General features: G+C 73.2%; 50 protein-coding genes, 1 pseudogene and 1 riboswitch (2 of these 52 running past the window's edge). Of the genes and pseudogenes, 33 read left to right on the top strand and 18 right to left on the bottom strand.

The features are described from left to right. The 4 genes in view from PLJ28_RS02255 to mnhG are tightly spaced (each overlapping or abutting the next) and all read left to right on the top strand, a layout consistent with a single transcriptional unit that may run on beyond the window. On the top strand, positions 1–858 hold the 3' portion of the coding sequence (locus tag PLJ28_RS02255) for a Na+/H+ antiporter subunit D (RefSeq protein WP_183527917.1). Its footprint begins 963 nt before the window's first position; the window shows 858 of its 1,821 coding nt (coding positions 964–1,821); the start codon falls outside the window, past its left edge; the stop codon is at positions 856–858. Then, positions 855–1,448 carry a Na+/H+ antiporter subunit E gene (locus PLJ28_RS02250; RefSeq protein WP_183527915.1) on the top strand — a complete coding sequence of 198 codons (594 nt, stop codon included), beginning with the start codon at positions 855–857 and terminating at the stop codon, positions 1,446–1,448. Before PLJ28_RS02255 ends, PLJ28_RS02250 begins: the two co-directional genes overlap by 4 nt. Next, positions 1,445–1,732: an MrpF/PhaF family protein gene (locus PLJ28_RS02245; protein WP_183527913.1), complete on the top strand. Its 288-nt coding sequence runs from the start codon at positions 1,445–1,447 to the stop codon at positions 1,730–1,732. Before PLJ28_RS02250 ends, PLJ28_RS02245 begins: the two co-directional genes overlap by 4 nt. After that, on the top strand, positions 1,725–2,159 hold the full coding sequence (mnhG, locus tag PLJ28_RS02240) for a monovalent cation/H(+) antiporter subunit G (RefSeq protein WP_183527911.1): 435 nt from the start codon (positions 1,725–1,727) through the stop codon (positions 2,157–2,159). Before PLJ28_RS02245 ends, mnhG begins: the two co-directional genes overlap by 8 nt. A gap of 100 nt (positions 2,160–2,259) precedes the next feature. Here mnhG and PLJ28_RS02235 read toward each other — a convergent pair whose 3' ends face one another. Further along, on the bottom strand, positions 2,260–2,547 hold the full coding sequence (locus PLJ28_RS02235) for a DUF4235 domain-containing protein (RefSeq protein WP_183527909.1): 288 nt from the start codon (positions 2,545–2,547) through the stop codon (positions 2,260–2,262). 37 nt (positions 2,548–2,584) lie between these two features. After that, the gene (locus tag PLJ28_RS02230) at positions 2,585–3,145 is read right to left on the bottom strand and encodes a MarR family winged helix-turn-helix transcriptional regulator (protein WP_324589862.1); all 561 of its coding nucleotides are present in this window, start codon (positions 3,143–3,145) and stop codon (positions 2,585–2,587) included. 122 nt (positions 3,146–3,267) lie between these two features. On the opposite strand from PLJ28_RS02230, the gene idi reads away from it, so the two are divergent. From idi to PLJ28_RS02185, 9 genes are read left to right on the top strand one after another with little or no spacing between them, the layout of a single operon-like run. Next, the gene (gene idi, locus PLJ28_RS02225; protein ID WP_183527907.1) at positions 3,268–3,834 is read left to right on the top strand and encodes an isopentenyl-diphosphate Delta-isomerase; all 567 of its coding nucleotides are present in this window, start codon (positions 3,268–3,270) and stop codon (positions 3,832–3,834) included. Next, positions 3,831–5,003 carry a polyprenyl synthetase family protein gene (locus PLJ28_RS02220; RefSeq protein WP_324589861.1) on the top strand — a complete coding sequence of 391 codons (1,173 nt, stop codon included), beginning with the start codon at positions 3,831–3,833 and terminating at the stop codon, positions 5,001–5,003. The genes idi and PLJ28_RS02220 overlap by 4 nt, the downstream gene beginning before the upstream one ends. Beyond that, a complete protein-coding gene (locus tag PLJ28_RS02215) occupies positions 5,000–5,848 on the top strand; it encodes a phytoene/squalene synthase family protein (protein WP_183527903.1) in 849 nt (282 codons plus the stop codon). Before PLJ28_RS02220 ends, PLJ28_RS02215 begins: the two co-directional genes overlap by 4 nt. After that, positions 5,845–7,530, top strand: coding sequence for a phytoene desaturase family protein (crtI, locus tag PLJ28_RS02210; RefSeq protein WP_298044119.1), 1,686 nt, complete (start codon positions 5,845–5,847; stop codon positions 7,528–7,530). The genes PLJ28_RS02215 and crtI overlap by 4 nt, the downstream gene beginning before the upstream one ends. Continuing rightward, positions 7,521–7,931, top strand: a complete 411-nt coding sequence (locus PLJ28_RS02205; RefSeq protein WP_183527899.1) for a lycopene cyclase domain-containing protein — start codon at positions 7,521–7,523, stop codon at positions 7,929–7,931. Before crtI ends, PLJ28_RS02205 begins: the two co-directional genes overlap by 10 nt. Then, complete coding sequence (locus PLJ28_RS02200) at positions 7,928–8,296, top strand: lycopene cyclase domain-containing protein (RefSeq protein ID WP_298044120.1); 369 nt, start codon at positions 7,928–7,930, stop codon at positions 8,294–8,296. The genes PLJ28_RS02205 and PLJ28_RS02200 overlap by 4 nt, the downstream gene beginning before the upstream one ends. Further along, positions 8,293–9,171 carry a prenyltransferase gene (locus PLJ28_RS02195; protein ID WP_183527895.1) on the top strand — a complete coding sequence of 293 codons (879 nt, stop codon included), beginning with the start codon at positions 8,293–8,295 and terminating at the stop codon, positions 9,169–9,171. Before PLJ28_RS02200 ends, PLJ28_RS02195 begins: the two co-directional genes overlap by 4 nt. After that, entirely contained in the window at positions 9,164–9,775 is a 612-nt protein-coding gene (locus tag PLJ28_RS02190; RefSeq protein WP_183527893.1) for a DUF2238 domain-containing protein, read from the top strand. The genes PLJ28_RS02195 and PLJ28_RS02190 overlap by 8 nt, the downstream gene beginning before the upstream one ends. Then, the gene (locus tag PLJ28_RS02185) at positions 9,772–10,524 is read left to right on the top strand and encodes a glycosyltransferase family 2 protein (protein ID WP_183527891.1); all 753 of its coding nucleotides are present in this window, start codon (positions 9,772–9,774) and stop codon (positions 10,522–10,524) included. The genes PLJ28_RS02190 and PLJ28_RS02185 overlap by 4 nt, the downstream gene beginning before the upstream one ends. Here PLJ28_RS02185 and PLJ28_RS02180 read toward each other — a convergent pair. Together PLJ28_RS02180 and PLJ28_RS02175 are read right to left on the bottom strand one after the other, a co-directional pair. Beyond that, a complete protein-coding gene (locus PLJ28_RS02180) occupies positions 10,499–11,080 on the bottom strand; it encodes a pyrimidine dimer DNA glycosylase/endonuclease V (RefSeq protein ID WP_183527889.1) in 582 nt (193 codons plus the stop codon). The genes PLJ28_RS02185 and PLJ28_RS02180 overlap by 26 nt on opposite strands. Positions 11,081–11,135: 55 nt before the next feature. Then, complete coding sequence (locus PLJ28_RS02175) at positions 11,136–12,509, bottom strand: APC family permease (RefSeq protein ID WP_183527887.1); 1,374 nt, start codon at positions 12,507–12,509, stop codon at positions 11,136–11,138. A 166-nt stretch (positions 12,510–12,675) separates the two neighbouring features. On the opposite strand from PLJ28_RS02175, the gene PLJ28_RS02170 reads away from it, so the two are divergent. The 4 genes from PLJ28_RS02170 to PLJ28_RS02155 all read left to right on the top strand — a co-directional run bounded on the left by PLJ28_RS02170 (position 12,676) and on the right by PLJ28_RS02155 (position 17,637). Then, on the top strand, positions 12,676–14,193 hold the full coding sequence (locus PLJ28_RS02170; RefSeq protein ID WP_183527885.1) for an FAD-dependent oxidoreductase: 1,518 nt from the start codon (positions 12,676–12,678) through the stop codon (positions 14,191–14,193). A gap of 69 nt (positions 14,194–14,262) precedes the next feature. After that, positions 14,263–14,366, top strand: a riboswitch (TPP riboswitch). A 93-nt stretch (positions 14,367–14,459) separates the two neighbouring features. After that, positions 14,460–15,203 (top strand): ECF transporter S component, encoded by a 744-nt coding sequence (locus PLJ28_RS02165; protein WP_324589860.1) that lies wholly within the window; start codon positions 14,460–14,462, stop codon positions 15,201–15,203. Continuing rightward, positions 15,200–16,831 carry an ABC transporter ATP-binding protein gene (locus tag PLJ28_RS02160; protein ID WP_298044127.1) on the top strand — a complete coding sequence of 544 codons (1,632 nt, stop codon included), beginning with the start codon at positions 15,200–15,202 and terminating at the stop codon, positions 16,829–16,831. The genes PLJ28_RS02165 and PLJ28_RS02160 overlap by 4 nt, the downstream gene beginning before the upstream one ends. After that, complete coding sequence (locus PLJ28_RS02155) at positions 16,828–17,637, top strand: energy-coupling factor transporter transmembrane component T family protein (RefSeq protein ID WP_183527881.1); 810 nt, start codon at positions 16,828–16,830, stop codon at positions 17,635–17,637. The genes PLJ28_RS02160 and PLJ28_RS02155 overlap by 4 nt, the downstream gene beginning before the upstream one ends. Before the next feature lie 35 nt (positions 17,638–17,672). On the opposite strand, the gene PLJ28_RS02150 is transcribed toward PLJ28_RS02155, so the two are convergent. Continuing rightward, positions 17,673–18,743 carry an aminotransferase class IV gene (locus PLJ28_RS02150; protein ID WP_298044128.1) on the bottom strand — a complete coding sequence of 357 codons (1,071 nt, stop codon included), beginning with the start codon at positions 18,741–18,743 and terminating at the stop codon, positions 17,673–17,675. Positions 18,744–18,859: 116 nt separating this feature from the next. Further along, a complete protein-coding gene (locus tag PLJ28_RS02145) occupies positions 18,860–21,577 on the bottom strand; it encodes an MMPL family transporter (protein WP_298044129.1) in 2,718 nt (905 codons plus the stop codon). A gap of 198 nt (positions 21,578–21,775) precedes the next feature. Between PLJ28_RS02145 and PLJ28_RS02140 the strand changes: the two genes are divergently transcribed. Together PLJ28_RS02140 and cls are read left to right on the top strand one after the other, a co-directional pair. Further along, complete coding sequence (locus PLJ28_RS02140) at positions 21,776–22,378, top strand: TetR/AcrR family transcriptional regulator (protein WP_221243390.1); 603 nt, start codon at positions 21,776–21,778, stop codon at positions 22,376–22,378. A 9-nt stretch (positions 22,379–22,387) separates the two neighbouring features. Then, complete coding sequence (gene cls, locus PLJ28_RS02135) at positions 22,388–23,887, top strand: cardiolipin synthase (RefSeq protein ID WP_183527874.1); 1,500 nt, start codon at positions 22,388–22,390, stop codon at positions 23,885–23,887. A gap of 23 nt (positions 23,888–23,910) precedes the next feature. Here cls and PLJ28_RS02130 read toward each other — a convergent pair whose 3' ends face one another. The 3 genes from PLJ28_RS02130 to PLJ28_RS02120 all read right to left on the bottom strand — a co-directional run bounded on the left by PLJ28_RS02130 (position 23,911) and on the right by PLJ28_RS02120 (position 28,229). After that, positions 23,911–25,353 carry an FAD-dependent oxidoreductase gene (locus PLJ28_RS02130; protein ID WP_221243389.1) on the bottom strand — a complete coding sequence of 481 codons (1,443 nt, stop codon included), beginning with the start codon at positions 25,351–25,353 and terminating at the stop codon, positions 23,911–23,913. Positions 25,354–25,387: 34 nt separating this feature from the next. Next, positions 25,388–27,634: a chorismate-binding protein gene (locus tag PLJ28_RS02125; RefSeq protein WP_298044130.1), complete on the bottom strand. Its 2,247-nt coding sequence runs from the start codon at positions 27,632–27,634 to the stop codon at positions 25,388–25,390. 97 nt (positions 27,635–27,731) lie between these two features. After that, positions 27,732–28,229, bottom strand: coding sequence for a MarR family winged helix-turn-helix transcriptional regulator (locus PLJ28_RS02120; RefSeq protein ID WP_183527870.1), 498 nt, complete (start codon positions 28,227–28,229; stop codon positions 27,732–27,734). Between the two features lie 126 nt (positions 28,230–28,355). Between PLJ28_RS02120 and PLJ28_RS02115 the strand changes: the two genes are divergently transcribed. Then, the gene (locus PLJ28_RS02115) at positions 28,356–30,836 is read left to right on the top strand and encodes an MMPL family transporter (protein ID WP_324589859.1); all 2,481 of its coding nucleotides are present in this window, start codon (positions 28,356–28,358) and stop codon (positions 30,834–30,836) included. Positions 30,837–30,936: 100 nt separating this feature from the next. Here the strand turns inward: PLJ28_RS02115 and PLJ28_RS02110 are convergent, their stop codons facing one another. Next, positions 30,937–31,506: a Dps family protein gene (locus PLJ28_RS02110; RefSeq protein ID WP_183527868.1), complete on the bottom strand. Its 570-nt coding sequence runs from the start codon at positions 31,504–31,506 to the stop codon at positions 30,937–30,939. 477 nt (positions 31,507–31,983) lie between these two features. Here PLJ28_RS02110 and dnaK point away from each other — a divergent pair, with 477 nt between their 5' ends. The 5 genes and pseudogenes from dnaK (at position 31,984) to PLJ28_RS02085 (ending at position 37,338) form a co-directional block, all read left to right on the top strand. Then, positions 31,984–33,867, top strand: coding sequence for a molecular chaperone DnaK (gene dnaK, locus PLJ28_RS02105; RefSeq protein WP_183527866.1), 1,884 nt, complete (start codon positions 31,984–31,986; stop codon positions 33,865–33,867). A gap of 123 nt (positions 33,868–33,990) precedes the next feature. Further along, positions 33,991–34,695: a nucleotide exchange factor GrpE gene (locus PLJ28_RS02100; protein WP_324589858.1), complete on the top strand. Its 705-nt coding sequence runs from the start codon at positions 33,991–33,993 to the stop codon at positions 34,693–34,695. 89 nt (positions 34,696–34,784) lie between these two features. Next, positions 34,785–35,801, top strand: a complete 1,017-nt coding sequence (locus PLJ28_RS02095) for a DnaJ C-terminal domain-containing protein (protein WP_183527855.1) — start codon at positions 34,785–34,787, stop codon at positions 35,799–35,801. Between the two features lie 56 nt (positions 35,802–35,857). Continuing rightward, a pseudogene (locus tag PLJ28_RS15970) lies at positions 35,858–36,041 on the top strand (MerR family transcriptional regulator); the annotation flags it as partial. A 286-nt stretch (positions 36,042–36,327) separates the two neighbouring features. Beyond that, the gene (locus PLJ28_RS02085) at positions 36,328–37,338 is read left to right on the top strand and encodes an alpha/beta hydrolase (RefSeq protein WP_298044134.1); all 1,011 of its coding nucleotides are present in this window, start codon (positions 36,328–36,330) and stop codon (positions 37,336–37,338) included. A gap of 74 nt (positions 37,339–37,412) precedes the next feature. Here the strand turns inward: PLJ28_RS02085 and PLJ28_RS02080 are convergent, their stop codons facing one another. From PLJ28_RS02080 to PLJ28_RS02070, 3 genes are all read right to left on the bottom strand, one after another. After that, entirely contained in the window at positions 37,413–39,401 is a 1,989-nt protein-coding gene (locus PLJ28_RS02080; protein ID WP_183527853.1) for a BCCT family transporter, read from the bottom strand. Positions 39,402–39,542: 141 nt separating this feature from the next. Then, the gene (gene trmB / locus PLJ28_RS02075) at positions 39,543–40,487 is read right to left on the bottom strand and encodes a tRNA (guanosine(46)-N7)-methyltransferase TrmB (RefSeq protein ID WP_183527852.1); all 945 of its coding nucleotides are present in this window, start codon (positions 40,485–40,487) and stop codon (positions 39,543–39,545) included. 33 nt (positions 40,488–40,520) lie between these two features. Further along, entirely contained in the window at positions 40,521–42,584 is a 2,064-nt protein-coding gene (locus tag PLJ28_RS02070; protein ID WP_183527850.1) for a penicillin-binding transpeptidase domain-containing protein, read from the bottom strand. Positions 42,585–42,648: 64 nt separating this feature from the next. On the opposite strand from PLJ28_RS02070, the gene PLJ28_RS02065 reads away from it, so the two are divergent. Further along, the gene (locus tag PLJ28_RS02065; protein WP_183527848.1) at positions 42,649–43,089 is read left to right on the top strand and encodes a YccF domain-containing protein; all 441 of its coding nucleotides are present in this window, start codon (positions 42,649–42,651) and stop codon (positions 43,087–43,089) included. Between the two features lie 27 nt (positions 43,090–43,116). Here PLJ28_RS02065 and PLJ28_RS02060 read toward each other — a convergent pair whose 3' ends face one another. Then, positions 43,117–43,908 (bottom strand): DedA family protein, encoded by a 792-nt coding sequence (locus PLJ28_RS02060; protein ID WP_183527846.1) that lies wholly within the window; start codon positions 43,906–43,908, stop codon positions 43,117–43,119. A 102-nt stretch (positions 43,909–44,010) separates the two neighbouring features. Between PLJ28_RS02060 and PLJ28_RS02055 the strand changes: the two genes are divergently transcribed. The 3 genes from PLJ28_RS02055 (at position 44,011) to PLJ28_RS02045 (ending at position 49,255) form a co-directional block, all read left to right on the top strand. Further along, positions 44,011–45,672, top strand: a complete 1,662-nt coding sequence (locus tag PLJ28_RS02055; protein ID WP_183527845.1) for an alpha/beta-hydrolase family protein — start codon at positions 44,011–44,013, stop codon at positions 45,670–45,672. 90 nt (positions 45,673–45,762) lie between these two features. Continuing rightward, positions 45,763–48,672: a cation-translocating P-type ATPase gene (locus PLJ28_RS02050; RefSeq protein ID WP_324589857.1), complete on the top strand. Its 2,910-nt coding sequence runs from the start codon at positions 45,763–45,765 to the stop codon at positions 48,670–48,672. Between the two features lie 34 nt (positions 48,673–48,706). Next, positions 48,707–49,255 carry a VOC family protein gene (locus PLJ28_RS02045; RefSeq protein ID WP_298044136.1) on the top strand — a complete coding sequence of 183 codons (549 nt, stop codon included), beginning with the start codon at positions 48,707–48,709 and terminating at the stop codon, positions 49,253–49,255. Positions 49,256–49,265: 10 nt separating this feature from the next. On the opposite strand, the gene PLJ28_RS02040 is transcribed toward PLJ28_RS02045, so the two are convergent. Next, on the bottom strand, positions 49,266–49,874 hold the full coding sequence (locus PLJ28_RS02040) for a class I SAM-dependent methyltransferase (protein WP_183527838.1): 609 nt from the start codon (positions 49,872–49,874) through the stop codon (positions 49,266–49,268). Positions 49,875–49,971: 97 nt separating this feature from the next. Here PLJ28_RS02040 and PLJ28_RS02035 point away from each other — a divergent pair, with 97 nt between their 5' ends. Beyond that, positions 49,972–50,565 carry a hypothetical protein gene (locus tag PLJ28_RS02035; RefSeq protein WP_183527836.1) on the top strand — a complete coding sequence of 198 codons (594 nt, stop codon included), beginning with the start codon at positions 49,972–49,974 and terminating at the stop codon, positions 50,563–50,565. A gap of 123 nt (positions 50,566–50,688) precedes the next feature. After that, the gene (locus PLJ28_RS02030; RefSeq protein ID WP_183527834.1) at positions 50,689–52,167 is read left to right on the top strand and encodes a glucose-6-phosphate dehydrogenase; all 1,479 of its coding nucleotides are present in this window, start codon (positions 50,689–50,691) and stop codon (positions 52,165–52,167) included. Here the strand turns inward: PLJ28_RS02030 and PLJ28_RS02025 are convergent. Beyond that, a complete protein-coding gene (locus tag PLJ28_RS02025; RefSeq protein ID WP_255459479.1) occupies positions 52,164–52,805 on the bottom strand; it encodes a sugar O-acetyltransferase in 642 nt (213 codons plus the stop codon). The genes PLJ28_RS02030 and PLJ28_RS02025 overlap by 4 nt on opposite strands. A 25-nt stretch (positions 52,806–52,830) precedes the next feature. Here PLJ28_RS02025 and PLJ28_RS02020 point away from each other — a divergent pair, with 25 nt between their 5' ends. Next, positions 52,831–53,385 carry an SRPBCC domain-containing protein gene (locus tag PLJ28_RS02020; RefSeq protein WP_183527832.1) on the top strand — a complete coding sequence of 185 codons (555 nt, stop codon included), beginning with the start codon at positions 52,831–52,833 and terminating at the stop codon, positions 53,383–53,385. Further along, complete coding sequence (locus PLJ28_RS02015) at positions 53,382–54,107, top strand: Crp/Fnr family transcriptional regulator (RefSeq protein WP_298044138.1); 726 nt, start codon at positions 53,382–53,384, stop codon at positions 54,105–54,107. The genes PLJ28_RS02020 and PLJ28_RS02015 overlap by 4 nt, the downstream gene beginning before the upstream one ends. An 84-nt stretch (positions 54,108–54,191) precedes the next feature. Here the strand turns inward: PLJ28_RS02015 and PLJ28_RS02010 are convergent, their stop codons facing one another. Both PLJ28_RS02010 and PLJ28_RS02005 read right to left on the bottom strand, forming a co-directional pair. Beyond that, a complete protein-coding gene (locus PLJ28_RS02010; RefSeq protein WP_183527830.1) occupies positions 54,192–54,551 on the bottom strand; it encodes a cupin domain-containing protein in 360 nt (119 codons plus the stop codon). A gap of 63 nt (positions 54,552–54,614) precedes the next feature. Further along, positions 54,615–55,733: the 3' portion of a YihY/virulence factor BrkB family protein gene (locus PLJ28_RS02005; protein WP_183527828.1), read on the bottom strand. The gene runs 21 nt beyond the window's last position; 1,119 of the gene's 1,140 nt are visible here — the last part of the coding sequence; the start codon falls outside the window, past its right edge; its stop codon occupies positions 54,615–54,617.

Genomic DNA, 55,733 nt, shown 5'->3' with positions numbered 1-55,733 from the left:
ATGTCCAACGTGCTCGGCCTGGGCGCCACCATCTTCTACGTGGTCCACCACATCACGGTGCAGACCTCCCTGTTCCTGGTCACCGGACTGATCGAGCAGCGTGCCGGCACGGCGAACGTGGACCGGCTGGGTGGACTGGCCCGGATCTCCCCGCTCATCGCCATCCTGTTCTTCCTGCCGGCCATGAACCTCGCGGGCATCCCGCCGTTCTCGGGTTTCCTCGGCAAGGTGGGACTCGTCCAGGCCGGCGTGGGGGCGGACAGCATGATGGCCTGGGCCCTGGTCATCGGCTCGGTGGTCACCTCCCTGCTCACCCTGCTCGTCATGGTCCGGGTGTGGACCCGTGCGTTCTGGCGCCGCGTGGAGGACGTCGAGCACCCGCCCGCCAAGCTCGTGCTGGCCATGGACTCCCACGAGGCCTCGCTGGCGTCCTCGACGGCCACCCGGGAGGCCGGAGACGGGAGGGGCCGTACGGTCCGCGGCCCGACGGTTGGCCTCGTCGCCCCGACCATCGGCCTGGTCGCCCTGGGACTGTCCTTCACGGTGCTCGCGGGGCCGCTGTACTCCTTCTCCGACCGTGCGGCCACGGACATGCTCGCGCGGACCCCGTACATCGAGGCCGTGCTGGGGGAGGAGGCCGCCGCGCAGGCCGCCCTGGACGTCGGCCAGCTCGAGGACCGGGGCATCGTGACGCCCCAGGAGCAGGAGAATTCCGGGCCGGGGACCTTCCGGCCGATCGACGGCGCTGACAGCGAGGGCGAGGACGCCGGCACCCGCCCGGGCGGAGAGGTCCCCGGCGACCCGGGCGGCTCGCAGGACGAGGACACGAGCCCGGGTACGGAAGGGGGCACGCCGTGAGCGTGAGCGATGACCAGCAGGACGGTCCTCCGTTCTGGACGCAGTGGCCCATCCTGCTCGGGCTGACGCTGACCTGGGGCGCGCTGTGGCAGGACTTCTCCCCGGGCGTGCTGCTCGCCGGCGTCCTGTTCTCGGTGCTGATCCTGTGGTTCTACCGGTTGCCCCGGGTGCAGTTCTCGGACCGGTTCAACCTCTGGTACTTCCTGGTCTTCACCGTGCGGTTCCTCGGGCACGTGGTGACGGCCTCGGTCAGCGTGGCCTGGGACGCCATCACCAAGGGCCCGAGCATCGTGAACTCGGTGGTGGCCGTGCAGCTGCGCAGCCACGACGACCTCATCGTCACCCTCACCGGCCATGCCCTCGCCCTGGTCCCCGGCTCGCTGGTCATCGACGTGGACCGGCCCAGCTCCACGCTGTTCCTGCACGTGCTGGACGCGGGGAACGCCGAGGCGGTCGAGGGATTCCGGAACGAGGCACTGGCCACCGAGGCCGCCATCATCCGCGCCATCGGCACGAAGGCCGACCTCGCCCTGGTCAAGGACGACGAGGCCCGACGCGCCACCGTGGGCACAGGGAGGGGGAGGTCATGAGCCTGCTGGACATCGCCGGGTACCTCAGCCTGGCCCTGCTGGCCGGGGGCGGCATCGCGGCCATCTACCGGATCGTGGCGGGGCCGTCCATCCTGGACCGCGCCATCGCCACCGACGTCCTGCTGATCGTCATCTCCTCGGCGCTGTGCGTGGAGATGGCCCTGAACCACCACACGGACAACATCGTGTTCGTGGTGGTGGCCTCCGTGATCGGGTTCGTCGGATCGGTGACGCTGTCCCGGTTCGTCGCCGAGCGCAAGAAGGAGCCGGTCGAGCATGCTTGAGTCGTGGCCCGAGATCGCCGACGGGATCGCCGCCGTCCTGCTGATCCTGGGGGCCTCCCTGTCCACCGTGGCCGGCATCGGCCTGCTGCGCTTCCCGGACCAGCTCTCGCGGATGCACGCCGGGACCAAGCCCCAGGTGCTGGGCCTGCTGCTGGTCCTGGTGGCCCTGGCCTTCGCGTGGCGGGCGTGGGTCTGGGTCCCCGTGCTGATCCTGGCCTGGGTGCTGCAGATGCTGACCGCACCGGTCTCCGCCCACCTGGTGGGCCGGGCCGGGTACCGGACCAAGCACCTGAAGCGGGAGATGCTCTTTACGGACGAGCTGGCCGACGTCGTGGCCAGCCACGACGACCAGGGCCGGCCGGCGGCCACCGCGGACCGGCGCACCGTGCCCCAGCCCGATCCCACGGACCATCACGGCCGGGACTGAGCGCCGAGCGCTCTGAGGGACAGGGGTCCGGGGGACTGCGGGCCAGGCCGGCCGGGAGCGCGGCAGCGCGAGGCGCAGGGCCCACTCCCGGCCGGCCGGATCAGACCTCCCCGCGGCCGACCTTGACGGACTTCGCGGACCGGGCCTGCATCCGCTCGATGGCCTCGTTGGCCCCGCGCTGGGAGGTCACCCGGATCAGCGCGGCGATGCCCGCGGCGATCGTGGCGAAGGCGATGGCCTCCCACATGTTGTTGTCCGTGTCCTCGAGGTCCTTGGGGGCATCGTGACCGGTGACCTTCTTCCAGCCGAACTCGACGACCTTGGTGCCGATGAGGCCGCCGGCGATCGTGACGCCGGTGGTGATGAGCTTGCTCACGAGGGTGTTCATGCGGGGTACCTCCGAAGACGATGGGCGATGTCCGGGTTCAGCCTATCGGCTCGCCGGAGCCCTCAGGCGGCGGGGGTGCAGCCGTCAGCGGGCCCGCGTCCTCGAGGGTGTCCTCGGCGCTGAGGCATTCCGCCATCTCCTCCAGGAACCGGGCCACGTCCGGCCGCGAGGCCTCCGGGACGGCCTGGGCCACCTCCATCATGCGCCGGTGCATGAGCGACAGGCGCGCCCGGACCTCGGCGTGGGCGTGGTCGGTGGCCACGACGACCACGGAACGCCGGTCCCGGGGATGGGGTTCCCGGCGCAGGTGACCGGACCGGCCCAGCCGGTCCAGCAGCTTCGTGGTCGAGGCCGTGGAGATGCCCAGGTGAGTGGCCAGCGCGCGGGGAGTGACGGCCTCGCCGGCCCCCTGGCGGGCGATGACGAAGCGCAGGGCGTCCACGTCGGTGGCGTTCATGTCCATGCCCTCGCTCATCCGCCGGCGCATGTCCCGGTCGGCGACCCGGAACCGGCGCAGGGCGCGCAGGATCTCCACGGCGCCGTCCGACTCCTCGAACCAGTACCCGCGAGCCCGCTCATCACCCGGTAGATCGACCACGCCCCTGATGGTACGCTCAATTTCACTAGCCAGGCTAGAAACACTACGATCGTGATACATCGCATCCGGGACGCTTAGGCTATGAGCGACGACGCCGGCACCGCCCGGAAGGGGAACCCGCCATGGAGCAGACGACCGACGACCACGTGATCCTCGTGGACGACGAGGGCCGCACCGTGGGCCTGGCCCCCCGGGCCACCGTCCACGACGAGTCCACCCCGCTGCACCGCGCGTTCTCCTGCTACGTCTACCGCGACGACGGCCACGTGCTGGTTACCCGGAGGGCTCTGTCCAAGCGCGCGTGGCCGGGCGTCTGGACCAACTCCTTCTGCGGGCACCCCCGGCAGGACGAGGACGGCCTCGACACGGTGAACCGCTATGCGCGCCACGAGCTGGGACTGGTGGTCGAGGACGTGCGCTGCGTCCTGCCGGACTTCCGGTACCGCGCCGTGGACGCCTCCGGGATCGTGGAGAACGAGCTCTGCCCGGTCTACGTGGCCCGGGCCGCCGGTGCCGTGCAGCCCAACCCCGAGGAGGCGATGGAACACCGGTGGGTGAGCCCGCAGGAGCTGGAACGGTGGGTGGGCGCGGCCCCGTGGTCCGTGAGCCCCTGGCTGGTCGAACAGCTCCCCGGCGTCCTGCCGGTCCTGGCCGGTGGTGTCCCGCAGCGCGGGGGGAGCGGGTCATGAGCGGCGTCGAGCGCGAGATCCAGGACGTCCTGGACGAGGGCGCGGCCCGGTCCGGGCGGTTCGGCACCGGGCACCGGGACCTCTGGGCCGCCCTGGCCACGGCGGTCGAGGGCGGCAAGCGCTTCCGGCCGCACCTGCTGACCGAGACCCACGCCGCGCTGGGCGGTACCGAGCCCGGACTCGTGGACCGCGTCGGTGCGGCCCTGGAGATCCTGCACACCTCCTTCGTGGTGCACGACGACGTCATCGACGGTGACGAGGTGCGGCGGGGCCGGCTGAACGTGTCCGGCACCTTCGCCGCGGAGGCCCGACGGCGGGGCGCGGCCGAACCGGTCGCCCACCACTACGGGGCGGCCGCAGGGCTGCTGGCCGGTGACCTGGCCCTCGTCACCGCCACCCGGATGATCGCCCGCTGCGGGGCGTCCCCGGAGGTGACCGAGGACCTGCTGGACCTGCTCGAGGACGCGGTGCACGCCTCCGCGGCGGGCGAGCTGGCCGACGTCGGGCTCGCCCTGCCGGTGGACGGGCGGACGGCGAGCGTGGCGGACGCCGTGCGCGTGGCCGAGCTGAAGACGGCCGTCTACTCCTTCGTGCTGCCCCTGCAGGCCGGTGCCGTGCTGGCGGGCGCCCCGGCGGCGGCGGTGGCTGCGCTGGCCCCGGTCGGGCGCCACCTCGGCATCGGCTTCCAGCTGCTCGACGACCTGCTCGGCGTGTTCGGCGACCCGGAACGCTCGGGCAAGGGCACCCTGTCCGACCTGCGCGAGGGCAAGCCCACCGCGCTGATCGCGCACGCCCGGTCCACCGGCGCCTGGACCGAGTTGCGCGCGCTGGTGGGGAATCCCGCCCTCGACGACCGCGGCGCCGACCGCGCCCGCGCGCTGCTGACGGACTGCGGTGCCCGCCAGCGGGTCACCGCCCTGGCCAATGAGTTCCTCGACGACGCCCTGGCGGCCGCCGGCCGGCCACCCCTGACCCCGGCGCTGCACGCCGTGCTGGCCGGGATGGCCGAGGAGATCCGGCAGGCGGCGACGTCGGCCCTGCTGGCGGCCCCGGACCGCGGGCGGACGACCGCCCCGGCGTCGGACACGGTGCCCGGCGCGGTGCCCGGTGCCGCTCCCGCAGGCCTGTCGCGCCGCGAGGGGGCCCAGTCGATGGCGGGGCGGTCATGAGCGCCCCGGACCACCGCTATGACGACGTCGCCCAGGCCAGCGCCGCCCAGGTCATCGCCGGCTACTCGACATCCTTCGGCTGGGCGACCCGGTTGCTGGCCCGGCCGGTCCGGACCCACGTGCGGAACATCTACGCCCTGGTGCGGGTGGCCGACGAGATCGTCGACGATCCGGACCCGGCCCTGACCCCGGCATGGCGCCGGGAACAGCTGGACGAGCTCGAGGCCGAGACCTACCGCGCCCTGGACAGCACCCGCAGCTCCAACCTCGTGGTGCACGCCTTCGCGCTGACGGCCCGCCGGTTCGGGATCGGGCCCGGGCTCGTGGGGCCGTTCTTCGCCTCCATGCGCGCCGACCTGGTCCGCTCCCGGCATGACGCCCAGAGCCTGTCCGACTACGTGCACGGGTCCGCCGAGGTGGTCGGCCTGATGTGCCTGCGCGTGTTCACCGGTGGTGACGTGGCGGCCTACGAGCGGCTCCGGCCCGGGGCCGAGCGACTGGGTGCGGCGTTCCAGAAGGTCAACTTCCTCCGTGACCTCGCCGACGACCACGACCAGCTGGGCCGGACCTATTTCCCCGGCCTGGACCCGGCCGCGTTCAGCGACGCCCACCGGGACGAACTCCTGGACGACATCGACGCCGACCTCGCGGCCGCCGCGGAGGCCATCCGGCTGCTGCCCGACTCGAGCCGGCGGGCGGTGCGGGCGGCCCACGCGCTGTACTCGGCGCTGTCCAGGCGCCTGCGGTCCACGCCGGCGGCCCGGATCCGCGAGTCCCGCATCCGGGTCCCGGACGGACAGAAGGCCGTGATCCTGGTGAAGGCCCTGGCAGGAAGGACAGCATGAGCGAGCGAGTCGTGGTCATCGGCGGGGGGATCTCCGGACTGGCCTCCGCGGCCCTGCTGGCGCGGGACGGATACAGCGTGGACCTCGTGGAGGCCCGCGAGGACTTCGGCGGCCGGGCGGGGAGCTGGGAACGGGACGGCTTCCGGTTCGACACCGGACCGTCCTGGTACCTGATGCCCGAGGTCTTCGACCACTTCTTCCGCCTGCTGGGCACCTCCGCCGCCGCCGAGCTGGACCTGCAGCAGCTGGATCCCGGCTACCGGGTGTTCTTCGAGGGGGAGTCCCGGCCGCTGGACATCGCGGCGGACCGGCAGGCCAACGTGGAGCTCTTCGAACAGGTCGAGCCCGGAGCCGGCCGTGCGCTGGAGCGGTACCTCGACTCCGCGCAACGAACCTACGACATGGCCATCGGCCGGTTCCTGTACACCTCCTTCACCTCCTACCGCCCGTTCCTCGACCGCGACCTGCTCACCCAGCTCCACCGACTGGGTCCGCTGCTGCTGGAGTCCCTGGAGCGGTTCACCGGCCGGCACTTCACCGACCACCGGTTGCGGCAGGTGCTCGGTTACCCGGCGGTGTTCCTCGGTTCCTCCCCGGACCGGACCCCGAGCATGTACCACCTGATGAGTGCCCTCGACCTGACCGGCGGGGTGCTGTACCCGCAGGGCGGGTTCACCGGGCTGATCGACGTGATGGTGCGCCTGGCCCGCGAGTCCGGCGTCCGCCTGCACGCGGCGACCCCGGCCACGGCCATCCTCACGGAACCGGCCGGCACCGGTCGCCGCGGGAACCGCGGGGTGCGTGACCTGGTCTCGGGGGCCCGGGCCCGCGCCACGGGCGTGCGCGTGCGCGGACGGGACGGGGCCGAGCGCGTGCTGCCGGCCGACGTCGTGGTCTCCGCCGCCGACCTGCACCACACCGAGACCACCCTGCTCCCGCAGGGCCTGCAGACCTACCCGGAGGCGTACTGGCGCAAGCGCACGTCCGGCCCCGGCGCGGTGCTGGTGATGCTCGGGGTGCGCGGGGACCTGCCGCAACTGCCCCACCACTCCCTGTTCTTCACCCGTGACTGGGACGCCAACTTCGGGGCCATCCGCGCCGGTGACGTCCCGGACCCGGCCTCGGTCTACGTGTGCCGGCCCTCGGCCACGGACCCGCACGTGGCGCCGGCCGGCCACGAGAACCTCTTCGTCCTGGTCCCGATGCCGGCCGATCCCGGCCTGGGCGGCGGAGGGCCGGACGGTGGCGGGGACCCGGCCGTGGAGGCCATCGCCGACGCGGCCATCGACCAGGTCGCCCGCTGGGCGGACGTGCCGGACCTGGCCGAGCGGGTGGTGGTGCGGCGCACCGTGGGACCGGCCGACTTCGCCCGTGACCTCGGGGCCTGGCGGGGCGGCATGCTCGGCCCCGCGCACACCCTGGCCCAGAGCGCCATGTTCCGCACCGGCAACGTCTCCCGCCGCGTGAGGTCCCTCTACTACGCCGGCTCCAGCACTATCCCGGGCATCGGCCTGCCGATGTGCCTGATCAGCGCGGAGATCCTGCTCAAGAGGCTGCGCGGGGACCACTCCGCCAGTCCGCTGGCCGCACCGCTCCTTCCCACGATCGGTGGCCCGACGCCGTCCGGCCCGGTCCCGGCGGCCGGGCCGGCCCCGGTGGGGACGGGGGACTCATGGCGGTGATCTACCTCGTCTCACTGCTGGCCAGCCTCGGCTGCATGGCGCTGCTCGACCGCCGGTTCCGCCTGGTGCTGTGGCGCGCCCCGCGGGCCGGTGCCGTGGTCCTGGCCGTGGGACTGGCCTTCTTCCTGGCCTGGGACCTGGTCGCCATCGCTTCCCAGCACTATGCGGCGGGCACGAGCGAGGCCATGACCGGCATCATGCTGGCTCCCGAGCTGCCGCTGGAGGAGATCCTCTTCATCCTCTTCCTGTGCTACCTGACCCTGGTGCTGCGCGGGCTGCTCGTGCTGGCCCTGGGCGGACGGACACGGACGGAACAGGCGGACCGGACGGCCCGGACGGACCGCCGAGACCGGACTCACCGGCCGGCACGCCGGACGCTGGCGACGGGGGAGCGGTCATGAGCTACCCGGTCCTGGCCCTGGCCTTCCTGGCGCTCGCCGCGGCGGTGGCCGTGGTCGCCACCCGGCGACGGCGGCTCGGGCCGAGGTGGTGGGCCGTCACCGGCCTGACGGTCCTCGCCCTGATGGTCCTGACCGCCGTGTTCGACAACCTCATGATCGCCGCGGACCTGTTCCGGTACAACGAGGAGCTGCTGGTGGGCTGGTATCTGGGCCTCGCGCCCGTGGAGGACTTCGCCTGGCCGCTCGCGGCCGGACTGCTGCTGCCCTCGCTGTGGGAGCTGCTGCACCCCGCCCCCGCCTCTCCTGCCGGCCCCTGGACCAACGCCCGGACCGACGCCCGGAACCACCCCCGGGAGCGGCCATGACGATGGTGCTGGGTGAGGCGACGCGCCAGCTGCTGGGCTCCTCCCGGCCGGTGAGCTGGGTCAACACCGCCTATCCGTTCGCGGCGGCCTACCTGCTCTCGGGCGGCGGGCTCACCGCGGAGCTGGTGATCGGGACCCTGTTCTTCCTGATCCCCTACAACCTGTTGATGTACGGGATCAACGACGTCTTCGACTACGAGTCCGACCTGCGCAATCCGCGCAAGGGCGGCATCGAGGGCATCGTGCTGTCGGACCGGTGGCACGGGGTGACCCTGTGGGCCTCCGGCCTGCTGGCCCTGCCCTTCGTGGTGGCCCTCGTGGCGTTCGGGGACCTGGTCTCGACCCTCGTGCTGGCCGTGACGCTGGCCGCGGTGGTCGGTTACTCGGCCCCGCGGATCCGGCTCAAGGAACGACCGGTGCTGGACTCGATGACCTCGTCCACGCACTTCGTGGGCCCGGCCGCATTCGGCCTGGCCCTGGCCGACGGCGCCTGGACGGTGACGGCGGCCGCCTCCCTCGTGGCGTTCTTCCTGTGGGGCATGGCCTCGCAGGCCTTCGGCGCCGTGCAGGACGTCACCGCGGACCGCGAGGCGGGCATCGGGTCGATCGCCACGGTCCTGGGGACCGCGACCACCGTGCGCGTGGCCATCGGGCTCTACGCGGCGGCCGGCGTCGTGATGGTGCTGGCCGGCTGGCCCGGGGTGCTGGCGGGACTGCTGGCGATCCCGTACATCCTGAGCATCCTGCCGTTCCGGTCCCTGCCCGATGATCGCTGCGAGGCGGCCAACGCCGGCTGGCGGCGGTTCCTGTGGCTGAACATGCTCACCGGTTTCGCGCTCACGATGCTCTTCCTCTGGATCGGCCTGCGTGGCTGAGCGGACCCGCACCCGGACCCGGGCACGGCCCCTGCGGACGGAGGCCTGGCGGACCCTGAAGGTCGAGGGACGGTGGACCGGACTCGTCGCGGACGCCGCAGCCGTGCTCACCGTGGTCAGCCTGCTGGCCGGCCTGCTCGACGGTGCCGTGGCGGTCGCCCTGTTCGCCCTGGTGCTGCTGGGCCACGTGGTGATCCGGCTCGCCCCCCTGCGGCCCGCCGTGCAGGCCGCGACCGCCGTGGCCCTGCCGGCCGCCGCCGGGGCGGCCATGGCCGACGCCTACCAGCGGGTCTCCTGGCTGGACATCGCCGCGCACTTCGCCGTGACCGGGCTGCTCGCCGTCCTGGTCACGGCCGGGGTCTACCGGGCGGGCTGGCTCCGCCCGGGTGGGGCCGCCGCCGGGACCGTCCTGCTCGCCACCGCCCTGGGGGTGCTGCTCGCCGTGGCCTGGGAGTTCGGGGAATGGGTGGGCCACACCTATCTGGATCCGGCCATCCAGGTCGGGTACGACGACACGATCGGGGACCTGGCCGCCGGCCTGGCCGGTTCCCTGACCGCGGGCGTGCTGTACCGCCGGCTGACCGCGGACGGCAGGACGCCGTGACCGCGGGCGACCACGACGTCACCGTGGTGATCCCCGCACGCAACGACGCGGTCCTGCTGGATCGGTGCCTGCGCGCACTGGCCCGCCAGACCCGGGAGCCGGCGGAGGTGATCGTGGTGGACAACGCCTCCACCGACGCCACGGGCGAGGTCGCACGGGCCCACGGGGCCACCGTGGTCCAGGAGGAGCGGATCGGGATCTGGGCCGCCGCGGCGGCCGGTTATGACGCCGCGTCCAGTCCGGTCATCGCCCGGCTGGACGCGGACTCCGTGCCGCCCGCGGACTGGGTCCAGAAGGTGGCGGCCGGGCTGCGGCGCCGGCCGTCCGCCGTGGCGCTCACGGGCTGGGGGGTCTTCGAGGACCTGCCCAGGCCCGTGGGGGTGCCGGTGGCGACCCTCTACCTCGGCGCCTACTACGTCCTGGGCCACGCGGCGGCCGCGGGCCCCGTGCTGTGGGGGTCGAACATGGCCCTGCGCCGCACGGCCTGGCACCAGGTCAGGGATCGGGTGCACCGCTGGGAGCGGGAGGTGCATGACGACATGGACCTCGCCCTGGTTCTCGGCCCCGGCCAGGCGGTGAGCTTCGATCCCCGGCTCGTGGTCGGCGTCTCCGCGCGATCGCTCAAGGGGGCCTCCCAGCTCGTGCGGCGGGTGCGTCGTGCCCGGCGCACCCTGGAGCTGAACTTCCGCGAGGCCCAGCCGTGGGAACGGTGGGCGGAACGGCTCAGGGCCGCTCCCAGTCCTCGATAGGACCCGGCACCACCTGGAACAGCGGATGGACCTCCGGATCGGTCACCGCGCGGAGTGCGGCGTGCCGGTCCGGGCTGCGCTCGGCGAGCTTGGCCAGCAGGTGCTGCCACTCGAAGGCCACCTGGCCCTCCGTGACCGGGATGGGCCTCACCGGCATCGTCGGTGACACGGGCGGCACGGGCGGCACGGGTGGCACGGGCGGGATGCCCGGGGGTGTCACCGACGGGGTGCCCTCAGCCCCGGATGCCCCGGGCGCTCCGGGTGTCCCGTCCTTTGTGCCCGTACCCGTACCCGTCTCGGACGCCGCCGGCGGACAGTCGATCCGGGAGCGGTCGAAGCGGTAGCCGCGCCGCTCGGCCTCGTCGGCCAGGGCGGCCAGGTACGCACCCATCGCCGCAGGGGTGTCCGCGTGCCGCCGGAAGCGGACCAGCTGTGGATGGGATCGGTAGCCGCGCGTGCGCCCCGCCAGGACCGCCTGGGCCAGCAGGGCCTCCCGCCAGCCGCCGGTCAGGCCGGGTCGGTCGAGGTACCGGGGGTGCAGGGTCCACAGGCGCATGCACCCATCCTCTCGCGGATGCCGCCCACCCGTTCCCGATGCGCTCCCGGAGGGGTCAGCGGGACCGGCCCCGGCCGGCGTCGATCGTCTCGACGGCCGGTTCATCGGTCGCGCCGGACCGGGCCCGCCGGTGGCGCCAGGCGGCGATCCCCGCGAGGACGGCGGCGCCGGCCAGGAACGGCAGGCCCAGCCGCCACACCTCCCACTCCACCTGCGTGGCCAGCGCGATGCAGGACATCAGCCCGGCGACCGGCAGGAACGCGGGCACCCGGAAGTGACGGTGCCCCACCGCGTCGCGGCGCAGCACGAGCACGGCGGCGTTGACGGCCGCGAACACCACCAGCAACAGCAGGACCATCGTGCTGGCCAGGATGTCCAGGGTGCCGGTGAGGGCCAGGACCAGGGACAGGGCGGTGGTGACCAGGATGGCCACCCACGGGGTGCGGCGCCGGGGCAGCAGCGCGGCCAGCACCGGCGGCAGCAACCCGTCCCGGGCCATCCCGTAGGCCAGCCGGGAGGACATGATGCCGGTGAGCAGCGCGCCGTTGGCCACCGCCACCAGGGCGATGACGCTGAAGACCACGGGCGGGATGATGCCGGCGGCCTCGACCACCTGCAGCAACGGGGCGGTGCTGGCGGCCAGCTCCTCGGTGGGGATCACCGCCGAGGCGGCCATGCCGACCAGGGCGTAGACGACGCCGGCCACGGCCAGCGCCCCGAACAGGGCCCGCGGGTAGGACCGTGAGGGGTCCTTGGTCTCCTCGGCGACGTTCACGCTCGTCTCGAAGCCCACGTAGGAGTAGAAGCCCAGGACGGCACCGGCCAGCACCGCGGAGACCGGACCGCGCTCCGGCGTGCCCAGCTCGACCAGCCGGCCCAGGTCCCCCTCGCCGCGGGCGAGCACGACCACGCCCAGGGCGATCACGAGCAGCAGGCCGGAGACCTCGATGATCGTCGCCACCCGGTTGGCCCCCATCGACTCCGTGATGCCGCGGGCGTTCAGCGCGGCCAGCAGTCCCAGGAACACGATGACCACCAGGGCCGTGGGCAGGGTGATGAACTCGGTCAGGTAGTCGCCGGCGAAGCCGAGGGCCAGGGCTCCCACGGAGACGATCCCGGCGGACAGCATGCAGAACCCGACGAGGAATCCGGTGAACGGCCCGAAGGCACGGGTGGCGTAGTGCGAGGAGCCCCCGGCCCGCGGGTACTTCGTCGCCAGTTCGGCATAGGACCCCGCGGTCAGCAGGGCCAGCACCAGGGCCGCCACCAGGGGGACCCAGACGGCCCCGCCGGAGAGGCCGGCGATCTCGCCGACCAGGACGTACACCCCGGCCCCGAGGACGTCACCCAGGATGAACAGGAACAGGCCCGTGGTGGTGACCGTGCGGCGCAGGGACCGGGTCTCGCCGGAGGCTGTGGTGGAGGGCATGGGATCACAGTAGACGGCGCCGGGGCGGGGTGCCGAGTCCCCGTGCGCATCCGGGGTCTGAGAGGGTGCGATGCGCACGGGGCCCCTCTACGATGACGGTGTTCGCCTCCCCGCGCGGGACGCGTCCGCCATCGGATCCCGCAGGACGGAACAGGACGGATGCAGCATGGACCCCAGGACGTCCCTCTGGCATGACACCCACCCGGTCCCCGCCACCGGCACCGACCACCTCTCCCCGGGTGACCGGTTCGACACCGTGGTCGCCGGCGCGGGCTTGACCGGGCTGGCCACCGCCGTCCTGCTGGCGCGCGCGGGCCAGCGCGTGGCCGTGGTCGAGGCCCGCTCGGTGGGGGCCGTGGCCACCGGGAACACCACCGCGAAGGTCTCGCTGCTCCAGGGCACCACCCTGGCGGAGATCAGCCGTCACCAGTCGGACCAGGTGCTGCGCTCCTACGTGGAGGGCAACCGCCGGGGGCAGTCCTGGCTGCTGCGCTACCTGGACGAGAACGGGATCGACTACCAGCGCAGGCCCGCCTACACCTACGCCACCACCCACGAGGGCCTGTCCCGGCTGCACTCCGAGCTGGAGGCCGACCGCGCCGCGGGCCTGGACGTGACCTGGACACGGGAGACGGACCTGCCCTACCCCGTGGCCGGGGCGATCCGGCTGGAGGACCAGGCGCAGGTGCACCCGATGCAGGTGCTCGACGCCCTGGCCACCGAGTTCCGCCGGCTCGGCGGGACGCTGGTGGAGGGGGTGCGGCTCACGGGCGCGGGCTACCGGTCCCCGCTGGCCGTGCACACCTCCGCGGGGGAGATCAGGGCCGGGCAGCTGGTCCTGGCCACAGGGGCCCCGGTCCTGGACCGCGGCGGTTACTTCGCCAAGCTCAGTCCACACCGTTCCTACGCACAGTCCTACCGGGTGCCGGGGCCCGTTCCCCAGGCGATGTACCTCTCCGCGGACAGTCCGTCCCGCAGCCTGCGCACGGCCCCCATCGACGACGGTGAGCTGCTGCTCGTGGGCGGCAACGGCCACGTGGTGGGGCGATCGGCCTCACCGCAGGCCGCCGTGGACGCCCTCGAGGCGTGGACCCGGGAGCACTTCCCCGGAGCGGAGCGCACGCACGCCTGGTCCGCGCAGGACTACCGCTCGGCCAACCTCGTCCCCTTCGTGGGGACACTGCCCCGCGGCGGTGGCCACGTCTACCTGGCCACCGGCTTCAACAAGTGGGGCCTGACCAACGGCGTGTCGGCCGCCCTGCGGATCTCCGCGCAGATCCTCGGCGGTGCCACGGACTGGGCCAGGCCGATGGATCGTCGCCTCACCTCGCCGGCCGACCTGCTGACCGGCCTGAGGGACAACGCCGCCGTCGGTGCCCGGTTGGCCGGCGGCTGGACGTCGGCCGCACGCAGACCCCTGCCCCAGGAGCCTCCGGCCGAGGGCCAGGGCACGGTGGGCCGGGACCACGGCCGGCCCGTGGCGGTCTCCACGGTGGACGGGGTGACCTGCCGGATGTCGGCGGTCTGCCCGCACCTGGGCGGCATCGTCTCCTGGAACGACGCCGAGCGCTCCTGGGACTGCCCACTGCACGGATCACGCTTCACCGCGGACGGCACCCTGCTCGAGGGGCCGGCGGTCACGGGCCTGCGGGCACCCACGGATGCCAGGGGGCGGGCGGACTGAGAGCCGTTCCCCGCAACGGGAGGACCGTGGCCGAGGGGTCGGGGGTGGTGCCCTATGCTGGTGCCACATCGTGAACGACAGGGGAGCGCCGCCCGGCGCTGAGAGTGCGCCCAGCGCAGACCCTCGAACCTGCTCCGGTTAGTACCGGCGAAGGAAGTCGAGTTCTCCGATGGAGCGTGGGGCCCGGTGCCTGACGCGCCCGGATCCCGAGGGTTCGGGCGGCGTGCGTTCCATTCCCCTCCTTGGATCCTTGAGGAGGACATCACATGGTCTCGACGCAGACCCCCGGCAGTGATCACCAGGCCACCCCGCCGGCCGGTACACCGGACCGTCCCGGGCGCTCCCGCCCACACCACGACCCGCGCGGCCCCGCCCACCGCACCTCCGCCCACCGCACCTCCGCCCACCGCACCTCCTCCCGCCACACCTGGCGCGTGGTGGACATCGTCGTGGCCGCCGTCGTCGCCGTGGCCAGCGGCGTGGTCTTCTGGGCCTGGAACCTGGCCTATGCGGGACTGGGCGGGGTGTTCCTGGCGTTCCCGCCGTCGTCGGGACTGGTCGCCGGCATGTGGCTGTTCCCGGCGGTCCTGGGTGCACTGCTGATCCGCAGACCGGGTGCCGCGCTGTTCACGGAACTGGTGGCTGCCGCCGTCTCCGCGTTGCTGGGGTCCCAGTTCGGCCTGACCGTGCTGGCCTCCGGACTCGTCCAGGGCATCGGGGCCGAGCTGGTCTTCCTCCTGTTCCTCTACCGTCGCTTCACCCTTCCCGTGGCCCTGCTGGCCGGTGCCGCCGCGGGAGTGGCCTGCGGTCTCAACGAGGCCTTCCTGTTCGCCTGGTTCCCCGAGTACACGCTGGCCTGGAAGTGGCTCTACGTGGGGTTCACCGGCATCTCCGGGATCGTCATCGCCGGCCTGCTGAGCTGGCTGGCCACCCGCGCCCTGGCGGCCACGGGCGCACTGGCCGCCCTCCCGTCCCGCGGCGCCCACCGGGAACCGGCGGGCCGGGGGTGACCGCGGCCACCGTCACCGCGCAGGGCTGGGGCTGGCGGCACGCCGGACGCGACCGGGCCGCCGTCGCCGGCCTGGACCTGACCATCCCACCGGGGCAGCGGGTCCTGCTCGCCGGGCCCTCCGGGGCCGGGAAGTCCACTCTGCTGCACGGACTGGCCGGCGTGCTGGACCCGGCGGACGACTCGGAGGAGACCGGCCGGCTGCTGCTGGACGGCGTGCCCACCCGCGAGCTGCGCGGCCACGCCGGGTTGGTGCAGCAGGACCCCGAGACACAGGTGATCCTCTCGCGCGTGGGGGACGACGTGGCCTTCGGCGCGGAGAACCTCCGCGTCCCGCCGGACGAGATCTGGGACCGGGTCCGACACGCCCTGGCCGCGGTCGGGCTGGGGGAGGACGAGGGCATCGCCCTGTGGCGGGACACGTCGCGACTGTCCGGCGGGCAGAAGCAACGGATGGCCCTGGCCGGGGTCCTGGCCATGCGCCCGCCGCTGGTCCTGCTCGACGAGCCGACCGCCAACCTCGACCCCGCCGGTGTGCTCGAGGTCCGCGACGCCGTCCTGGCGGTGGTCGAGGCCATCGGCGCCACCCTCGTGGTCGTGGAGCACCGGCTCGGGACGTGGGCCCGGCACGTGGACCGGTTGCTCGTCCTGGAACCGGGCGGGGGCATCAGCCACGACGGCACCCCCGCCGCGCTGCTCGCACCCGGCCCCGTCCGGGAGGAACTGGCCGCGGCCGGGGTGTGGGTGCCCGGGGTGGTGCCCGAACCCGTCACCCCCGCCCCCGGTGGTCCGCGGCCGGCCGCGGAGCCCTCCGGACCGGCACGGAGCCCGCGACGGGACCCTGCCGGTCACCGGGACCCTGCCGGTCACCGGGACCCTGCCGGTCACCGGGACCCCACGGGGACCGCGCTGTTGTCCGCCCGGGACCTGGCGGTGTCCCGGCACGCGGTGAGGCCCGGCTGGCGCCGCCGCCTCGGGCCACCGCCGGTCCCGGTGCAACACGGACTGGACGTGACCGTGGAGGCCGGGGAGGCCGTCGTCGTGACCGGGCCGAACGGGGTGGGCAAGTCCACGCTGCTGCTGACCCTGGCCGGGCTCATCCCGGCCCACGCCGGGACGCTGACCGCCACCGCCGCCCTGAAGGGACACGGGGTCCGGCTGCCGGACGACCCCCACCGCTGGCCCGCCCGGGACCTGGTGAGCCGGATCGGCACGGTGTTCCAGGAGCCCGAGCACCAGTTCGTCGCGGCCACGGTGCGCGAGGAACTGGCCTTCGGGCCGCGTCACGCCCGGGACCACCGGACGGGCACGCTGCGGTGGTCGGCCGCACAGGCCCGGGGCCGCGCCGACGAATTGCTCGAGGCCATGGGACTAACCGGACTGGCCGAGGTCAACCCCTTCACGCTCTCCGGTGGGGAGAAGCGCCGGTTGTCCGTGGCCACCGTGCTGGCCACGGGCCCGGACGTGGTGTTCCTCGACGAGCCGACCTTCGGGCAGGACGCCAACACCTGGGCGGTGCTGACCGGGATGCTGCGCCGGCTCGTCACCGAGGGCAGCTCCGTCGTCGCGGTGACCCATGACCAGGACTTCGCCGCGGCCCTCGACGCCCGGGTGGTGGAGCTGACATGAGCGCCGTCCTGACCGCCCCGGCCCCCTCCCGCCCCGTGGCGGGCTCCCCGATGGAGCGGGCCCACCCGCTGGCGAAACTGGCCGCCCTGCTGCCGGTCACCGCCGTGCTGGTGGCGTCCATGGACTGGGTGTCCTCGGGCCTGGTGCTGTTGGCGGCGGTGGCCCTGCTGCCGTTCTCGGGCATCCGCGCCGGGGAGTTCCTGCGCCGGGCGTGGCTGCTCGTGGCCGCCGCGCTGGCCTCGGCGTGGGGCACCGCGCTGGTCGGCCAGGACACGGGGCGGATGCTGCTGGAGGCCGGACCGGTGTCCGTCTCGGAGGGGTCGGCGTTGGCCGGAGCCGCGACGGGCCTGCGCATCCTGGCGGTCGCCCTGCCCGGAGTGATCGTCTTCGCGACCACGGATCCCACCGACCTGGCCGACGCGCTGGCCCAGCGGCTGCGTCTGCCCGCGAGGTTCGTGCTCGGCTCGCTGGCCGCCTTCCGGCTTCTCGCCATGCTGACCGAGGAGTGGCGCGTGCTGGGCCACGCCCGGCGTGCGCGGGGCGTGGGCGCCGGCGGGGGCCCGGTCCGCCGCACGACGTCGTGGCTGGGACAGGTGTTCGGGCTGCTGGTGCAGGCCATCCGCCGTGCCAGCCGGCTGGCCGTCACCATGGAGGCCCGAGGCTTCGGGGCCGGCGCCCGGACATGGGCCCGGACCTCGGTCTTCACCGCGGGGGACGTCCGGCTCGTCCTCGGTGGGTGCGCCCTGGCCGCGCTGGCCGCCGGCCTGGCCCTGGGGACGGGGGCGTGGAACCTGGTCTGGGCCTGAACCCGCCCCGGGCCTGAACCTGCCCGGGGCCGGACTCAGTGCAGCGGGCCGTGCCGCCCGGGGGACCTGTCCTCGTCCAGGAAGGCCGAGAGCCGGTCGGTCAGGTCCCGGTCCACGTCCAGCGCGACCCCGTCCAGGGAGGTCACCGGGGCCACCCCGCGCACGGAGGACACGAGCCACACGCCGTCCGCGTCGAACAGGTCCGACGGCTCCAGCGGACCGTAGCCGAGGTCCCAGCCGGCCGCCTGGGCGGCGGCGAAGATGGTGCCCTGGCTGGTGCCCGGCAGGATCCCGGAGCTGCGCAGCGGCGTGACCAGCTCCACGGCGTCCGGGCCGTCGGCGGCCGGGACCCGGCGGGCCAGCAGCACGGTCGAGGTGGGGCCCTCGAGCACCTTGCCGTCGGAGGAGACGAAGATGACGTCGTCGGCCCCCTGGGCGGCGGCGAAGCGCATGGCCGCCATGTTCACGGCGTAGCTGAGGGTCTTCGCGCCCATCAGCAGCCACGGGGCCCGCTCGGAGACGGAGGAGTCGAAACCGCGGTCCAGGAGCAGGACGGACAGGCCGCGCTCGCGCCCGGACGCCAGGCCGGGGGAGACGGGGGAGACCAGTACCCAGTACGTACCGGTCAGTGCGGGTGCGTCCGGGGCGGTCCCCGCGGTGATGTCCTTCAGCTCGCCGTCGGATCCGGTGTCCGCGGTGCCCCGCACGTAGTGCCCGCCGCCGGGGGCGCCCTCGGGGCCCCGCGTGGCCACGAGCTTGACCACGGCGTCCCTGCCCGGGTTCCCGGCCGCGTACGCGCTCAGCCCGGTGACCGCCGCCTGGCGCCAGGCCTGGGCGTCCGGGACCGGCAGGTCGAGGGAGGCGGCCGAGGAGATCAGCCGCTCCAGGTGGGAGTCCTCCTTGCGGATCCGGTGCCCGGTGTCCCCGGCGAGGGCGGTCATCGTCTCGAAGATCCCGTCCCCGCGGGTCAGGCCCTGGTCCGTGACCAGCACGGCAGGCTGCCGTGGATCGGCGACCCGGGTGCCGACCCCGTCCGCGGACGGGTCGAGGAACACGACCACGGAGCCGCCGGGCTCCGGGATGAATGATGCGGAGTGGTGCGTCATGGACCCCAGACTACGCATCCGTCCCCGCGTTCCGAGCACACCGTCGGGTGCGCGCCGGCACCGGCACACACCCGACGGTGGCCTCGGCCGGGCGGGCAGCGGACCGCGCGGTCCCGTCAGACCCGGGCCGGTTCCGGTTCGGGGGCCGCCTCGCCGGCGCCGTCACCCGGGGTGCCCTGCCTGGCCGCGTCAGCCGCCGGCCGGCCGGGCCCCGCGGAGGCGTGGTCGCGTTCCAGGGCGGCGCCCTCCACGTCCACGTTCGGCAGGATCCTGTCCAGCCACCGCGGCAGCCACCAGGCGGCGTCGCCGACCAGGTGCATCAGGGCGGGCATCAGCAGCAGCCGCACCAGGAAGGCGTCCAGCAGCACCCCGAAGGCCAGGCCGAAACCGATGGGCCGGATCATGGCGGACTCGGCGAAGACGAACCCGCCGAACACGGAGATCATGATGATCGCCGCGGCGGCGACCACGGCCCGGCCCGCGTGCAGGCCGTCCATCACGGCCACCCGGGCCGGGGCCCCGTGGGCGTAGGACTCGCGCATGCCGGAGGAGATGAACAGCTGGTAGTCCATCGCCAGGCCGAACAGCACGCCCACCATGATGGTCGGCAGGAAGGCCAGGATCGGCCCCGGGTTGTGCACCCCGAACACCGCGGACAACCAGCCCCACTGGTAGATGGCCACCACGCCGCCCATGGCCGCGAAGACGGACAGGATGAACCCGCCGGTCGCGATCAGCGGGACCACCAGCGAGCGGAACACCAGGATCATGATGAGCAGGGACAGCCCGACGACGACGCCCAGGTAGAGCGGCAACGCACCGGAGAGCTTGTCCGCGACGTCGATGAACCCACTGGTCATGCCGGCCACGGCCAGGCCGGAGGCCTCTCCGGCCGGGGCGGTGGCCCGCAGGTCGTGCACCAGTTCCTCGGTCGAGACCGCGTTGGGTCCCTCGGCCGGGATGACCTGGAACATCATCATGGTGGAGTCCTCGTTGACGGCGGCCGGGACCACCACCTCCACGTGCTCCAGGGACGCCAGCTGCTCGCCGACGGCGACCTGCTGGTCCATGACCTCGCCCTCGTCCAGGCCGGCGGGCAGATCGGCGGTCACCACGAGCGGGCCGTTGTACCCCTCCCCGAAGGCCTCACCGAGGGCCGTGTAGGACTGGTACGCGGCCGACTCCGGCGGTTCGGAGCCACCGTCCGGCAGTCCCAGGCGCATGGAGAAGAACGGGATGGCCACGATCGCCAGGGCGAGCACGGAGCCCAGGGAGATCAGCACGGCCCGGCCGGTGGGCATGGCCGCGCGCCGCGGGCCGGCACCGTGGGACCGGCGGGCCTGAAGATGGCCGGCGGAGGCCGACTCGCGGCCGCGCTCCTCCTGGCGGCGCAGTCCCGCCTCCACCGCGCGGACCTCCTGCTCCCGCTGCAGGCGCCCGCGTTCCGTGCGGCTCAGCGCGCGGTGGCCGATCAGCCCGAGCAGCGCGGGGGTGAGGGAGACGGCGATGAGCACGGCGATCAGCACGCAGAAGGCGCCCACGGTGCCCATCAGGCCCAGGAACGGGATGCCGGTGACGTTCAGCGCGGCCAGCGCGATGATCACGGTCAGGCCCGCGAACACCACGGCGTTGCCGGAGGTGCCGTTGGCCAGGCCGATCGACTCGTGCAGCGGGGCGCCGTCCTTGAGCTGGCGGCGGTGCCGGTTGACGATGAACAGCGCATAGTCGATGCCCACGGCCAGGCCGAGCATGAGGCCCAGCACGGGGGTGACCGAGAGCATCTCGATCATGCCGGAGAACGCCAGGGACCCGGCGGCCCCGATGCCCACGCCGATCAGGGCGGTGAGGATCGGCAGGCCCGCGCCGATGAGGGTGCCGAGCATGATGACCAGCACGATGGCGGCCACGACCAGGCCGATGACCTCGGCCGGGCCCACGATGTTGGGGATGGTCTGGGACAGCGAGGTGGTCGGCAGCACCTCGACGCCCTCGATGTCCGCGTCCTCCAGGGCGGAGACCACGGCGCCCTGGATGTCCTCGGTGACGTCCAGGGTGGGCCGGTCGAACACCACGTTCCCGACGGCGGTGCTCCCGTCCTCGGAGACGGTGCGGTAGTCCCCGGCCAGGGCCAGCAGGTCCTCGCCGCGGTCGAGGTCGGCGCTGCCGGCCTCGGCCTCCACCGCGCCCTCCTCCAGCTGCGTCCGCTGCTGCTCGAGCTGGGCGCGGCCCTCCTCGAGCTGGGCGCGGCCGGCGTCCAGCTGGGCCTGCTGGGCGTCCAGCTGGGCGGTCACCGCCGGCGGGGCACCGGCCGCCTCTGCCTGGGCCCGGCCGGCGCCGAGTTCGGCCTGTCCGGCGTCCAGCTGCCGCTCGGAGGCGTCCAGCTGCTCCTCGGCCCGGGCGATCTGTTCCCGCCCGGACTCGACCTGCTCCTGCCCCTCGGCCAGCTGGGCGCGGCCGTCCGCGATCCGGGCACGCTGGTCGGACAGCTCGGCCTCGGTGGTGAAGGGGTCCACCACGGAGTCCACGCCCTCCAGGCCCTCGACCTCGGAGAGCACCTCGCCGATGCCCTGGCGCTGGTCCTCGGTGAGCTCCGTGCCGTCGGTGGTGCGGAACACCACCGAGCCGGTGCCGTTGGCCGCCTCGGGGAACTCCTCCTGCAGCCGGTCCGTGACCTGGGACGTCGGGGTGCCGGGGATCGTGATGGAGGTGGTGAGGGTGCCGCCGAAGGCCAGGAACCCGCCCACGGACAGGGCCAGCGCCGCCAGCCAGGCGACGATGGCGACCCAGGGCCGGCGGGACGAGGCGAAACCGAGGCGGTAGAGCAGTTCGGCCATGAGGGGCGCTCCTTCGGGAGGGAAAGGCTGCAGCGGGGACCGGGGGCGGCGCATCATGGGCAGAGTCCGCCGGCGGGTCCGGCGACCACTATAGTAGACGGACCGTCTCGTATTGAAACAGGGTCCCCACCGGCCCCCGGTGCCCGAGAGGGTGCCAGGCACCCGGGGCGGGGGACCGGCCGGCACAGGAGGTCATCGGTGAACGCAGCATCAGAGCCTGCTTCCGCAGAACAGCGGGGGCGTCCGCGCAGTGAGAGGGCCCGCGTCGCCGTCCTGACCGCCGCCGCCGACCTCATGCTGGTCGGCGGATTCGAGCACCTCACCGTCGAGGGCATCGCCGCGGCGGCGGGCGTCGGCAAGCAGACGGTCTACCGCTGGTGGGGATCCAAGGCCGAGGTGGTCGTGGAGGCCATCGCCGAGAAGTACCTGGACGTGCCGATCGGCGGGCCGGTGGACACCGGGGACCTGCGGGCGGACCTGCGGGCGTGGCTGCTGGAGATCCGTGACCGGGTCGAGGAGGGGGACACCTCCCGGCTGGTGCAGGCCATCATGTCCGCCCTGGCCGCGGCGGGAGAGACGGCCGAGGCGATCGACGAGGCCCTGATCCAGCCGATCATGACCGGCCTCGACGCCAGGTTCCACGCGCATGACCGCGCCCACCCGCGCTCCCTGCCGGCGCCGCCGTCGTTCCTGGCCGAGACCGTGGGCGCGAACCTGCTGCTGCACGTGATGTTCGGCCGGCCGCTGGACGAGGAGCGGATCGGGCGGTTGCTGGACCTGGTGGCTCCGGCCGCACCGTAGGCTGAGGGGATGCTCTGGCCGCTCGCCGAGTTCGGCAACTATCCCCAATGGCTGACGATCCTGTCCTGGATCATCGACGTCGGCATCCGCGTGCTGCTGCTCGGCATCGTGCCGGGCGGCCGCCGGCCCGCCGTGGCGATGGCCTGGCTGCTGGTCATCTTCTTCCTGCCGCTGCCCGGTCTCGTGCTGTTCCTGCTGCTGGGCTCGTTCCGGCTCGGTGGCCAGCGCCGGTCCCGGCAGCGCTCGGTCAACGAGGCCCTGGGCCGCGCCACCTCGCACCTGACCCTGCCCAACGAGGCCGGCCACGCGCCCCTGTACGTGGCCTCGGCCGCGCAGCTGACGCGGAACCTGACCAGTTTCCCCATGCTCGACGGCAACCACTTCGAGTTCATCACCGACTACCGCGCCTCGATGCAGCGGATGGCCCAGGACATCGACCGGGCGACGGACTACGTCAACCTGGTCTTCTACATCGCGGCGCTGGACCCCGAGGGCCGCGAGGGGTACACCAACGAGGTGCTGGACGCCCTGGAACGGGCGAAGGCCCGCGGGGTGCGGGTGCGGATCCTGTTCGACCACATCGCCTCGCTGCGCGTGCCGGGATACCGGAAGCTGGTCCGCCGGCTGGACGCGGCCGGGCTGGAGTACCACCCGGCCATGCCCGTGATGCCGCTGCGCGGCAAGTACCAGCGCCCCGACCTGCGCAACCACCGCAAGATCCTCGTGGTGGACGGGCTGATCGGCTACACCGGGTCGCAGAACCTCATCGAGCCCGGGTACAAGCGGCGCTCGGCCCACCGCATGAACCGGCAGTGGGTGGACCTGATGGCCCGGATCACCGGGCCCACCGTGGCCTCACTGGACCTGGTCTTCGCCACCGACTGGTTCTCCGAGACGGGGGACACCCTCGAGGGCCAGCTGCGGGACCCCACCGAGGAGGAGCTGAACGAGCAGGACGGTTCGATCGCCCAGGTGGTGCCCTCCGGTCCCGGGTTCTCCAACGAGAACAACCTGCGCCTGTTCAACCACCTCTTCTACGCCGCCAAGCGCCGGCTCGTGGTGGTCTCGCCGTACCTGGTGCCGGACGACTCGATGCTCTACGCCCTGACCACCGCCGCCCAGAAGGGCGTCCACGTGGAACTGTTCGTGTGCCGCAAGGCCGACCAGTTCATGGTCCACCACGCCCAGCAGTCCTACTACGACGCCCTCCTGGCCGCCGGCATCCGCATCTGGCGCTACCCGGATCCGAACGTCCTGCACGCCAAGCTGTTCACCGTGGACGACGACGTGGCCGTCTTCGGGTCCTCCAACATGGACATGCGCTCGTTCTCGCTGAACATGGAGGTCTCCGTGCTCACGGTGGGCTCGGAGATGGTCGAGGCCCTCACCGAGGTGATCGAGCAGTACCGGGAAGTCTCCGAGGAGCTGACCAAGGAGGAGTGGGACGCCCGTCCGCGGGCCCAGCGCTGGGTGGACAACGTCTTCCGCCTCACCTCGGCCCTGCAGTGAGCCGGTGAGGCTCCCGGACCGGTTCAGGCCAGCTGGCCGAGCACCTCGTTGAGCGCCTCCGTCGAGGAGGGGTGGGTCCAGATGCCGTCCCGCAGCGCGGAGGCGGTGACCTGCGCCCGCATGGCCAGGGCCACGAGGTTGACGACCTCCTGGGAGTCCACGTGGAACAGCCGGGCGCCGAGCACCTGGTCGGTGTGCGCGTCCACCACCACCTTGATGACCCCGCGCGGGTCGTCGACCGCCTTCGGCCGCGGCATCGCCTTGATCCCGGTCACCTTCGCGAAGGCCACCCGCACGTCCCGGCCGGCCTCCCGGGCGGCGCGTTCGGTCAGGCCCACGGAGGAGAACGGCGGCGTGAGGAAGAGGGTGGCCGGCACCCCCGCCCGGTCGCCGACCCGGCGTGAGCCGTCCCCGTCCAGTGCGCTGAGCACCACCCGGTGGTCGTCCAGGGACAGGTAGGTCTGCTGCTGCCCGCCGTGCACGTCACCCATCGCGAAGACCCGGTCGGCGGAGGTGCGCAGCTGGTCGTCCACCACGATCGCGCCCCGGTCGTCCACCTCGATCCCGGCGGCGTCCAGTCCGAGCCCCTCGGTGGCCGGGCGCCGTCCGGTGGCGAACAGCACCGCGTCCACCGTGGGGCCGGTGCCCTCCTCGAGCTGGACCGTCACACCGTCCGGCCCGTCCTGCAGTCCCGTGACCGAGGCGCCGGTGCGCACGGTGATGCCCGCACCGATGAGCACCTCGGCGACGGCGTCCGCGACGTCCTCGTCCTCATGCGGCAGGATGCGCCGGCCGCGGTTCAGCACGGTCACCTCGGCACCGAAGCCGGAGAACATCGAGGCGAACTCCAGCCCCACCGGCCCGCCGCCGACGATCGCCAGCCGCCGCGGGAAGGGCCTCACGTGCTGCAGGGAGGTCGAGTCGTGCACGCGGGGCCCGTCCGCACCCGGCAGGTCCGGGACCACCGGGGCGGAGCCGGTGTTCACCACGACGGTGCGTCCGGTGATGCGCATCCGCTCGGCCCGCCCGGACCCGCCGGCGGAGGGCGTCACCTCGACCTGGCGCTCACCGACGAAACGGGCCCGGCCGTCCACGACGGTGACGGTGTCACGGTCGAAGAGCAGGTGGAAGCTGGTGTCGTTGAGCCTGCCGGTCAGCGAGTCACGGCGCCGGACGGCGGATTCGAAGAACTGCTGCACATCGTCCTGGTCACGGCGGGTGGAGGCCGAGTGGATCAGGGCCTTGGTGGGCACGCAGGCGACGTTGATGCAGGCACCCCCGTACATGGCCGCCGACTGTTCCACGAGGGCCACGGTCCTGCCGGTCCCGGCGGCCGCCGCGGCGAAGGTCTTGCCTCCCTTGCCCCAGCCGATGACCAACACGTCCACCTCGAGGTGGCGCGGCGTGCCGCCGGCCCGGGTGGTCGCGTCAGGGGTGGTCCGGGGTGTTCGGGCGGGATCGGTCATGGTCCTCACCGTAGTCCCGCGCGCAACCGTCCTGTCAGTACCGCGGTCCCTCGGCGTCGTCGTCGGGGAACGCCGCCCCGAGCACCCTGAGGACGCCGTGGGCCTTGGTGCGCACCTCGTCCCACTCCTCCTCCGGCACCGAGTCCGCGGTGATGGCCCCGCCGACGCCGAGCGACAGCCGCGTCCCGCCGCTCCCGGGCCCCGCCGGGCCGGTGGCGACCAGGGTGCGGATCAGCACGCTGAGGTCGGCCGCGCCGTCGTCGGACAGGTACCCGGCCACGCCCGAGTAGACCCCGCGCGGTCCGGACTCCAGTCGCTCCAAGATCTCCATGGTGGAGATCTTCGGGGCGCCGGTCATCGACCCCGGGGGGAAGGCCGCCGCCACCGCCTCCGCCCGGGCGACGCCGGGTTCCAGGTGCGCGGTCACCGTGGACACCATCTGGTGGACGGTGGGGTAGGACTCGATCGCGCACACCCGCTCGGTGGCCAGCGTGCCGGGCACGGCCACCCGGGACAGGTCGTTGCGGGCCAGGTCCGTGATCATGATGTTCTCCGCCCGGTCCTTGGCCGAGGACGCCAGTTCCCCGGCCAGCGCCGCGTCCCGTTCCGGCGTGCGCCCGCGGGGACGGGTGCCCTTGATCGGTTCGGTCACCATGCGGCCGGCGGCGGAGATGGCCAGGAACCGCTCGGGACTGGTCGAGAGCAGTTCGACGACGGCCGGCCGACCGGACCCGGATACCGCCGCCGGGTCCGACACCGGGTCGGCCGCCGGGGCCGTCGCCCGCAGGTACAGCGTGAACGGCGCCCGGTTGGCCGCCACGAGCCGGCGGTAGGTCCGCCAGCCGTCGAAGGGCGCGGTGCCGGGCCGGCCCCGGGTGGACGTCTCGAGGGACGCCTCCAGCATGGTCGTCAGGCAGACCTCGTAGGTGTTGCCCTCGTGGATCTCGTGCTGGGCGGCGCGGACCTTCTCCAGGTAGCCCGCGCGGCAGTCGCGGAGCGTGAACACGGGGACCGGCCCGGCACTCGCGGCCACGACCCCGGGGCCCACGGCAGCCGCGGCACCGGCACCCGCACCCCCGGTCCGCATGCCCTCGCCACCCGTGCCCCCGACGCCCGTGTCCCCGACGCCCGCCGCCGCGGCGACCCGATCCGCCCAGGCCGCGCCGGCGTCGTCGTCCGCGGGCCACCACAGCGTGGTGGTGCCGGCCCGGTGGTCCACCGTGGCCACCCGTGAGGGGCGGAACAGCAGCGCGTCCGCCGGCCCCTCGCCCGCTCCGCGCAGGGTGGCGGCCCCGTCCGGGGAACCGGCCTCGCGCTTCAGGCCGTACCCGAGCCAGCCCATCCAGCCGGACCGGAAGGGTGCCTCCGGGGCGGGTTCGGCGGTCGGCGCGGAGGCAGGCGCGCCGGCCGGCCAGACCCCGGCCAGCCAGCGGAACCACGGGCCCTCCCGTCTGACGGTGACCGGGCCCTGGCGCACCACCGTGACCCCGTCGGCATGCTCGGCGACCGGGTCGTCATCGCTCGCCAGGCCGAGGATGGCGTGCCGGCTGCGGCCGGGGGAGGGCGTGGTGGCGTGGTCCGAGCTCTCCAGCAGCATCGCCACCGAGGCCGCCGGGCCCCCGGCGGCCTCGAACAGGGACTGCGGGTCGCCGGCGCCGGCGACCGTGCGGTGGTGCAGGGGCGGCCGGGCCGGCGCGGGCACCAGGGCCAGGGAGGTCTCCCAGCCCGGCAGGGTGCGCAGGGCCTGGACGAGCAGCGGCGCGGCGCCGGCCGTCCCGGTGGTGCTGTCCACGGTGATCCCCGCCTGGGACGCGGGGTCCTCGAGGGCCAGGTACGCGTCCTCCTGGGCGGCCCACCGGTCCCAGTGCGGGGCGAACGTCCTCCCGTCCCGGCCCAGGGCCCGGTCCTTGCGGTCAGCGGCCGGCAGCTCGACCCACACCAGGGCGTCCAGTGCGGCGCGGGCGGCACCGGTCCCGGCGCCCACGCCCTCCAGGATCACGACGTCGACCGGCCGCGTGCTGCCCGCCCGGCCCGGCCGCCCGCCCTCCCAGTCCCACCAGCTCCAGTAGGCGGTGCGGCCGGCGGACAGGGGGATGACGACCTCGGCGGCGTAGGTCTCCAGGGCGGCGGCGAGCCCGTCCCAACCGGGGTAGATGGAGTCCAGGTGGAAGACCTCGACGTCCAGGTGGGGGCGCAACAGGGCCGCGAGCTCCAGGGCCAGGGACGTCTTGCCCGCACCGGAGCGGCCGTCCACGGCCAGCAGCAGGGGGCGACGGGCCACGGTGGTCTCCGGAGGGTCGAGGGCGGTGGTGCGGGGGTGTGCTGGGGGTGCGGGGCGTCGGCTCCGCGAGCACCCGGACCAGTCTACCGAGGTGGGGTCACGGCCCGTCGGTGAGGGGCCCGGTGACGTCCAGCTCCTCCAGCGCGGCGGTCGCGGCCGCGACGACCTGCGCGGCCGTGTCCATCTGCTGCGGCGTGAACTGGGCCAGGTGTTCCATCATCAGCCGGCTCATGGGGGAGAAGATGGCCCGGCCCTCGGCCTGTGCGGAGGGCGTGTGCTGGACGAACACGCTGCGCCGGTCCGTGGTGGAGCGCCTGCGCTCGGCGTGCCCGTTGGCCACGAGGCGGTCCACGAGTGCCGTGGTGGAGGCGGAGGTGAGGTTGAGCAGCTGGCCCAGGTCCTTGGGGGTGGTCTGCAGCCCCTCGGCCTGCCGCTGCATCAGCAGGGACAGGGCGCGCAGGTCCGTCCGGTACATCCCGTGCTGGTTCCCCGCGGCCTCGACCATGCGGTCCGAGGCCTCGGCGTAGCGCCGCAGGGCGTGGATGAGGAGACGCATCTGCTCGGAGTCATCGGGGGCCTGAGGGGCATCCGGCATGCGCTTCTCCTTCGTGCGGCGGTGGATGACAGGCCGTCCATTCTACGTCCCGGCCGCCTCCACCACCCTACCTGCCTAGCCTAGAAAGTATCTTGAAGATCAAGATATATGCGCTACGCTGGGCCCATGCAGCCAACACTCACCCCTGAACGGGCCCCGAGCGCCACCGGGTCCTCGTCCCCGTCCTCTCCCGGCGCTCCACGCGGGTCCTCGTCCGTGAAGTCCATCGGCCTGCGCGTGGGCGTGGCCATCGTCCTCGTCCTGGCCTGGCTGGCCGGGACGGGTATCGGCGGCCCCACCTTCGGCAAGCTCTCGGAGGTGTCCTCGAACGACCAGTCCACGTTCCTGCCCGCATCCGCCGAGTCCACCCGCGCCGGGGAATGGGTGGGCGAGTTCAGCGGGACGGACCAGATCCCGGCCCTCATCGTGGCCGGGCTGCCGGACGGCCAGGCCATCCCGGAGGACGCCCGGGGTGAGCTGGACGCGCTGGCCGCCCTCGGTGAGGACCTCGGTGCGGCCGAGGGCGTGGACCAGGTCGTGGGGCCCAACGTCTCCGAGGACCGCGAGGCGGTGCAGTACATCGCGATCATCGACACCGCTGCCGCCGAGCCGGACGTGGTGGTCGAGGAGCTGCGCGGGCTCGTCCAGGATGCCTCCGGCGGCCTGGAGACCGCCGGGGACGGCGCCCTGTCCGGGGTCGAGGTGCACGTGGCCGGCCCCGCCGGCCTGGCCACGGACCTGGCGGGCGCCTTCGCCGGCATCGACGGCCTGCTGCTGGCCGTGGCGCTGGGCGTGGTGTTCGTCATCCTCGTGCTGGTGTACCGCTCCGTGCTGCTGCCGATCCTGGTCCTGCTGAACTCGGTGGCCGCCCTCAGCGTGGCCATCCTGGCGATCTACTGGATGGCCAGGGCCGACTGGATCAGCCTGAACGGCCAGTCCCAGGGCATCCTGTCGATCCTCGTGATCGGCGCGGCCACGGACTACTCCCTGCTGATGGTGGCCCGCTACCGCGAGGAGCTGCGCCTGCGGCCGCAGGCCTTCGACGCCCTCAGGGCCGCCTGGAAGGGCTCCTTCGGGGCCATCACCGCCTCGGCGGCCACGGTGGCCATCGCCCTGCTCTGCCTGCTGGTCTCGGACCTGAACTCCAACAGCTCACTGGGACCCATCGCGGCCTCCGGCATCGTCCTGGCCTGGGCCGCCACGCTGACGTTCCTGCCCGCGATCCTGTACCTGACGGGGCGGGCCGCCTTCTGGCCGTCGATCCCGCGCGCGGGCGTCCCCCTCACGACGAGGAAGGCCTTCACCCAGCCGGAGGACGCCACCGGTCGGCCCATCGCCGGACTCGAGGAGAACCACGGCGTGTGGACCCGGATCGGCGCACTGGTGGCGCGCAGGCCGCGCGCCGTGTGGATGGTCACCGTCGCCGTGCTGGCCCTTGGCGCCATCGGCGCCACCCAGCTGCAGGCCAGCGGCGTGGCCCAGACCGACGTGATCCTGGGGGAGTCCGACGCCAAGGCCGGACAGGTCGTCCTGGAGGAGCATTTCGACGCGGGCACCGGCTCGCCGGCGACCGTCATCGCCCCGGCCGACCGGGCCGACGAGGTGCTCGAGGCCGTGGAGGGCACCGACGGCGTCGGCTCGGCCTACCTGACCGCCGAGGGCGGCGCACCGGCCGGGACCCCGGACCCGGAGGCGCTGGCCGAGCTCCAGGAGCAGGCCGCGGCCGCCGGCCGGGGGCAGGGCCAGGCACCCGAGGGTGCCGCCGGACCTCCCGCTGGACCCCCCGCCGGGGTGAGCGGAGGGGCCGGCGACGGGGCCCCGGAGACCGCCGGGCCGCCGTCGGGCATTCCGGCGGAGGTGCCCACGCTCCAGCCGCAGGAGGTCGACGGCCGCGTGTACCTCCAGGCGACCCTGCAGGACCCGGCCGACTCGAAGGAGGCCGAGCAGACGATCATCGAGCTGCGCGAGACGCTGCACGCGATCGACTCCGAGATCCTGGTCGGCGGCACCTCCGCCACCGCCCTGGACTCCAACACCACGGCCCAGCAGGACCTGCGCACGATCATCCCGCTGGTTCTGCTCGTGGTGCTCGTCATCCTGATGATCCTGCTGCGCTCGATCGTGGCCCCGGTGCTGCTGGTCCTGGCCACCGTGCTGAGCTTCGGCACCGCCATCGGCGTCTCCGCGCTGGTGTTCAACGAGGTGCTCGGCTTCCCGGGGGCAGACCCCTCCGTGCCGCTGTACGGGTTCGTGTTCCTGGTCGCCCTGGGCGTGGACTACACCATCTTCCTGATGACCCGAGCGCGGGAGGAGGCGGTGATCCAGGGCACCCGGCCCGGCGTGCTCAAGGCCCTGACCGTCACGGGCGGGGTCATCACCTCGGCGGGCATCGTCCTGGCGGCCACGTTCGCGGCACTGGTGGTCATCCCGCTGATGTTCATGGTGCAGCTGGCCTTCATCGTGGCGTTCGGCGTGCTGCTGGACACCTTCCTGGTGCGCTCGCTGCTGGTGCCGGCCCTGACCTACGACATCGGTCCGAAGGTCTGGTGGCCCTCGAGGCTCTCCCGGGCCGCAGGTGGCGGCGGGGGCCGCCACGTGGCCGGCTGATCCCCGGATCCCCTCCACCACGGCGCAGGGCCCCGGCATCGTCACGATGCCGGGGCCCTGCGCCGTGCCGGCGGTCCGGCCGGCCGATCCTGCGGGAGGATCAGGACTTTTTGGCGGCGCCCTTCCGGGCCGCGCCCTTCTCCGTGTGCTCTCCGGCGGTGCTCAGCTCGCCCGCGGCGTTGGTCAGGAACGAGCGCAGGAACCACTGGAACTGCTCGAGGCCGCCGGTCTGGCCGATGAGGATGTCCTCGGTGACCGGGTCCAGCTTGCCGGCCTCCTCGATGGCGTTGCGGTGATCGGCGATGACGCCGTCGTAGACCTGGTCCAGGGCGGCGATGTGCTCGATGGTGTCCGCGCGGCCCAGGTCGTAGTCGTCCCAGGTCCGCTCCTTCACCAGGGCGCCGGGGGTGCCCGTGGGGGAGACGCCCAGGGTCGCCATGCGCTCGGCCAGCACGTCCACGGCGGCACGGACCTCCTCGATCTGGGGATCGAGCATCTCGTGCACGCCGATGAAGTTCTGGCCGACCACGTTCCAGTGGGCGTGCTTCAGGGTCAGCTGGAGGTCGTTCAGTGCGTGCAGGCGCAGCTGGAGGATCTCGCCGACACGGTGGCCGTCCTCGAGTTCGAGTCCGGGAACGGTGTACGTCGCAGGGGTGTCCTTGGCTGCCATGATGACTCCTTTCCGGGCGGCGCCACAGACGTGCTGCGGGCGCCGCGGTGGGTGATGTCCTCACTCAAACACCCGGAACGTCGCCGTGCAAGAAGCGCCCAGGTCGACGTCAGGAAACTCCCAGCACATTCACATGGTCGCCATCGGTGCTGGTGGGGGCCGTCCGCCCCTGGCCACCGGGGCGGGGGTGCGCCCCCACCCACCCGGTGCCCGGCCGCCTGCGCCCGTGGGCACCGGGTGCGCGGTGATGGACTCCAATCATGGCCGGGAATGAATCCCGGACCGCCCCGGTTGTACTCGGTGACACAAAGTTGAGTCAGATGGACTCAAGGCAGATTGACACGGAACTCCCGGCCATGAAACCTTGAGTCCTGAACGCTCAGGTGGCTGGATGGCAACGGGTCGACATCGGCTCGCGTCACCTCTCACCGGGCGTCTGAACCGCATCACCTCCAATCGTCAGGGAAAGGAACCGCCATGTCCCGTGCAGTGGGAATCGACCTCGGTACCACCAACTCCGTCGTCTCCGTCCTCGAGGGCGGCGACCCCGTCGTCATCGCGAACGCCGAAGGCTCCCGGACCACCCCGTCCGTCGTGGCCTTCTCCAAGTCCGGGGAGGTGCTGGTCGGCGAGATCGCCAAGCGCCAGGCCGTGAACAACCCGGAGCGCACCATCGCCTCCGTCAAGCGCCACATGGGCACCGACTGGTCCACCGAGATGGACGGCAAGAAGTACACGCCGCAGGAGATCTCCGCGCGCACCCTGATGAAGCTCAAGCACGACGCCGAGGACTACCTGGGCGAGAAGGTCACCGACGCGGTGATCACCGTGCCGGCGTACTTCAACGACGCCGAGCGCCAGGCCACCAAGGAGGCCGGTGAGATCGCCGGCATGAACGTGATGCGCATCATCAACGAGCCGACCGCGGCCGCGCTGGCCTACGGCCTGGAGAAGGGCAAGGAGGACGAGCTCATCCTGGTCTTCGACCTCGGCGGCGGCACCTTCGACGTCTCCCTGCTCGAGGTGGGCAAGGACGAGGACGACTTCTCCACCATCCAGGTCCGCTCCACCGCCGGTGACAACCGGCTTGGCGGCGACGACTGGGACCAGCGGGTCGTCGACTGGCTGCTGGCCCAGGCCAAGTCCAAGGGCGCCGACCTGTCCAAGGACAAGATCGCCCTGCAGCGCCTGAAGGAGGCCGCCGAGCAGGCCAAGAAGGAGCTGTCCTCGGCCACCTCCACGAACATCTCGCTGCAGTACCTGTCCGTCACCCCGGAGGGCCCGGTGCACCTGGACGAGCACCTGTCCCGCGCCAAGTTCCAGGAGATGACCTCGGACCTGCTGGAGCGCACCCGCCAGCCGTTCAAGGACGTCATCAAGGAGGCCGGCGTCTCGGTCTCGGACATCGACCACGTCGTGCTCGTGGGTGGCTCCACCCGCATGCCGGCCGTGGCCGACCTGGTCAAGGAACTGGCCGGCAAGGAGCCCAACAAGGGCGTGAACCCGGACGAGGTCGTGGCCGTGGGCGCCGCCCTGCAGGCCGGCGTGCTCAAGGGCGAGCGCAAGGACGTGCTGCTGATCGACGTCACCCCGCTCTCCCTGGGCATCGAGACCAAGGGCGGCGTGATGACCAAGCTCATCGAGCGCAACACGGCCATCCCGACCAAGCGCTCGGAGACGTTCACCACCGCCGAGGACAACCAGCCCTCCGTGTCCATCCAGGTCTTCCAGGGTGAGCGCGAGTTCACGCGGGACAACAAGCCGCTGGGCACCTTCGAGCTGACCGGGATCGCGCCGGCCCCGCGGGGCATGCCGCAGATCGAGGTCACCTTCGACATCGACGCCAACGGCATCGTCCACGTCTCCGCCAAGGACAAGGGCACCGGCACCGAGCAGTCCATGACCATCACCGGCGGCACCTCGCTGTCCGACGAGGACATCGACCGCATGGTGAAGGACGCCGAGGCCCACGCCGCCGAGGACAAGGAGCGCCGCGAGGCCGCCGACCGCCGCAACCAGGCCGAGCAGACCGCCTACTCGGTGGACAAGCTCCTCAAGGACAACGGCGACAAGCTGCCCGAGGAGATCAAGACCGAGGTCCAGGCCGACGTCGACGCCCTCAAGGCGGCTCTCGAGAAGCAGGACAACGACACCGAGATCAAGGCCGCCTACGAGAAGCTGCAGGCGTCCCAGACGAAGATCGGTGAGGCCCTGTACGCCTCCCAGTCCGCGGAGGCCGGCGCAGCCGGCGCCGATGCCGGGGCTGCCGGCGGCGAGGGCGCCGGGACCTCCGCCGACGAGGACATCGTCGACGCCGAGGTCGTGGACGAGGACGAGCCGAAGGACGCGGGCTCCAAGTGATCCCCGCCCCCCAGCACCCCTGACACCCGGTCCGCGTGAGCGGACCACCGGACCCGGGCCGGCCGCCCTGCCACACGGCGGGACGGCCGGCCCGCAGGGCACCGGAGGAAAGGACGAGAGACCATGCCCCATCACGGACACGACGAAGAGCACGAAGAGCGCGAGGAGCCGGTGAGCTTCCAGGACAAGCGCCGGATCGACCCCGAGACCGGACAGGTGCGCCAGCCCGCCGGCGGGCAGCAGGCCGCCGACGGCGCGGCCGCGGCGGGTGCCGGCGAGGACGGCGACGCGCTGTCTCAGGCCGAGCGGATCCTCAACGAGGCCGCGGCGGACGCCGAGGGCGATGCCGCGGACGCGGGGATCACGGGCGCCCAGGACCCGGACACGGCCGGCGCCTCCGTCCGCGAGGAGGAACTGCGCACCGACCTGCTGCGCGTGCAGGCGGAATTCGTGAACTACAAGCGCCGCGTGGAGCGGGACCGGAACGTGGCCAAGGACACCGCCATCCAGTCCGTGCTGAGCGCCCTGCTTCCGGTGCTCGACGACCTGGACGCCGCCCGGGCCGCGGGCGACCTGACGGAGGGACCGTTCGCCGCGATCGCCACCAAGTTCGACACGGTGCTCTCCGGGTTCGGGCTGGAGCGGCAGGACCAGGAGCACCTGGCCGGACAGCCGTTCGACCCGGCCCAGCACGAGGCGATGCTGCGCCAGCCCAGCGCCGACGTGCCGGAGGAGCACATCGTGCAGGTCTTCCGCAACGGCTACGTGCGCGAGGGCCGCGTGCTGCGTGCCGCCCAGGTGATGGTCTCCGCCGGCGCGGAGGGCTAGTCATCACCGCCCCGGGCCCCCTCGCCGAACCGAACCGAACCGACCCGAACTGAACTGACCCGAACTGAACTGACCCGAAAGGAGGCACCATGGCCTCACAGGATTGGGTGGACAAGGACTTCTACGCCATCCTCGGTGTCTCCAAGGACGCCTCGGAAGCCGACATCAAGAAGGCCTACCGGAAGCTGGCCCGGAAGTACCACCCGGACCAGAACCCCGGGGACGACGCGGCCGAGAAGAAGTTCAAGGAGATCACCGAGGCCAACGCCGTGCTCTCGGACCCGGAGGAGCGCCAGCAGTACGACGCCATCCGGGCGATGGGCTCCGGTGCCCGGTTCAGCGCCCCCGGCGCGGGGGCCGGTGGCCCCGGCGCCGGCGGCGGGGGCTTCGAGGACCTCTTCGGGGGGCTGTTCACCAGCGGCTCCGGGGGCCGCCGGTCCTATTCCACGTCCGGGGACATCCCGCCGGAGTTCGCCGACCTGTTCGGCGGCTTCAGCGGCGGGGGCGGGGGATACGGCGGGCCCTCCGGAGGCCGCGGCGGGTTCGGCGGCTACGGGACGCCGACCAAGGGCGCGGACCGCACCGCCACCACCACGATCTCCTTCGCCGGCGCCGTGCGCGGGACCACCATCTCGCTGCGGGAACCCGACGGGGACGTCATCGACGTGCGCATCCCCGCCGGCATCAAGGACGGGCAGAAGGTCCGGGCCCGCGGCAAGGGTGCCCCCGGCGCGGCCGGCGCCGGGGACCTGCTGGTGACCGTCAAGGTGCGCGAGCACCCGTTCTTCCACCGCGAGGGCGACAACCTGCGCATCCACGTGCCGATCACCTTCGACGAGGCCGCCCTGGGCGCCACCATCCAGGTGCCTACCCTGGACGGCTCCGTGAAGGTGAGGGTCCCGGCCGGGACCTCCTCGGGGCGGGTGCTGCGCGTCAAGGGCCGCGGCGTGAAGACCTCCAAGGCCAGCGGCGACCTGCTGGTCGAGCTGCAGGTGGCGGTGCCGGCATCCCTGTCCGAGGAGGCCCGCGCCGCCGTCGAGTCCTATGCCCGGGCCGCGGCCGGCCACGACCCGCGGGCCGCACTGGCGGACAAGGCGCGGCTGTGACCACCGCCTGGGAGGACCCGCTGTACGTGATCTCGGTGGCCGCCGAGCTGGCGGGCATGCACCCGCAGACCCTGCGCCAGTACGACCGCATGGGCCTGGTGGTCCCGCAGCGCCAGGGCGGGCGGCAGCGCCGCTACTCCCGGCAGGACGTGGACCGGCTCCGCACCATCCAGCAGCTGTCCCGCGAGGGCGTGTCCCTCGAGGGCATCCGGCGGATCGTGGCCCTGGAGGACGAGGTCGAACGGCTCCAGCAGACGGTCGCCGACCTGGCCGGCCAGATCCAGGCCTTCCAGGCCTACGCCCGGTACCCGCGCGTGTTCGCCGCCGGCGCGCAGGGAGACGTGACCACCACCTTCGACGCCGGGCCGGACCGTGAGGCCGCCGAGCAGGGGTACGCGGCCGCCCGGCGGCGAGGGGCCGGCCAGCGCGACTGGCCCCGACGGCGCCCGGCCGCCGCCCTCACCGCCGGCCCGTCGTCGTCGTCGGCACTCACCCCCTCGGCCCGGACCGTGTCCGGGGTCCTGGTGTGGAAGCCGAAGAACTGAGCCCGGCGCAGGTCGCCCGGCGGGACATCTGGGACCCCGTCGAGCGGCGGGCCACCCGCGAGCGGCTGCGGGCGGACATGCGCCGCCGCCACCTGCTCGGACCCAAGCAGCGGGCCGCCCTCGACGGGATCGTCCACGCGCTCAAGCCCGGTGCCATGGACCCCTCCTTCCCCGACCGCGTCCTGCTCGCCTACGACCTCGGCAACGCCCTTCGCCCGGCGGCCGGGGTCGTCGCCGTCGGGGAGCCGGCCGACGCCACCCACCTGACCTGGCAGGTCTCCGGGATGGGGATCTTCGTGCACTCGGCCATGTGGGGCAGCGCGCGGGAGGCCGGTCAGCTGTGGGCCGCCCAGCGTGAGGCCGGGGCGGCCAGTCCCTGCGTGGTGAGCTGGCTGGGCTACCAGCCGCCGGGGCCGTGGGGAGCGCTCTCCGGCCGGCATGCCCTGCGCGGCGGCGCCCGGCTCGCCCTGCACATGGCCGGCTGGTACGACTACCGCGAGCGGATCGCCGCGGACGGCCCCGGGGACCGCCAGGGCTCCGGGGCCACGGACCCGTTCCCGCACACCGCCGTGGAGGCACACTCCTACGGCAGCATCGTGGCCGCCCGGGCCCTGCAGATGCTGCAGCGCCGCAGGCCACCGCGGTCCGTGGACGCGCTCGTGGTGTCCGGGGCCGTGGGCCTTCCCCGGGACCTGGCCGGGAACCCGCACCTGCTCGGACTGACGCGGGACCAGGTCTACTTCGCGCTGACGGACTCGGACTACCTGTCCTGGCTCGGGTTCCGGCTCTCCGGCCGCAGGCCGTGGACGAAGATGACCCGGCTGACGATCGCGGCGGACGAGGCGCTGGACCTGGCCGCCGCCGTCGGGCACAACACCTCCCGCTTCCGTCCGGGCGCCGGCCCGTTCCGCCGCGGTCACGGCTACCGGGACGCGGGCACGGCCTCCCTGTACCGCATCGCCCGCGCCACCGCGGGCCTGCCCCTCGACTGACACCTCCCGCCCGGGCCCGCCGGCGCGGAGGTCCCGCGCCGCGGACGCGGGGTCCGGCGGGGTCGGGCGCGGGGTCAGGCGCGGGCCGGTTCGACCGGGCCCTCCGTCGGGCCGGAACCCGCACCGGAGGCGGGGTCCGCGGCGTCGTCGGCGTAGGTGCCGGTCTCGTAGTCGTACTCCACGGGGTTGCCCTCCTCGTCCGTGCGGCGGTACCACTCCGTCACCTCTTCGGCCGTGGAGTCGAAGTCGGCCCCGGCACCGCGGCCCGCGGGGGCCCGGCGCACGGACAGCTCGAAGTCGTCACCGTGGTCCTCGATGCCGCGGCGGACGGCGTTGGACAGGGCGGTGACCGCGAAGTCCCGGCGGATCGCCACCGGGTCGGTCATCAGGTCACGGATGAACGCCACGATCATCAGCAGCAGCACGATCGAGAACGGCAGGGCGATGAGGATCGTCAGGTTCTGCAGACCCGTCAGCGCGGTCTCGCCCCCGGTCAGCAGCATCACCACCGCGATGCCCATCATGCACAGGCCCCAGAACACCACGACCCAGGTCCGCGGCGCCGGCGTGCCCCGAGAGGACATCGTGCCCATGACCACGGAGGCCGAGTCGGCGGAGGTGACGAAGAAGATGGCCAGGATGGTGATCAGTACGAAGGGGGTGAACTGGCTCAGCGGGAACTGGCCGAACATGCTGAACAGCACCTGCTCCGGCGTGGCGCTGCCGTCGAAGCCGGGCACGCCCTGGGTGTTCATCCAGATCGCGGTGCCGCCGAAGATCGAGAAGGCCAGCACGAGGATCGCCGTGGGCACCCCCATGGCCACGAGCACGAACTCACGCAGGGTCCGCCCGCGCGAGATCCGGGCGATGAACATGCCCACGAACGGCGTCCACGCGATCCACCAGGCCCAGTAGAACGCGGTCCAGGCGGACTGGAACTCCACGGCCTCCGCACCCCAGGACAGCGACTTGCCCATCATCGCGAACATCTCGTCGAAGTAGTGCATGACGCCGGAGGGGACGAGGTTGAGCAGGAACAGCGTGGGCCCGGCGATGAAGACGAACAGCACCGCGCCCAGGGTCAGCGTGATGTTGATGTTGGAGAGGTAGCGGATGCCCCGGGTCACCCCGGACACGGCGCTGACGATGAAGGCCAGGGTCAGCACGGCGATGATGACGAGCAACGCGGTGTTGCCCAGCGGACCCGCCCCGGAGATGATCGACACGCCCTCGCCGATCTGGATGGCGGCGATGCCCAGGGTCGCGGCGGTGCCGAACAGGGTGGCGATGATGGCGAAGATGTCCACGATCTTGCCGGCCACCCCGTCGGTGTGCCGTTCACCGAACAGCGAGCGGAACACCGAGCTGACCAGCGAGACGCGGCCGCGTCGGTAGGAGGAATAGGCGATGGCGCCGCCCACCAGCGCGTAGAGCGCCCAGGCGTGCAGTCCCCAGTGGTAGTGCGACTGGGCCATGGCCTGGTGCAGGGCCTCCGAGGTGCCGGCCTCGACCGTGTGCGGCGGGGGAGAGGTGTAGTACGCCAGCGGCTCGGAGGGGCCGAAGAAGAAGATGCCCACGCCGATGCCCGCGGAGAACATCATGGCGACCCAGGAGAACCGGGAGAACTCGGGCTCCTCGTCGTCCTTGCCCAGCCGGATGCGGCCGAAGCGCCCGAAGGCCAGGACCACCATGACGACCACGCAGACCATCAGCGTGATGTTGAGCAGCCAGCCGGCGTTGGTCATGGCCCAGCCGAAGGCGGTGGCCGAGACCTGGCCCACCGACTCCGGGGCGGTGACGCCCCAGGCCACGAAGGCGACGATCAGCGCCGCCGTGATCCCGAAGACCACCCAGTCCAGCCCGAAGCGGTTGCGCTGCTCGTCCACCCCGATCCCGGGGACCAGTCCCGGGTGGATGTCGTGCGGGTAGAGGCCGACGGCGCCGGTGCTGGCCCCGGCGTCCTGCGCGGCGTCCGCCGGCGGGCCGGCGGGAGAGGCCGCGGTGGATCGGTCGTGTGGTGCGGGGGAGGACGAGGCGTCAGGCACCCGGGGTCCCTTCGTCATGACCCGGCCCTCACGACGGCGGCCGACGCCCGGCGGGCGAAGGACTGGCGCCCGGGGGTCCACGGTCGGTGGTCGGTGGTTCGGCGTCCAAGTATCCCCGGTGACGCGCCGGGCCGCAAAGCCGGGGCCGGGCGCGCACCCTCAGCGGCGGCGGTAGGCGAGGTCGAACACGAGGCGACCGGCCCGCAGGGCCTTGGCCTCGAAGCTGGTCAACGGGCGGCCGTCGAAGCGCGGTGCCCAGCCGCCGGCGTGGTCCACCGGGTCCTCGACGCCGGCCCCCGCGGCCGCCTCGCTCAGCCCCGCGCGCGAGCCCAGCGAGTCCGGGGTGATCGGCTGCGCGCCGACCTGCAGTTCCCGGCCCTCGACCCGCACCCGGGTCAGCGGGGACTCCTGGCCGGCGGAACGCCCCGGATACAGGTTGGCGAACTCCGGGTGCCCCTCCATGACCCGGCGCATGTGCACGGCGTAGCTGGACCAGTCGGTGGCCAGCCGCAGCACGCCGCCGGGCGCCAGGACGCGGGCCACGCGGTCGGCGAAGGCGGGGGAGACCAGCCGGCGCTTGTGGTGGCGCGTCTTGTGCCACGGGTCCGGGAAGAACACCCAGACCTCCTGCACGGACCCGGGGGCCAGGAGGTGGTCCAGCACCTCCGGGGCGTTGGCCTGCACACCGCGGACGTTGGTGAGACCGCGGTCCTCGATCTCCATCAGCAGCGCGGCCAGGCCCGGGGTGTAGACCTCCACGGCCACGAAGTCCGCCTCGGGACGGTCCACGGCACCCTGGACCGTCGACTCCCCGAGGCCGCAGCCGATGTCCACCACGAGCGGGGCGCTGCGGCCGAACACCGCGGACCAGTCCACCTCGGTGCCGGCCGCCACGGAGGTGGTGGCGTGGTGCCGGGGGACCTCCACGATGTAGGTGCCGCGGGCGCGGTCCCACGTCTTCTGCCGCCGCGGGTTCAACCGCTCCCCGCGGCGCACGAAGGAGACCGGCTCGGTGCGGTACAGGTCCGGGTCCGGGTGGGGGTTGTGGCCGTGGGCGTGCTGCGCCGGGGCGGGGTGCTCGGGGGGAGTCTGGTCGCTGCTCATCAGGCCTTCAAGGCTACCGCCGCCGGGGTCCGATCACTCCGAGGGGACGATCTTCTCCACCGCGGTCAGGAAGTCCCGCACGACCGGACCGTTGTCGTGCCCGCCGCCGAGGCCCTCGTTGAAGAACAGCGCGACGGCCAGGTCCCCGTGGATCGCGATGAGCCAGGTGTGGGCGAGGTCCTCGCCGTCGGCCACGAACTGGGCCGTGCCGGTCTTGGCCAGCACCGGGGCACCGGGGACGTCCTGCAGCATCTCCGCGGTGCCCGTCTCCACCACGCCGGACATCAGGGACCGCAACCGCCCCGCCTCCGCCTCGGTGACCCCCGTGGCCGGGGGCGCCGCGGTGTCCACGGCCGGATCGGACACGAACACGGGACGCACGGTCCGCCCGGCGGCCACCGAGGCCGCCACCGTGGCCATGCCCAGCGGCGAGGCCTCCACCACGCCCTGGCCGAAGAGGTTGGCCGCGTGCTCGGTGCCGGTGGAGTCGTCCGGGACGGACCCGAGGAAGGCGGCGTCGAGCCCGGTCACCGGGTCCGGGTCCAGCCCCAGGGCCTGTGCCGCCTCCGCCTCCTGCGCAGCCGAGACCTCCTGGTGCGCACCGACGAAGACGGTGTTGCAGGACTCGGCGAAGGCCTCGGCGAACGGGATGGTGCCCACCGAGGCGTCCGGGTAGCCGTCGTAGTTGCCCACGACCATGCCGCCCACGGTGAGGGTGGCCGGGCACTGCACGGGGTCCTGGGGGGCGAGGCCGGACCTCAGCAGCGCCAGGGCGGTGACGACCTTGAACGTCGAACCCGGCGCGTAGGACCCGGACACCGCCACCGGCCATCCCTCCGGCCCGGACGCGGCGGCCAGCACGTGACCGTCGGAGGGGCGGATCGCCACCAGCCCGGCCGGGACCTCGGAGGCGCCCACCACCTTCTCGGCCGCCGCCTGGATCCTCCGGTCCAGGGTGGAGGACAGGGCCGTGCCGGCCACGGGCCCGGCCTCGAAGGCGGTCACGTCCGGGCCGGGCGCCGCGGGCCCGGCCCCGGACCCGGCGTCGTCGGCGCTGTCGGGGTTCTCCGGCTCGTCGGGGTTGTCGACCGTGATGGTGATCCCGGGAGTGCCGGCCAGGTGGTCCTGCCACGTGGACTGCAGGCCGGAGAGCCCGACGGCGACGCCGGCCTCCAGCTGCCCGTCCGAGTCCTCCACCTGCTCGGCGGAGGGCTCCCCGTAGGTGCCCAGCACGTCCCGGGCGAAGGCGCGGCTGGGTGCCAGGACGGCGGTGTCCTCGATGACCCGCCCGCCCGGGACCCTCGCGAGCGCGTCCACGGGGATGTCGGTGGACCCGTCGGCTCGCAGGGTGATGGCCTCCACGAACGCCTGGTCCCCGGCGGCCTCGGCGCGGGCCACGAAGGCCTTCGCGTCCACCTCGGCCAGTTCGGCCACCTGCCGGGCGGAGCCGGCGACCTCGTCCGGCTCGATGCGGGCCTTGTCCAGGCCGACTACGGCCACGTCCCGTTCCGTCATGAGCGGTTTCCCGGCGGCGTCCAGGATGTCCCCGCGGTCCGCCTCCGTGCGCCGGACCGTCACGGTGCCCCCGGGGGCCAGGCCGGCCACGAGGTCATCGGGCCGCAGGTCCGCGCGCCACTGCCGGCCGTCCTCGTCCCAGACGAGTTCGGCGTCCGTGCGGTAGGTCCACTCCTGGCCCTCCAGGCCCAGGGCGCCGAGGTCGCGCCGGACGGTGTACTGCGCGGTGGCCCGGTCCGGGTCGTCCTCGTGCACGGTGACGGCGTCCGTGGTCACGGTGACGGTGGCCTCCCCGGGGCGCAGCGCCGCGGGGAGCGCCCCGAGGACGGCGGAGGGGACGGAACGGCCAGCGTCCGTCAGGGGGACCCCGACGTCACCGGTGGCGATCCCCGCGCCGAGGGCGGTCGCGGCGTCCTCGGGGGAGGGGCGGGAGGGGCCCAGGCAACCGGTGGTGGACAGCAGTAGGGCGACCGTCACGCCCAGGGTCACGCCGCGGGCCAGTCGGGACGGGCTGGCGGGACGGGCGAGGGGGCGCCCAGCCCCGGAGCCGAGCTGCGGACGTCGCGGACTGCGCTCTGACATGAGGTTCTTTCGGGTCGGCGGCCTGGCACTCGTCAGCGTAGCGCCAGGCTGGGACGATGGGGACATGAACCGTGCCCTGAACCTCGTGCTCAACATCATCTGGCTGGTCTTCGGCGGGTTCTGGCTGGCCCTGGGCTATGCGCTGGCCGGGATCGTGTGCTGCGTCCTCATCGTCACCATCCCGTTCGGCATCGCCTCGTTCCGGATCGCCGGTTACGCCCTGTGGCCCTTCGGGCGAGTGGTCGTGGACGAACGGCCCGGCGGGGACTTCTGGTCCGGCCTGGGCAACATCATCTGGCTGGTCGTGGCCGGGCTGTGGATCGCGATCGGGCACGTCCTGACGTCCATCCCGATGTTCCTGTCCATCATCGGCATCCCGCTGGGGATCGCGAACCTGCGGATGATCCCGGTCTCCCTGCTGCCGCTCGGCAAGCGCATCGTCAGCTCCGGCCAGGCGCGGTCACTGCCGAGGTACGTCCCCGCGGCACCGGTCGGCTACCGCTGAACCGGCGGGCCCCGGTCTCCGGCCGGTTCAGCGGCGCCGGCCCGGCTCCCCGAGCAGCTCGTCCATGCGGGCGGCGGCGGCCTCGGCCGAGGGCGCCACGAAGTGCGGGTCCCGCGCGCGGCGGCGGTTGCGCAGCACGCGGGCGACGATCCACCAGGCCAGGAACACGATCACGGCGATCATCACGATGTTGGAGAAGACGTCCGCGTAGTCCGAGACCAGGTGCCAGTTGTCCCCGAGCAGGAATCCGCCCCAGACGAAGATCGTGTTCCAGATCGCCGAGCCCAGCAGGCTGTAGAGGGTGAACAGCCCCAGGTTCATCCGCTCGATACCGGCCGGGATGGAGATCAGCGAGCGGAAGATCGGCACCATCCGGCCCAGGAACACGGTCCAGTAGCCGTACTTGTTGAACCAGCGCTCGGTCTTCTCCACGTCCTCGATGTCCACCAGGGGCAGCCAGTCGACGATCCGGTACATGCGGCGACGGCCCAGCCAGGCACCGATGCCGTAGAGCATCAGGGCACCCACGACGGAACCGACCGTCGCCCAGATGGTGGCCTCCCACGGGCCGAACGCCCCGCCGGCCGCGGTGAACCCGGCCAGGGGCAGGATCAGCTCGGACGGGATCGGGGGGAACAGGTTCTCGGCGAAGACGGCCAGGGCCACGCCGATGGGGCCGATGGCCTCCATGATCGTCACCACGATGTCCCCGAGCCAGCCGTAGGACTCCCCACCGCCCGATCCGCTGCCGGCCGCGCTCGCGAGCACGGTCGGCGCGGAGGACACGGAGGACAGGCCGGCGTATACAGGTGAGGTCATGGATCCCATTGTCCCCGGGATGGCCTCCGATCGCCGAACCGGCAGGCAGGCGGCCGGCGGGCGGGGGGCATCGGACCTGATCGGATGGGCATAATGGGGACCATGCGGTTCAGACCTGACGGGGCAGGCATCGCCGGTGCCCACGTCATGAGCTGGGTGTCGCTGTCGCCCAGCTTCATCCCACGGACCTGGTGGATGACGTCCATCGCCACCGCCGTCTCCCAGACCTTCGGCTACGCCGTCGGGGCCACCGGCCGCGCGGCGGTGCGCGGCGCCGGCCGCGCCCTGGGCATCTCGGTCACGGTGGACCCGGAACGGATCGGGCCGCTGCGGAAGGCCGCCCCGTGGTTCATGTTCGGGGTGAGCGGACTGTCCTGGCTGCGCAGCCTCAAGGCCCAGGCGGAGATCGCCGGGCTGATGGAGACCCGTCCCGTCCGGACCCGGGAACACGTCCTCGGCGTCGCCGGCGGGCTCGCCCTGACGGCCGGGCTGGTCGGTATCGGACGCGGCGTCCACGGCGTGGCCGGCACCGCCTCCCGGGCCCTCACGCCGGTCCTGCCCGCCCCGGTCGCGACCGCCGTCGGCGCCGGGGCCACCGCCGCCGGCACGGCCTTCGTGCTGGACAAGGTGGTCTACCGCCGGCTGCTGGAACGGTTGTCCAGGGCGGCCCAGGAGACGAACTCGAGGCTGCTGCCGGGCCGGGTGCCACCGATCGAGCCGGAACGCTCCGGTTCCGCGGCGTCCCACGAGTCCTGGGCCTCGCTCGGGGCCAAGGGTCAGGCCGTGGTCTCGGACGGCCCGCGGGCCGTGGACATCGCCGAGGCCACCGGCGAGCCCGCGATGACCCCGATCCGGGCCTATGCCGGCTGGCAGGAGGGCCGGGACCTGCAGGGCACGGCGGCGGCCGTCGTCGCCGAGCTGCGGCGCACCGGCGCCTTCGAGCGTGAGGTGCTGCTGGTGCTGACCACCACGGGCACCGGCTGGTTGCAGGAGTGGTCCGCGTCCTCGGTGGAGTTCCTCACCGGCGGCAACTGCGCCCTGGCCTCGATGCAGTACACCTACCTGCCCTCGGGGGTGGCGTTCTTCGCCGACCGCGCCACGCCCGTGCTCGCCGCGGACACCCTGCTGACCGCCATCGAGGCCGAACTGGACAGGCTTCCGGCGGGTCACCGGCCGAAGCTGCTGGTCGGCGGGGAGTCCCTCGGGGCCCTCGGGGGCACCGAGGCCTTCGAGGACCTGGAGGACATGATCGCCCGCGTGGACGGGGCCGTCTGGTCCGGGCTGCCGCGGTTCACCGCCTTCTGGCAGTCCCTCGCCCCGTTCCGTAGGCGCGGCACCCCCGAGATCGCGCCCGTGGTCGACGACGGCCGGCACGTCCGGTTCGCCACGCGCCCCGAGGACCTGGTCACCGACTACAACGGGGTCCCGTTCGGTGCGTGGGACGCCACCCGGATCGTGGTGGCCCAGCACGCCTCCGACCCCGTGGTGTGGTGGAGCCCGGAGCTGCTGTGGCGCAAGCCCGACTGGGCGAAGGAGAGGGCGGGGCTGGACGTGTCCCGGAACCTGCGCTGGATGCCGTGGGTGACGTTCTGGCAGGTCGCCTCGGACATGCCGCAGTCCGTGGCGGTGCCCGGGGGCCACGGGCACCGGTACATGGAGGACATGCTGCACTACTGGGCGGCCGTGCTGGGCAAGGACCCGCTGGCCGACTACTCACGCATCGCCCAGGCCATCCGCCGCACCATCGTCCCCACCTACGCCTGAACCGGCCGACGCCCGCCCGTCACGCGCCCGTCGTGCCGGGGGAGTATCCTGCGCCCCAGAATCCCCGACGAGCCCAGTCCAGGAGGGCCCATGGCGCAGGACGCCGACCCGCAGCACGTGGCCGCCGCGACCCCGGCCGCCGGACGGGACTGGACGCAGGCCGCGGCGGAGGACGTCGTCCGGCACGTCGCCACGGACCCGGACCGCGGGCTGTCCGCCGCGGAGGCCGCCGGGCGGCTCGGGGCGTACGGGCCGAACGAGCTGGCCACGGCCCCGCCCGAGCCCGGCTGGAGGCGGTTCCTGCGCCAGTTCACGGACCCGCTGATCTACCTGCTGCTGGCCGCCGTGGCGGTCTCCCTGCTCGTCTGGGCGGTGGAGGGTGCCGCGGGGGTGCCGGTCGACGCCGCGGTCATCTCCGTCATCGTGGTCTTCAACGCCGTCCTCGGTCACGTCCAGGAGGCCCGGGCGGCGGACGCGGTGGCGGCACTGCAGGACCTCACCGCCGTGACCGTCTCGGTCGTCCGGGACGGCCGCACCGAACGGGTCCCCGCCACGGACCTGGTGCCCGGGGACCTGCTCGTCCTGGCCGAGGGTGACTCGGTGGGCGCGGACGCCCGGCTGCTGAGCGCCTCCTCGCTGCAGGTCGCCGAGGCCGCCCTGACCGGGGAGTCCGTCCCGGTCACCAAGTCCACGGCCGTCCTGGAGGCGGCCGTGCCCCTGGGCGACCGGGTCAACATGGTCTTCAAGGGCACCGCCGTGACCCAGGGGGTCGGCCGGGCCGTGGTGACGGCCACCGGCATGGACACCGAGATGGGGCACATCGCCGCGCTGCTGGCCGGCACGGAGCGGGAACCGACCCCGCTGACGCGGGAGCTCGACGGGATCGGCAGGACCCTGGGGATCGCGGTCGTCGTCATCGCCGTGGTGGTGATGGCGGCCATCGCGTTCACGAGCGGGGTCTCCTCGCTGCAGGACGCGGTGGACGTGCTGCTGGTCGGCGTCTCCCTGGCGGTGGCGGCCGTGCCCGAGGGACTGCCGGCCGTGCTCTCGGTGGTGCTCTCGCTCGGCGTGCAGGCGATGAGCCGTCGCCATGCGATCGTCAAGGACCTGGCCTCCGTGGAGACTCTCGGCTCGGCCTCCGTCATCTGCTCGGACAAGACCGGGACCCTGACCCGCAACGAGATGACGATGCTCAAGGTCCGGTCCTCCTCCGGGGAGTCGCACGTCACCGGGGTGGGTTACGCCCCGGGCGGGGAGGTGCTGCTGGAGGGCACCCCGCTGCTGGAGAACGACCCGGAGCTGGACCTGCGCGAGGAGGACATCGTGGTCCTCGCCGGCGGCACCCTGGCCTCCGACGCCGAGGTCCGCCAGGACGAGGACGGGCACTGGGTCGTGGTCGGTGATCCCACCGAGGCGGCGTTCGTCGTGGCCGAGCGCAAGGCCGGGCTGTCCGGGATGCGCGAGGCGCGGTTCGAGCGCGTGGCGGAGGTGCCCTTCACCTCCGAGCGCAAGATGATGTCGGTCATCGTGGACGACCGGGACCACACGGATCCGGGCGCTCCGGCGGACGCCGGCTGGCCCGGTGCCGGCCGGCCGGTCCTGGTGGCCAAGGGGGCGCCGGACGTGCTGCTGCGCCACTGCACCCGCGTCCGCACCGGGCTGGAGGTGGCCCCGCTCACCGAGGCCGACCGGGCCGCCGTCGCCGCCGACGTGGAGTCGATGTCCCGCGAGGCCCTGCGCACGCTGGCCGTGGCGTACCGGCCGCTGACCGTCCTCGAGTACGCGGGCGCGGTCGGCCCGGACGGTGCCTTCGACGCCGGGGCGGGCCTGGCGCTGGAGCAGGACCTGATCTTCGTCGGCACGGTGGGGATCATCGACCCGCCGCGCTCCGAGGTCGCCGAGGCGGTGGCGCAGGCCCGCCGGGCCGGGATCCGCGTGGTGATGATCACCGGCGACCATCCGGCCACGGCGCTGCGGATCGCCCAGGACCTGGGGATCGCGCACGCCGGGCAGGGGGCGGTCACCGGTCCCGAACTGGACGCCCTGGACGCGGCGCAACTGCGGGCGGCGGCACGGCGGGCCACGGTGTTCGCGCGGGTCGCCCCCGAGCACAAGCTGCGCATCGTCGAGGCCCTGCAGGCGGAGGGCCACGTGGTGGCCATGACCGGCGACGGCGTGAACGACGCCCCGGCCCTGAAGAAGGCGGACATCGGGGTGGCCATGGGCATCACGGGCACGGAGGTCTCCAAGGAGGCCGCCGCCATGATCCTCACGGACGACGACTTCACCACCATCGTCGCCGCGGTGCGCCAGGGCCGGGTGATCTTCGGGAACGTCCGGAAGTTCCTGCGCTACCTGCTGTCCTCCAACACGGGGGAGGTCCTGACCATGTTCCTGGGTGTGCTCCTGGCGGGGTTCCTGGGCCTGGCCGGGCACGACGACGGGATCGTGGTGCCCCTGCTGGCCACCCAGATCCTGTGGATCAACCTCATCACCGACTCCGGCCCGGCCCTGGCGATGGGCGTGGACCCCGAGGCGGAGGACGTCATGGCCGGGCCGCCGCGCGGGGTGCGGGACCGGGTGGTCGACGGGCGGATGTGGGCCGGGATCCTCTGGACCGGGCTGGTCATGGCCGTGGTCACCCTGTTCGCGATCGACCTCCACCTGCCCGGCGGACTGGTGGAGGGCGCGGAGACGGTGGAGGTGGCGCGCACCGCCGCGTTCACCACGCTCGTGTTCGCCCAGCTGTTCAATGCCCTGAACTCCCGGTCCGAGACCGTCTCCGCCTTCCACCGGCTGTTCACCAACGGCTGGCTGTGGGCGGCGATCGCCTTCGGCGCGGTGACCCAGGTCCTCGTGGTGCACCTGCCGTTGCTGCAGGGTGCCTTCGGCACGGCGGCCCTGGGCTGGGACCAGTGGCTGGCGTGCCTGGCGCTGGCCTCCGGGGTGCTGTGGTCCGGCGAGCTGCGCAAGGTGGTGCTCAGGGCCCGGGCGGCGTGACAATGGATCACAACGCCGACGAAGGGTAACCGTCATGACCGAGTCAGGATCCCGGTCCCAGCTGGTCACCTGCCTGTGGTCCACCGGGCAGGCGGAGGAGGCCGCGCGGTTCTATGTGGACGCGTTCTCCGCCTACCGGCCCGACACCCACCTGGACGAGATCCGGCGCAGCGCGATCGACGTGGTCCCCGGCGGGGACCAGGTGCACCTGCGCGCCGGTGACGTGCTCACGGTGTCCTTCACCCTGGACGGCCAGCGCTTCGTCGCGCTCAACGACCCCGCCCGGCCGGTGCCGTACACCGACGCCGTCTCCCTGCAGGTGCTGTGCGGGAACCAGGAGGAGGTGGACCACTTCTGGTCCGCGCTCACGGCCGGCGGCGGGACGGAGGTCGCCTGCGGCTGGCTCCAGGACCGCTTCGGGATGCGCTGGCAGGTGGTCCCCACCGTACTGCCGGAACTGCTGGCCGGGGAGGACCGCGACGCCGCCGCCCGGGTGCAGCGGGCGATGATGGGCATGGTGAGGCTCAGCATCGAGGGGCTCATGGACGCCGCGCAGGACGCCTTCGGCGCCGAGGAGCAGTGACCCCGGGCCCTCAGCGCACCAGCAGCGCGACCAGGAAGTCCGCCTCCGGGGTGAACTCGTCGAGCTGCCACGTGGCGAACCGGCCCTGCAGCCGGAACCCGGCCTGGCCGGCGTCGTCCACGAACTCCTCGAAGTCATAGCCGCGCCCCGCGCCGAAGCCGACCACCGCGCGACCGCCGTCCCGCAGGGCGGCGTGCAGGTGGCGCAGCACGTCCTGCCGGGACCCGGGGGAGAGGAAGCCGAAGACGTTGCCCGCCGAGAAGATCAGGTCGAAAGGCTCCTCCTCACCCAGCTCGGCGAGGGTGGCCGCGTCCAGGGTCTCCAGGTCGGCCACGTACCAGTCGGCGTCCGGGTGGTCCTCGCGGGCCACGTCGATCAGGTGCTCGTCCAGGTCCACACCGGTGACGCGGTGCCCCGCGCGGGCCAGGTACCCGCCCACCCGGCCGGTGCCGCAGCCGGCGTCCAGGACGCGCGCGCCCCGGGGGCACAGGGCGTCCACCAACCGGGCCTCGCCGTGCAGGTCCATGCCCTCGGCGGCCAGGGACCGCCAGCGCTCTGCGTAGCGGCGGGAGTGCTCGGGATCGTTGGCCACCATCCGGGCCCAGAGGTTCTCGGTCATGTCCCCAGTATCGCGCGTTCACCGGCACGTGCACTTCTGCCCCCGGGTGGTTATAAGGTGAGACAGGAACGAGCCCGAATACCGGAAGGACCACCCCATGAGCATCGCGCAGATCCCGCTCCGGCTGACCGCCGGCGCCTTCATCCTCAACTCGGGGATCAACAAGACCAAGATCTCGGAGGAACAGGCCGAGCAGATGCGGGACCTGGCCGCCAACGGCGTGCCGTTCCTGAAGGACATGACGCCGAAGCAGTTCAAGCAGTTCCTCATCGCCGGGGAGCTCGGGGTCGGTGCCGCGTTGCTGCTGCCGTTCGTGCCGGGCTGGCTCGCCGGTGCCGCGCTGACCGCCTTCTCCACGGGGCTGCTGTCGATGTACAAGAACACCGAGGGCATGACGGAGCCCGACGGCATCCGGCCGACCGAGCAGGGCACCGCCGTGGCCAAGGACGTGTTCCTCTTCGGCATCGGCACCGCCCTGATGGTGGACGGCGCCGTGAACCGGGTCGGCCGCAAGAACGCCGCCGCCGCCCGCCGCGCCAAGAAGCTCACCGCCGCGGCCGAGGTCAAGGCCGACGCCATCCGCTCCGCCGCGGACGCCAAGGCCGAGGCCATCAACAAGGCCCGCGAGGAGCAGACGCAGGCGCTGCGCGCGGCCCGCAAGAAGCTGCAGGAGACCCGCAAGAGCATCTGATGCCCTGAGGGTCGCCGCCAGGGGCCCGTCCCGGTTCTGCCGGGGCGGGCCCCTGGCGCGTCCGGCAACCCTGCCCCCCACGACCCTGCCCCGACGGGCCGCGTCCGGCGCTACGGTGGCACCATGAGCGATGCCGATCCCGCCGACGTCCCTGCCGGCCAGGACGTCCCCGGCCCCGGCCCCGGGGCACCGGACCTGGGCACCCTCGCCATCCTGGGAGCCGGTGGGGACCTGACCCGCCGGCTGCTGCTGCCGGGACTGGCCACCTGCCTGGCCGCCGGGGTACCCCAGCACGGGATCACCGTGATCGGCGTCGGCCGGACCGAGGACGTGGACTTCGCCGCCACCGTGCGGGAGGCCTTCGCCGAGGTGCTGGACGAGGTCCAGCTCGGGCTCCCCGCGGTGCGGGCCACCCTCGAGTCCGTCCGCTGGGTCACCGGGGACGCCGCCGACGCCGGGGACCTGGCCGCCCTGCTGGCGGCGGCGCAGGGTCCCACCGGGCTGTACTTCGCGCTGCCCCCGGGCGTCACGGAGGACGCCTGCCGGGAGCTGGCGGGACTGCACGCGGAGGGACGGCTGCCCCCGGACACCGTCCTGGTGCTGGAGAAGCCCTTCGGGTCCGGGCAGGAGTCCGCACGGCGCCTGAACGACCTGCTGGCCGGGTTCCTGCCCGAGGAGCGGGTGTTCCGGGTGGACCACTTCCTGGCCACGCCCGGGGTGCTCGGACTGGTGGGGCTGCGCTTCGCCAACCGCATCCTGGAACCGGTGTGGAACCGGGACCACGTGGAACGGATCGAGATCACCTACGACGAGACCCTGGGGCTGGAGGGCCGCGCCGGGTTCTACGACGGCACGGGGGCGGCCCGGGACATGATCCAGTCCCACCTGCTCCAGGTGATGGCCCTGGTGATGATGGACCCGCCGGAGCGGTTCGACGGCGTGGCGGTCCCGGCCGGCACCGAACAGGTGCTGCGGGCCACCCGGTTGTGGCCGGACGGGCCTGACGGGCCCGACCACGGCGTGGACGTCCCCGTGGTGGTCCGTGGCCGGTACACCGCCGGCACCGTGGACGGGCGCACGCTGCCCTCCTACGTGGACGAGGACGGCGTGGACGCCTCGCGGCAGACCGAGACGTTCGCGCAGGTGATCGTGGAGGTGGACTCCCGGCGATGGAGCGGGGTGCCCGTGGTGCTGCGCTCCGGCAAGGCCATCGGCTCCCCGCGCCAGGAGATCTCGGTGGTGTTCCGCCGCCCGCCGCTGGACGCCGGGCACGTCCCGGCGGGCGGGCCACCGCCGGCCAACGTGCTCCGGATCGGCTTCGAGGACGAGCGGATCGCGCTGGAGCTCAACGCCGGCGGGCCGTTCGACTCCCGCGGGATGACCCGCACCGTGCTGTGCTCCGAACTGCCCGAGCCCGGCCTCACCGCCTACGGCTCCCTGCTGCACCGGGTGCTCGCGGGCCGCGGGGCCTTCACCGTCAGCGGCGAGGGGGCCGAACAGGGCTGGCGCATCACCGAGGGCATCACCGCCGCCTACGGCTCCGGGGCCGCCCCGCTGCTGGACTACCCCGCCGGGTCCTCCGGCCCCCGGGCCGGGGGCTAGTCGCCCTCGACCGCCATCCGGGACCAGCCGCCGTCGGGATCCGCGGGCAGCTCGCGGATCACGCGTGCGGGCACGCCCACGGCCACCACGTTCGCCGGCAGGTCCGAGGTGACCACCGCGCCGGCGCCGACCACGGTGTTCTCCCCGATGGTGACGCCCGGGCCCACGATCACGCCGCCACCGAGCCACACGTTGTCCCCGATGGTGATCGGCTGGGCGCCCTCCCACTTGTCCCGGCGGGGACCCGGTTCCAGGGGATGGGTGGCCGTGAGCAGTTGCACGTTCGGGCCGATCTGGGCATCCGCACCGATGCGGATCGGCGCGCAGTCCAGGGCGACGAGGTTGAAGTTGGCGAAGGTGCGGTCCCCGACGTGGAGGTTCACGCCGTAGTCCACGCGCAGCGGCGGACGGATCACGATGCCCTCCCCCCGGGTGCCGAGCAGCTCACCGAGCAGGTCCCGGCGCTCGGCGAGCTCGGTGACCGTGGTGGCGTTGTACCGCTCGGAGAGCAGCTCGGCGCGCGTGTTCAGTTCCTCCAGCGTGGGGTCGTCGGCGAGGTACGGCTCCCCGGCGAGCATCCGCTCGTGCATGGAGCGCTCGTCCGGGAAGTACGGGGAGGTGAGGGCTGGGTTCGTCATGGTCCCAGCGTGCCAGAATGGCCGCATGAGCACCCCAGGCACCACGCGCGAGCCCACCGGCCGGATCATCGACGGGCCCGAGGGCCGGGCCATCCAGATCACCAGGATACTGCCGCACGCGGTCGAGGACGTGTGGAACCACCTGGCCGAACCGGGCCTGCTCTCGAGGTGGTACGGCACCTATACCGGGGACCCGGCCACCGGCAGCGTCCGGCTGGCCATGGTCGAGGCCCCGGACCAGCCGGGGGAGTGCACCATCGAGGCCTGCGAGCGGCCCCACCGCCTCCACGTGGTGCTGCAGGACCCGTCCGGGGCGGCCTGGCGCCTGCGCCTCACCCTGGACTCCGCTGACACCGGGGCGGGCACCGCGCTGGTCTTCACCCAGCCGATCTCCGGGTTCGAGCAGATGGCCCCCGACGTCGGCCCCGGCTGGGAGTACTACCTGGACCGGTTGCAGGCCGCCCTGGACGGCGACGACGTGGACGCCGTGGACTTCGCCGACTTCCACCCGCACCAGCGGGACCACTACACGCCCGTGGAGCCCACCACGAGCGGTCCGGAGGAGGACGGCCGGGGGTGAAGCGGGAGGTGAGGCCCGAGGTGAGGCCGGACGAGGGGGACCTGCTCGATCACGAGCACCGCTTCGCCTGCGTGTCCTCGGTCCCGCTGTTCAGCGGGGTGGAGGAGGAGGACCGGCACCGGATCGCCGAACGCGTCATCACCCGGCCCTACCGGCGCGGCGAGGTGGTCTACTCGATCGGGGACAGCCCCGGCCTGCAGATCGTGCACTCCGGACGGGTCAGGCAGTCCCGGGTGCTGGAGAACGGCAACGAGCAGCTGCTGCGGGTGCTCTCCCCCGGGGACTTCACCGGTGAGCACGCACTGCTGAGCGACGAACCGGTCACCTCCCTGGCCGTGGCGGCCACGGACGCCCAGGTCTGCTCCCTGGCGCGCGCGGACATGGACCGGTTCCTGGCGGACTACCCTCGGGTGGCGATGACCATGCTGCGGACGGTGGCCCACCGGCTGGAGGCGACCGAGCACCAGGTCGCCGAGATCACCGGCCGCTCCGTGGAGTCCCGGCTGGGGGAGTACCTCGTGGCCGCCGCCGCGGAGGCCGGCGCGGCACCGGGGGCCGGGTACAGGCTGCCGATGCCCAAGAAGGACCTCGCCTCCTACCTCGGCACCACCCCGGAGACCCTGTCCCGGCGCCTGCACGCGCTCGCGGACCGGGGACTGATCACCCTGGGCCGCGGCAACCGGGTCACCGTGCTGGACGAGCCCGGACTGCTCCGGCTCTGAACCGCCCGGGAGTCACCGCAGTCACCGCGGCCCGTCCGCGTACCGTCCACGTCCTGACGGGCCCCTCCGCCGGCCGTGGGCCGGTCAGCCGTGGCTCTCCTCCTCGACCCCGGTGACGGTGGTCAGCAGGAACACGCTGTCCTCGAGGGCGAGCACGCCGTGGCGCTCCTTGGTCAGCTGCACCAGTTGCCCCACGCCCAGCCGCTGGTCACCCCCGGTCCCGGCGGTGACCTCCAGGGAGCCCTGGAGCACCTGGAGGGTGGCGGCCGGCGGGGCGTTGTGGTCGGCCAGCCGGGCGCCGTCGGTCAGCGCGATGATCGACTGGCGCAAATGGCCGTCGCGCAGCAGCAGGTCCCCGTGCCGGCCGTGCGGATTGGCCCGGGCGGCGTCCAGGGTGCTGCCGATCAGTGCGGTCAGGTCGTGGGGTCCGGGCGAGTAGGTCATGGGATCACCGTAGCCGGTGAGCCTCGGCCGGGGCACCCGTGGGCGCGGGGGCCAGGACTGGATCTACCCGGCGTGGTTCCCGGCGTCATACGGCTGCCCGGTCGAGACCTCCCGGTCCAGGGCGTCGACCGACCAGAACGTGTCGGCCTCGGCGAGCCACGGGCTGGCCGGCATCGTCACGGGCTCGCCGGTCCGCGCCGACCGTGCCACCGCGCGGGCCGTGGCGCGTGCCCTGGCGGTGTCCTCGTCGAGGAACTCCAGCACCCCGGTGTGGCGGGTGCGCAGTTGCAGCACGTCCGCCGCGGGCAGCCCCGCGGCCAGCTGGCGCCCGCGCAGCAGCTCGGCGTCGAAGGCCGCCCCGGCCACCAGCACGATGTAGCTGATCCACACGACCATCATGATCACCACGAGGCCGTTCAGGGTGCCCAGGATCCGGTCGAAGGTGCCGAAGCGCTCGGCCAGCCAGCCCAGCAGCACGGTCATGGCGAACAGGATCAGCACGGCCGCGAGCCCGCCCCAGGACATCCAGCGGAAGTGCGGCTGCACCACGTTGGGCCCCCAGTGGTAGGCCACGGTGACGGCGAACGCGATCAGCGCCAGGATCACCGGCCACTTCAGCAGGTTCCAGGCGGCCACGGTGGTCGCGGGCAGGCCCAGCAGGTCCCCGAGCCGCTCCGAGAGCCCGCCGCCGATCAGCACGAGCAGCAGCACGGCGATCACGGCGATCATCAGCGTCAGCGTCTCGACGAAGATCACGGTCCGGAACCACAGGAACCTGCGGCCCTCGCGGGTGTCGTGGATGCGGTGCATGGCCCGGTGGAAGGAGGCGAACACGTTGGAGGCGGCGATGATCGAGCCGACCAGCCCGAGCACCACGCCCGGCACGCCGCCGTCGGTGTTGGCCAGGGCCAGCAGCGCCGCCGTGACCACGTCCGGGTTCAGGCCCGGCAGCAGCTCGTGCAGCAGCTCGGCACCGGTGTGCACCGTCTCGTCCTCGAGGCCCAGCAGGGACACGATGGACACCACGGCGATCGCGGCCGGCACCACGGACAGCAGCGAGTAGAAGGCCATGGACCCGGCCACGTCCCAGACCTGCATGTCCACCAGCTTCATGACGGTGCGCCGGACCACGTGGAACAGGGTCACCCGGGGGCGCCGGTAGGTGCGCTCCGGCGCCGGGCG

Origin of the sequence: Citricoccus sp., assembly GCF_035445025.1 — a bacterium.
Classification (GTDB): domain Bacteria; phylum Actinomycetota; class Actinomycetes; order Actinomycetales; family Micrococcaceae; genus Citricoccus.
Note: the sequence above shows the minus strand (reverse complement) of the source record. Positions and strands in the feature narration are given on the sequence as shown.

Coding starts and splice junctions, on each gene's coding strand:
- PLJ28_RS02120 (WP_183527870.1), bottom strand. CDS start 28,229: ATGCCGGATGCCCCTCAGGCCCCCGATGACTCCGAGCAGATGCGTCTC.
- PLJ28_RS02055 (WP_183527845.1), top strand. CDS start 44,011: ATGCGGTTCAGACCTGACGGGGCAGGCATCGCCGGTGCCCACGTCATG.
- PLJ28_RS02215 (WP_183527903.1), top strand. CDS start 5,000: ATGAGCGCCCCGGACCACCGCTATGACGACGTCGCCCAGGCCAGCGCC.
- PLJ28_RS02030 (WP_183527834.1), top strand. CDS start 50,689: ATGAGCGATGCCGATCCCGCCGACGTCCCTGCCGGCCAGGACGTCCCC.
- PLJ28_RS02035 (WP_183527836.1), top strand. CDS start 49,972: ATGAGCATCGCGCAGATCCCGCTCCGGCTGACCGCCGGCGCCTTCATC.
- PLJ28_RS02020 (WP_183527832.1), top strand. CDS start 52,831: ATGAGCACCCCAGGCACCACGCGCGAGCCCACCGGCCGGATCATCGAC.
- PLJ28_RS02060 (WP_183527846.1), bottom strand. CDS start 43,908: ATGACCTCACCTGTATACGCCGGCCTGTCCTCCGTGTCCTCCGCGCCG.
- PLJ28_RS02195 (WP_183527895.1), top strand. CDS start 8,293: ATGACGATGGTGCTGGGTGAGGCGACGCGCCAGCTGCTGGGCTCCTCC.
- PLJ28_RS02110 (WP_183527868.1), bottom strand. CDS start 31,506: ATGGCAGCCAAGGACACCCCTGCGACGTACACCGTTCCCGGACTCGAA.
- PLJ28_RS02245 (WP_183527913.1), top strand. CDS start 1,445: ATGAGCCTGCTGGACATCGCCGGGTACCTCAGCCTGGCCCTGCTGGCC.
- PLJ28_RS02045 (WP_298044136.1), top strand. CDS start 48,707: ATGACCGAGTCAGGATCCCGGTCCCAGCTGGTCACCTGCCTGTGGTCC.
- idi (WP_183527907.1), top strand. CDS start 3,268: ATGGAGCAGACGACCGACGACCACGTGATCCTCGTGGACGACGAGGGC.
- PLJ28_RS02040 (WP_183527838.1), bottom strand. CDS start 49,874: ATGACCGAGAACCTCTGGGCCCGGATGGTGGCCAACGATCCCGAGCAC.
- PLJ28_RS02180 (WP_183527889.1), bottom strand. CDS start 11,080: ATGCGCCTGTGGACCCTGCACCCCCGGTACCTCGACCGACCCGGCCTG.
- PLJ28_RS02065 (WP_183527848.1), top strand. CDS start 42,649: ATGAACCGTGCCCTGAACCTCGTGCTCAACATCATCTGGCTGGTCTTC.
- PLJ28_RS02010 (WP_183527830.1), bottom strand. CDS start 54,551: ATGACCTACTCGCCCGGACCCCACGACCTGACCGCACTGATCGGCAGC.
- PLJ28_RS02095 (WP_183527855.1), top strand. CDS start 34,785: ATGGCCTCACAGGATTGGGTGGACAAGGACTTCTACGCCATCCTCGGT.
- PLJ28_RS02175 (WP_183527887.1), bottom strand. CDS start 12,509: ATGCCCTCCACCACAGCCTCCGGCGAGACCCGGTCCCTGCGCCGCACG.
- PLJ28_RS02100 (WP_324589858.1), top strand. CDS start 33,991: ATGCCCCATCACGGACACGACGAAGAGCACGAAGAGCGCGAGGAGCCG.
- cls (WP_183527874.1), top strand. CDS start 22,388: ATGCTCTGGCCGCTCGCCGAGTTCGGCAACTATCCCCAATGGCTGACG.
- trmB (WP_183527852.1), bottom strand. CDS start 40,487: ATGAGCAGCGACCAGACTCCCCCCGAGCACCCCGCCCCGGCGCAGCAC.
- mnhG (WP_183527911.1), top strand. CDS start 1,725: ATGCTTGAGTCGTGGCCCGAGATCGCCGACGGGATCGCCGCCGTCCTG.
- PLJ28_RS02115 (WP_324589859.1), top strand. CDS start 28,356: ATGCAGCCAACACTCACCCCTGAACGGGCCCCGAGCGCCACCGGGTCC.
- PLJ28_RS02155 (WP_183527881.1), top strand. CDS start 16,828: ATGAGCGCCGTCCTGACCGCCCCGGCCCCCTCCCGCCCCGTGGCGGGC.
- PLJ28_RS02235 (WP_183527909.1), bottom strand. CDS start 2,547: ATGAACACCCTCGTGAGCAAGCTCATCACCACCGGCGTCACGATCGCC.
- PLJ28_RS02150 (WP_298044128.1), bottom strand. CDS start 18,743: ATGACGCACCACTCCGCATCATTCATCCCGGAGCCCGGCGGCTCCGTG.
- PLJ28_RS02050 (WP_324589857.1), top strand. CDS start 45,763: ATGGCGCAGGACGCCGACCCGCAGCACGTGGCCGCCGCGACCCCGGCC.
- PLJ28_RS02170 (WP_183527885.1), top strand. CDS start 12,676: ATGGACCCCAGGACGTCCCTCTGGCATGACACCCACCCGGTCCCCGCC.
- PLJ28_RS02080 (WP_183527853.1), bottom strand. CDS start 39,401: ATGACGAAGGGACCCCGGGTGCCTGACGCCTCGTCCTCCCCCGCACCA.
- PLJ28_RS02220 (WP_324589861.1), top strand. CDS start 3,831: ATGAGCGGCGTCGAGCGCGAGATCCAGGACGTCCTGGACGAGGGCGCG.
- PLJ28_RS02200 (WP_298044120.1), top strand. CDS start 7,928: ATGAGCTACCCGGTCCTGGCCCTGGCCTTCCTGGCGCTCGCCGCGGCG.
- PLJ28_RS02205 (WP_183527899.1), top strand. CDS start 7,521: ATGGCGGTGATCTACCTCGTCTCACTGCTGGCCAGCCTCGGCTGCATG.
- PLJ28_RS02165 (WP_324589860.1), top strand. CDS start 14,460: ATGGTCTCGACGCAGACCCCCGGCAGTGATCACCAGGCCACCCCGCCG.
- PLJ28_RS02145 (WP_298044129.1), bottom strand. CDS start 21,577: ATGGCCGAACTGCTCTACCGCCTCGGTTTCGCCTCGTCCCGCCGGCCC.
- PLJ28_RS02130 (WP_221243389.1), bottom strand. CDS start 25,353: ATGACCGATCCCGCCCGAACACCCCGGACCACCCCTGACGCGACCACC.
- crtI (WP_298044119.1), top strand. CDS start 5,845: ATGAGCGAGCGAGTCGTGGTCATCGGCGGGGGGATCTCCGGACTGGCC.
- PLJ28_RS02025 (WP_255459479.1), bottom strand. CDS start 52,805: ATGACGAACCCAGCCCTCACCTCCCCGTACTTCCCGGACGAGCGCTCC.
- PLJ28_RS02070 (WP_183527850.1), bottom strand. CDS start 42,584: ATGTCAGAGCGCAGTCCGCGACGTCCGCAGCTCGGCTCCGGGGCTGGG.
- dnaK (WP_183527866.1), top strand. CDS start 31,984: ATGTCCCGTGCAGTGGGAATCGACCTCGGTACCACCAACTCCGTCGTC.